The 46,453-nt window shown below is 51.5% G+C and carries 53 protein-coding genes and 4 pseudogenes; 26 read left to right on the top strand and 31 right to left on the bottom strand.

Annotation, left to right across the window (positions count from 1 at the left end):
* Positions 1-45 precede the first annotated feature (45 nt).
* The 5 genes from CSR02_RS03510 (at position 46) to CSR02_RS03490 (ending at position 3,508) form a co-directional block, all read left to right on the top strand.
* A complete protein-coding gene (locus CSR02_RS03510; protein ID WP_231862529.1) occupies positions 46-762 on the top strand; it encodes a hypothetical protein in 717 nt (238 codons plus the stop codon).
* Positions 763-879: 117 nt separating this feature from the next.
* Positions 880-1,728 carry a hypothetical protein gene (locus CSR02_RS03505; RefSeq protein WP_035362718.1) on the top strand — a complete coding sequence of 283 codons (849 nt, stop codon included), beginning with the start codon at positions 880-882 and terminating at the stop codon, positions 1,726-1,728.
* A gap of 2 nt (positions 1,729-1,730) precedes the next feature.
* Complete coding sequence (locus CSR02_RS03500) at positions 1,731-2,195, top strand: hypothetical protein (protein ID WP_020936768.1); 465 nt, start codon at positions 1,731-1,733, stop codon at positions 2,193-2,195.
* 96 nt (positions 2,196-2,291) lie between these two features.
* A complete protein-coding gene (locus CSR02_RS03495; RefSeq protein ID WP_003626746.1) occupies positions 2,292-3,095 on the top strand; it encodes a hypothetical protein in 804 nt (267 codons plus the stop codon).
* A gap of 59 nt (positions 3,096-3,154) precedes the next feature.
* Positions 3,155-3,508 carry a hypothetical protein gene (locus tag CSR02_RS03490; protein ID WP_003626745.1) on the top strand — a complete coding sequence of 118 codons (354 nt, stop codon included), beginning with the start codon at positions 3,155-3,157 and terminating at the stop codon, positions 3,506-3,508.
* Positions 3,509-3,757: 249 nt separating this feature from the next.
* Here CSR02_RS03490 and CSR02_RS03485 read toward each other — a convergent pair whose 3' ends face one another.
* The 12 genes and pseudogenes from CSR02_RS03485 to CSR02_RS03435 all read right to left on the bottom strand — a co-directional run bounded on the left by CSR02_RS03485 (position 3,758) and on the right by CSR02_RS03435 (position 8,583).
* Positions 3,758-3,925: a hypothetical protein gene (locus tag CSR02_RS03485; RefSeq protein WP_244176755.1), complete on the bottom strand. Its 168-nt coding sequence runs from the start codon at positions 3,923-3,925 to the stop codon at positions 3,758-3,760.
* A 172-nt stretch (positions 3,926-4,097) separates the two neighbouring features.
* Positions 4,098-4,298 carry a hypothetical protein gene (locus tag CSR02_RS03480; protein ID WP_006560470.1) on the bottom strand — a complete coding sequence of 67 codons (201 nt, stop codon included), beginning with the start codon at positions 4,296-4,298 and terminating at the stop codon, positions 4,098-4,100.
* Entirely contained in the window at positions 4,295-4,759 is a 465-nt protein-coding gene (locus tag CSR02_RS03475) for a hypothetical protein (protein ID WP_020936773.1), read from the bottom strand. The genes CSR02_RS03480 and CSR02_RS03475 overlap by 4 nt, the downstream gene beginning before the upstream one ends.
* A 136-nt stretch (positions 4,760-4,895) precedes the next feature.
* Entirely contained in the window at positions 4,896-5,306 is a 411-nt protein-coding gene (locus CSR02_RS03470) for a type II toxin-antitoxin system VapC family toxin (protein WP_035362716.1), read from the bottom strand.
* Positions 5,303-5,575: an antitoxin gene (locus CSR02_RS03465; protein WP_003626741.1), complete on the bottom strand. Its 273-nt coding sequence runs from the start codon at positions 5,573-5,575 to the stop codon at positions 5,303-5,305. The genes CSR02_RS03470 and CSR02_RS03465 overlap by 4 nt, the downstream gene beginning before the upstream one ends.
* A gap of 72 nt (positions 5,576-5,647) precedes the next feature.
* The gene (locus CSR02_RS03460; RefSeq protein WP_003626740.1) at positions 5,648-6,064 is read right to left on the bottom strand and encodes a hypothetical protein; all 417 of its coding nucleotides are present in this window, start codon (positions 6,062-6,064) and stop codon (positions 5,648-5,650) included.
* Positions 6,061-6,501, bottom strand: coding sequence for a hypothetical protein (locus CSR02_RS03455; protein ID WP_003626739.1), 441 nt, complete (start codon positions 6,499-6,501; stop codon positions 6,061-6,063). The genes CSR02_RS03460 and CSR02_RS03455 overlap by 4 nt, the downstream gene beginning before the upstream one ends.
* 62 nt (positions 6,502-6,563) lie before the next feature.
* Positions 6,564-7,052: pseudogene (gene ssb / locus CSR02_RS03450) on the bottom strand (single-stranded DNA-binding protein).
* A 657-nt stretch (positions 7,053-7,709) separates the two neighbouring features.
* Entirely contained in the window at positions 7,710-7,856 is a 147-nt protein-coding gene (locus CSR02_RS16500) for a hypothetical protein (RefSeq protein WP_003626735.1), read from the bottom strand.
* Positions 7,857-7,924: 68 nt separating this feature from the next.
* Positions 7,925-8,071 carry a hypothetical protein gene (locus CSR02_RS16495; RefSeq protein ID WP_157884547.1) on the bottom strand — a complete coding sequence of 49 codons (147 nt, stop codon included), beginning with the start codon at positions 8,069-8,071 and terminating at the stop codon, positions 7,925-7,927.
* A 70-nt stretch (positions 8,072-8,141) separates the two neighbouring features.
* Complete coding sequence (locus CSR02_RS16490; protein WP_020936778.1) at positions 8,142-8,288, bottom strand: hypothetical protein; 147 nt, start codon at positions 8,286-8,288, stop codon at positions 8,142-8,144.
* The gene (locus CSR02_RS03435) at positions 8,281-8,583 is read right to left on the bottom strand and encodes a hypothetical protein (protein ID WP_003626733.1); all 303 of its coding nucleotides are present in this window, start codon (positions 8,581-8,583) and stop codon (positions 8,281-8,283) included. Before CSR02_RS03435 ends, CSR02_RS16490 begins: the two co-directional genes overlap by 8 nt.
* 286 nt (positions 8,584-8,869) lie before the next feature.
* Here CSR02_RS03435 and CSR02_RS03430 point away from each other — a divergent pair, with 286 nt between their 5' ends.
* The 5 genes and pseudogenes from CSR02_RS03430 to CSR02_RS03410 all read left to right on the top strand — a co-directional run bounded on the left by CSR02_RS03430 (position 8,870) and on the right by CSR02_RS03410 (position 11,420).
* A complete protein-coding gene (locus CSR02_RS03430) occupies positions 8,870-9,124 on the top strand; it encodes a hypothetical protein (RefSeq protein ID WP_003626732.1) in 255 nt (84 codons plus the stop codon).
* Positions 9,125-9,342: 218 nt separating this feature from the next.
* Positions 9,343-9,558, top strand: coding sequence for a hypothetical protein (locus CSR02_RS16255; protein ID WP_086651091.1), 216 nt, complete (start codon positions 9,343-9,345; stop codon positions 9,556-9,558).
* A gap of 7 nt (positions 9,559-9,565) precedes the next feature.
* Positions 9,566-9,844: a hypothetical protein gene (locus CSR02_RS03420; protein WP_003626728.1), complete on the top strand. Its 279-nt coding sequence runs from the start codon at positions 9,566-9,568 to the stop codon at positions 9,842-9,844.
* Between the two features lie 123 nt (positions 9,845-9,967).
* The gene (locus CSR02_RS03415) at positions 9,968-10,543 is read left to right on the top strand and encodes a MucR family transcriptional regulator (RefSeq protein WP_003626726.1); all 576 of its coding nucleotides are present in this window, start codon (positions 9,968-9,970) and stop codon (positions 10,541-10,543) included.
* A 152-nt stretch (positions 10,544-10,695) separates the two neighbouring features.
* Positions 10,696-11,420 (top strand): annotated as a pseudogene (locus CSR02_RS03410) (IS5 family transposase).
* A gap of 331 nt (positions 11,421-11,751) precedes the next feature.
* On the opposite strand, the gene CSR02_RS03405 reads toward CSR02_RS03410, so the two are convergent.
* Both CSR02_RS03405 and CSR02_RS03400 read right to left on the bottom strand, forming a co-directional pair.
* Entirely contained in the window at positions 11,752-14,550 is a 2,799-nt protein-coding gene (locus tag CSR02_RS03405) for a DUF4132 domain-containing protein (RefSeq protein WP_003625666.1), read from the bottom strand.
* Positions 14,551-14,703: 153 nt separating this feature from the next.
* A complete protein-coding gene (locus CSR02_RS03400) occupies positions 14,704-15,102 on the bottom strand; it encodes a hypothetical protein (protein ID WP_020936783.1) in 399 nt (132 codons plus the stop codon).
* A 350-nt stretch (positions 15,103-15,452) separates the two neighbouring features.
* On the opposite strand from CSR02_RS03400, the gene CSR02_RS03395 reads away from it, so the two are divergent.
* Entirely contained in the window at positions 15,453-15,725 is a 273-nt protein-coding gene (locus tag CSR02_RS03395; protein ID WP_003625670.1) for a BrnT family toxin, read from the top strand.
* Positions 15,694-15,972: a helix-turn-helix domain-containing protein gene (locus tag CSR02_RS03390; protein WP_003625676.1), complete on the top strand. Its 279-nt coding sequence runs from the start codon at positions 15,694-15,696 to the stop codon at positions 15,970-15,972. Before CSR02_RS03395 ends, CSR02_RS03390 begins: the two co-directional genes overlap by 32 nt.
* Before the next feature lie 64 nt (positions 15,973-16,036).
* Here CSR02_RS03390 and CSR02_RS03385 read toward each other — a convergent pair whose 3' ends face one another.
* The gene (locus CSR02_RS03385) at positions 16,037-17,947 is read right to left on the bottom strand and encodes a ParB N-terminal domain-containing protein (RefSeq protein WP_035362435.1); all 1,911 of its coding nucleotides are present in this window, start codon (positions 17,945-17,947) and stop codon (positions 16,037-16,039) included.
* A gap of 187 nt (positions 17,948-18,134) precedes the next feature.
* A pseudogene (locus CSR02_RS03380) lies at positions 18,135-23,261 on the bottom strand (DEAD/DEAH box helicase family protein).
* A 485-nt stretch (positions 23,262-23,746) separates the two neighbouring features.
* Between CSR02_RS03380 and CSR02_RS03375 the strand changes: the two are divergent.
* Positions 23,747-24,394 carry a ParA family protein gene (locus CSR02_RS03375; protein WP_162870759.1) on the top strand — a complete coding sequence of 216 codons (648 nt, stop codon included), beginning with the start codon at positions 23,747-23,749 and terminating at the stop codon, positions 24,392-24,394.
* Positions 24,391-25,131 (top strand): hypothetical protein, encoded by a 741-nt coding sequence (locus CSR02_RS03370; protein ID WP_099540575.1) that lies wholly within the window; start codon positions 24,391-24,393, stop codon positions 25,129-25,131. Before CSR02_RS03375 ends, CSR02_RS03370 begins: the two co-directional genes overlap by 4 nt.
* Before the next feature lie 37 nt (positions 25,132-25,168).
* Here the strand turns inward: CSR02_RS03370 and CSR02_RS03365 are convergent, their stop codons facing one another.
* From CSR02_RS03365 to CSR02_RS03350, 4 genes and pseudogenes are all read right to left on the bottom strand, one after another.
* Positions 25,169-26,089, bottom strand: a complete 921-nt coding sequence (locus CSR02_RS03365) for a replication protein RepA (RefSeq protein WP_099540574.1) — start codon at positions 26,087-26,089, stop codon at positions 25,169-25,171.
* A gap of 343 nt (positions 26,090-26,432) precedes the next feature.
* On the bottom strand, positions 26,433-27,941 hold the full coding sequence (locus tag CSR02_RS03360) for a tyrosine-type recombinase/integrase (RefSeq protein ID WP_099540573.1): 1,509 nt from the start codon (positions 27,939-27,941) through the stop codon (positions 26,433-26,435).
* Positions 27,942-28,226: 285 nt separating this feature from the next.
* Complete coding sequence (locus tag CSR02_RS03355; RefSeq protein WP_099540572.1) at positions 28,227-28,808, bottom strand: hypothetical protein; 582 nt, start codon at positions 28,806-28,808, stop codon at positions 28,227-28,229.
* Between the two features lie 143 nt (positions 28,809-28,951).
* Positions 28,952-29,743, bottom strand: a pseudogene (locus CSR02_RS03350) (aminoglycoside phosphotransferase family protein).
* Between the two features lie 358 nt (positions 29,744-30,101).
* On the opposite strand from CSR02_RS03350, the gene CSR02_RS03345 reads away from it, so the two are divergent.
* On the top strand, positions 30,102-30,680 hold the full coding sequence (locus tag CSR02_RS03345; RefSeq protein ID WP_099540571.1) for a hypothetical protein: 579 nt from the start codon (positions 30,102-30,104) through the stop codon (positions 30,678-30,680).
* A gap of 85 nt (positions 30,681-30,765) precedes the next feature.
* On the opposite strand, the gene CSR02_RS16250 is transcribed toward CSR02_RS03345, so the two are convergent.
* Complete coding sequence (locus tag CSR02_RS16250; protein WP_143225527.1) at positions 30,766-31,023, bottom strand: hypothetical protein; 258 nt, start codon at positions 31,021-31,023, stop codon at positions 30,766-30,768.
* Between the two features lie 523 nt (positions 31,024-31,546).
* Here CSR02_RS16250 and frmR point away from each other — a divergent pair.
* The 7 genes from frmR (at position 31,547) to CSR02_RS03310 (ending at position 36,443) form a co-directional block, all read left to right on the top strand.
* Positions 31,547-31,822 (top strand): formaldehyde-responsive transcriptional repressor FrmR, encoded by a 276-nt coding sequence (frmR, locus tag CSR02_RS03340; RefSeq protein ID WP_003626675.1) that lies wholly within the window; start codon positions 31,547-31,549, stop codon positions 31,820-31,822.
* Positions 31,823-31,863: 41 nt separating this feature from the next.
* Positions 31,864-32,973 (top strand): S-(hydroxymethyl)glutathione dehydrogenase/class III alcohol dehydrogenase, encoded by a 1,110-nt coding sequence (locus CSR02_RS03335; RefSeq protein ID WP_086654297.1) that lies wholly within the window; start codon positions 31,864-31,866, stop codon positions 32,971-32,973.
* 59 nt (positions 32,974-33,032) lie between these two features.
* Positions 33,033-33,434 carry a VOC family protein gene (locus CSR02_RS03330; RefSeq protein WP_099540570.1) on the top strand — a complete coding sequence of 134 codons (402 nt, stop codon included), beginning with the start codon at positions 33,033-33,035 and terminating at the stop codon, positions 33,432-33,434.
* Positions 33,435-33,459: 25 nt separating this feature from the next.
* Positions 33,460-34,287 carry an S-formylglutathione hydrolase gene (gene fghA / locus CSR02_RS03325; RefSeq protein WP_099540580.1) on the top strand — a complete coding sequence of 276 codons (828 nt, stop codon included), beginning with the start codon at positions 33,460-33,462 and terminating at the stop codon, positions 34,285-34,287.
* Positions 34,288-34,781: 494 nt separating this feature from the next.
* A complete protein-coding gene (locus CSR02_RS03320; protein WP_035379788.1) occupies positions 34,782-35,123 on the top strand; it encodes a type II toxin-antitoxin system RelE/ParE family toxin in 342 nt (113 codons plus the stop codon).
* Positions 35,120-35,416 (top strand): helix-turn-helix domain-containing protein, encoded by a 297-nt coding sequence (locus CSR02_RS03315; RefSeq protein WP_035379786.1) that lies wholly within the window; start codon positions 35,120-35,122, stop codon positions 35,414-35,416. The genes CSR02_RS03320 and CSR02_RS03315 overlap by 4 nt, the downstream gene beginning before the upstream one ends.
* 313 nt (positions 35,417-35,729) lie before the next feature.
* Positions 35,730-36,443, top strand: a complete 714-nt coding sequence (locus CSR02_RS03310) for an HNH endonuclease (protein WP_099540569.1) — start codon at positions 35,730-35,732, stop codon at positions 36,441-36,443.
* Positions 36,444-36,653: 210 nt separating this feature from the next.
* On the opposite strand, the gene CSR02_RS03305 is transcribed toward CSR02_RS03310, so the two are convergent.
* The 6 genes from CSR02_RS03305 to CSR02_RS03285 all read right to left on the bottom strand — a co-directional run bounded on the left by CSR02_RS03305 (position 36,654) and on the right by CSR02_RS03285 (position 39,835).
* A complete protein-coding gene (locus CSR02_RS03305; protein ID WP_238331202.1) occupies positions 36,654-37,439 on the bottom strand; it encodes a hypothetical protein in 786 nt (261 codons plus the stop codon).
* Positions 37,440-37,617: 178 nt separating this feature from the next.
* Positions 37,618-37,923, bottom strand: coding sequence for a CcdB family protein (locus CSR02_RS03300; protein ID WP_099540568.1), 306 nt, complete (start codon positions 37,921-37,923; stop codon positions 37,618-37,620).
* A complete protein-coding gene (locus CSR02_RS03295) occupies positions 37,924-38,169 on the bottom strand; it encodes a type II toxin-antitoxin system CcdA family antitoxin (protein ID WP_099540567.1) in 246 nt (81 codons plus the stop codon). It abuts the gene before it with no gap.
* Positions 38,170-38,562: 393 nt separating this feature from the next.
* A complete protein-coding gene (locus CSR02_RS03290; RefSeq protein ID WP_238704104.1) occupies positions 38,563-39,162 on the bottom strand; it encodes an MBL fold metallo-hydrolase in 600 nt (199 codons plus the stop codon).
* 120 nt (positions 39,163-39,282) lie between these two features.
* Complete coding sequence (locus tag CSR02_RS16970) at positions 39,283-39,450, bottom strand: hypothetical protein (RefSeq protein WP_244176753.1); 168 nt, start codon at positions 39,448-39,450, stop codon at positions 39,283-39,285.
* Between the two features lie 52 nt (positions 39,451-39,502).
* Entirely contained in the window at positions 39,503-39,835 is a 333-nt protein-coding gene (locus CSR02_RS03285; RefSeq protein WP_003626994.1) for a YciI family protein, read from the bottom strand.
* A 115-nt stretch (positions 39,836-39,950) separates the two neighbouring features.
* On the opposite strand from CSR02_RS03285, the gene CSR02_RS03280 reads away from it, so the two are divergent.
* Positions 39,951-40,862, top strand: a complete 912-nt coding sequence (locus tag CSR02_RS03280; protein WP_099540566.1) for a LysR family transcriptional regulator — start codon at positions 39,951-39,953, stop codon at positions 40,860-40,862.
* A gap of 40 nt (positions 40,863-40,902) precedes the next feature.
* Here the strand turns inward: CSR02_RS03280 and CSR02_RS03275 are convergent, their stop codons facing one another.
* Positions 40,903-41,649 carry an SDR family oxidoreductase gene (locus CSR02_RS03275; protein ID WP_099540565.1) on the bottom strand — a complete coding sequence of 249 codons (747 nt, stop codon included), beginning with the start codon at positions 41,647-41,649 and terminating at the stop codon, positions 40,903-40,905.
* 149 nt (positions 41,650-41,798) lie between these two features.
* On the opposite strand from CSR02_RS03275, the gene CSR02_RS03270 reads away from it, so the two are divergent.
* On the top strand, positions 41,799-42,728 hold the full coding sequence (locus tag CSR02_RS03270; protein WP_099540564.1) for a helix-turn-helix domain-containing protein: 930 nt from the start codon (positions 41,799-41,801) through the stop codon (positions 42,726-42,728).
* Between the two features lie 4 nt (positions 42,729-42,732).
* Here the strand turns inward: CSR02_RS03270 and CSR02_RS03265 are convergent, their stop codons facing one another.
* The gene (locus tag CSR02_RS03265) at positions 42,733-43,215 is read right to left on the bottom strand and encodes a DUF2938 family protein (protein WP_099540563.1); all 483 of its coding nucleotides are present in this window, start codon (positions 43,213-43,215) and stop codon (positions 42,733-42,735) included.
* Positions 43,216-43,318: 103 nt separating this feature from the next.
* Between CSR02_RS03265 and CSR02_RS03260 the strand changes: the two genes are divergently transcribed.
* Entirely contained in the window at positions 43,319-43,771 is a 453-nt protein-coding gene (locus CSR02_RS03260; RefSeq protein ID WP_099540562.1) for an Rrf2 family transcriptional regulator, read from the top strand.
* A 169-nt stretch (positions 43,772-43,940) separates the two neighbouring features.
* Positions 43,941-45,020 carry an IS5 family transposase gene (locus CSR02_RS03255; RefSeq protein ID WP_099540561.1) on the top strand — a complete coding sequence of 360 codons (1,080 nt, stop codon included), beginning with the start codon at positions 43,941-43,943 and terminating at the stop codon, positions 45,018-45,020.
* Positions 45,021-45,279: 259 nt separating this feature from the next.
* Here the strand turns inward: CSR02_RS03255 and CSR02_RS03250 are convergent, their stop codons facing one another.
* Together CSR02_RS03250 and CSR02_RS03245 are read right to left on the bottom strand one after the other, a co-directional pair.
* Positions 45,280-45,705 (bottom strand): type II toxin-antitoxin system VapC family toxin, encoded by a 426-nt coding sequence (locus tag CSR02_RS03250; protein ID WP_063355035.1) that lies wholly within the window; start codon positions 45,703-45,705, stop codon positions 45,280-45,282.
* A complete protein-coding gene (locus CSR02_RS03245; RefSeq protein ID WP_063355034.1) occupies positions 45,702-45,944 on the bottom strand; it encodes a type II toxin-antitoxin system Phd/YefM family antitoxin in 243 nt (80 codons plus the stop codon). Before CSR02_RS03245 ends, CSR02_RS03250 begins: the two co-directional genes overlap by 4 nt.
* Positions 45,945-46,453 lie beyond the last annotated feature (509 nt).

The raw sequence follows: 46,453 nt of genomic DNA, 5'->3' as shown, positions 1-46,453 counted from the left end.
TTGGAAGCGCACCCTCAGAGGACACTGAGGCCAAGAGAGAGACCCATGAAGTTCGCAAAACTGAAAGAACGACTCAAAACGCAACCGCGCAAGCGCACGACAGGAAAACTCTATCAGTGGCTGTTTGAAAACCACGCAGAACTGTTGGAAATGCGGCTACCTGGTGAAATGTGGTTGCCTTACATAGAACTCGCCATTGAGGACGGCGTGCCTATCAAGACTGATACCAGGTCGATACAGCGTGTGCGCAAAACATGGCACCTCGTTTGTCGAGCCAAAGCCAAACGGGCTCAAGCCCTTCCCACCTCAGACATGGAAAAGCCAAAGAATAATGAGAATAACGACAGGCCCATCATGCCCAGCCGCTTACCCGCCGACTGGACGCCAGAGTTCGTTGATATTCCACAACCTGCCCCGCCATCTGTTCAGCCAGTGCCTCAAAGCTCCTCTATGACCCTTAAAACCGAGACGGTTCCTGCAGGCGCCCCCATGACGATGGAGCAAAAAATAGACAAAGCTCGTTTTACGCTGGGCCAGGCCAAGTTCGACCTCACGTTGGCCAAGGAACAGATCAGGCGAAATGACAGTCAGGGCGCGCCGATGCTGATCAAGGAAGTAGAGGCAAAACTCCCTGAACTAAGAGAGATCATCAAGCAAAGGCGCGCCATCTATGATCGTCTGCTCGCAGGCGAGGATGTTCCTGAGGCAGAACTGGAATTCAAATCACCTCGCGAGAGAGAGGAAGACCAGTATTCGGACTGAAGAGGCTTTTTCATTTTTTTCTGGAGAAATCCTATCTGGTCGCATGATGACACGGTGAAATCCTTCTGAACGGCACCCTCATGATTGCGCGGTGCCGCACCAGAAAAGGATGATTCAATGACTGCAACCAGAACGGATCCAGCGAAGACCCAACCTGCCAAGCCAGCCCGCACCAAACCCCCTGTGCTCCTGACCGCAGTCGGTCGGCAACGCACGGGCAAGACCGTTTTCCTCAATGCCCTGACTGAGACAGTCATGCGTCAAGGCGGTGATGTAGAAGTCTGGAATACAGACCTCCTGAACGTCTCCCACTCCATCGCGCACTTCCACCCCAATACAAGGAAACCCGCTACGGGCAATCTCAAGGAGCAGAAATCCTGGCTGGAACAGCAGATCGAAGGCATGGTGAAACGCCAGAAAGACGTGATACTGGATATCGGCGGCGGCTGGACTGCCTTCCACGAAATCATCAATAGCACCCCTCTTGTGCCGCAACTGGCCAAGCTGGGGATCAAGGTTGTCGTGGTATATATGCTCGGCACGGAACTGGCCGATGCTGACTACCTGCAGGATCTGCAAGAGAAACGGCGCTTCCTGCCCGGTCACAGCATCATCGTGATGAACCGTGGCTTGCTGCCGCTTGGTTACTCAAACAACAGCCATTTCGACAAAATCCGTCAGACACCGGCCGTCATGAACGCCACGGTAGATGCGTCAGATGACAATGGCGGAATTTACTTCTTGCCGGAACTGGACGGTATGGACGAAATCACGGATCGTCGGATGTCTTACGCAGACTTCATTGATGACAAGAACGTCGAGGGCCATCCCCCCAGCGGTCTTTTTGACCGGATGCGCGCAGAAGTCTGGTTTCACCGCTCTTTCCCCGAGTTTCTTGCACAGATTGACCCTAGCCTCCTTCCCGACATGCCCAAAGGTCTGCCTGTCCCGAAAGACTTTGAGTAGCCATGAGTCAGAAAAACGACAGACAGCCGGACAATCCACCCACTCCCGCGCAGGCGATTGAGGAGCTGAAGCATGCGCTTCAGCACTTCACTGTCAGGCCGGATACTGCGAACGGGCGTTTCTTCTTAGCGATACTGGCCGTGCTGGAAGCACAAAACCGCACCCTTGAAGCTATGCCCAGATGCCTCGATGAGGCCCTCGTCTTGGTTAAGGCAGAACGTCGCTCAATCGAGCTTACATTGCAGGACGGTGTGGATGCAGCGAAGACGCTGAGCCAGATCAACGAACGGATGGTTGAGCAACGTGTTCTGGATGTTGTCAGCAAGGTCTTCCAGTCGTTGAAACCTGAAATCGGGCGGCGGGCAAAACTGATTGCCGACCGGTATCAATGGCGCTCCACTGGGATCATCATCTTCTGGGGGATGGTTCTTGTTCTCATCGGTTTCGTGCTGGGGCGTCTTCCATGAAAGTGTGACCATAATGGACACACTTTCCCTGCCCGCTCTTTTTTTAAACTCGTCGCATCATGATGAGGAAAAATCACCGCATCGCAACCAAAGGAGATGCTCGTGAAAAAGAGACGAACCGCGTGGAAGGTCTGGCCTGTGCTTGCCTCTTCCTTCTTGGTTTATCCTGCATTGGCACAAACCGTCAATGTCCCGGCAGGTCTGCCGCCAACGGTCAATGCAACCTATCAGGAAGTTGGGATGGGCGGCTGGACACCACCGACCTCCACCACAACACGGCAGATTAGTGGAAGTGGGTCCGTAGTCTCTACAACCACAACAAACGGAAGCAGTACGGATGCTCTGCAATCGATGTATTCCCAATCATGGGGATATGCCGCGGCCCAAAATGCCAGTGCCCTTGGGGTAACTCCAGATGCTCTGGCGGCAACGTGCGTTGTAGAGTCAGGATGTCGCAACGTTTATACAGCAAACGGCAATTCATCCATAACAGGTGCATTTCAAATGTCGAACGGCACCTACAATGAAGCTCTGCAAAAGGCGTTGGCCTCTAACCCCAGCCTTGCATCCAGTATCACCAACACGGGAATTTCTGGCCAGCAAGATCCGGCCACACAGGCGGTTGCTGCGGCACAGTATCTCAAGGATGCTGCGACATCGCTTCAAAATGCAGGGATAAGCAACCCGACCGCCCTAGACACGCGAGCCTATTACAATTTCGGCCCACAGCGAGGCGCGCAAATCGCTACTGCGAATGACAGCGCATTGATGTCCAGTTATGTTCCCAGTAACCAGCTTGCTAGCAACGGAATCTCATCAGGAGAAACAGTCGGTCAGTGGAAATCTTCCATCGCCGCAAAGATGGGCTCCGCCGCCAGTTCTCCAATTCTCAGCTCGTAGGATAAGACAGCATGACACTGAAACATCTACGTCTCGCCTTAGGAATGGCGATCTTGCACATGACGCCTGTAATCGTGATGGCAGCAGAACATAAGCCTATCAAGCCGGTATCGGGATATGTCTGTATGGCGCTTGATGCGCCTGATTCCGTCATGATGAATTTTGATCATCCCATCCCGCTCCAGACTGAGCCTCGCGATGGAGCGCCGATGATAGCACCAGCGCTTGGTGTTCTACCCGTAACCACGAACGTTCCAGAAACGAATGGCTATGTTCAGAGCATGAACCTTGCATTCAAGACTGGATGGGTTCCAGCCAAATATGTCAAACCCTATGCTAAGGTTCATCCGGGGAACACATGTACGCCCTACGTGATGGATGACGGGAAGCTCGGATTCATTTTCGGACATTAGACCCACGCGGATATTCTTGCGTTACTGCTCCTGCCCTGTGTGGCGTCTGCTCTCATCTTCACGGGTGGGCGGAAATATGAAGCCAGAAATAGCTCTATCCAACGCAGGCAAGCAGTCGGCCTCACCATAGCTGGAGCAGTGACGTTGGGCATGGTGATTGCCAAAGCCTATCTCTCTGGACACTGAAAGCGTCTTCCGCATCAGTTCTGTCCCACAGAAAAGCCGCCATAAGGCGGCTTTTTTTGTGGATCAGCTGGCTGTGCTCAAACTGCGCTCTTGAAATGCCGGATCATGCAGTCGTTTTCGAGGAGATGGTCGCGCTAGAATTGCTGCTTCCAGATCGAGCAACCATGCCGAGAGATCAGGAGGCAATGACGATGTCCCAGCAATGGCGCGTCGAAACTGTGTGCGATGCATATCGCATCTCTCGGCCGCGAGACGTTCCGTCCAGCCCAGCACCATGAGACACTGGAACAGTCGGCGACCGGAGAGCCGTAGAGCCGGGCGTTCGGAAGAAGAGGGGGTGTCTGTCGTTTTCATAGTGTGATGTTGGCTGGCCATGATGCGACCGGCCAACCTTCACTGTGTTTTATCCCTGAATCAGGAAGGCCCGGAGCAACCGCTTCCAGAATGGCACCCCTTCTGCCCTCCATGTCCGCTGGAGTTGCCTGTCTGCCGCAAGGCTATCCCATAGCAAAGGCGAGACGGACAGCCTCTCTCGCCGGGTTGCCCCCTCTCTGCGTTGCCGTTTCCGCTCCTTGCGGATCATGATCGCACGGGCAAGATTCATGACACACCTCTCTCGCAAGCTGAACTGCCGCTGTAGAGCTTTTCCACGACGCCGATAACTTTTGACCCAGGCACTGTGACGGTCCAGTATGTTCCATTCCTGCCGACCTTACTCACGTTGCACTCGTCAATCATCCAATGATTTTCCATGGCTGTCGCGGGTGTCACGAAGATGGCGCGTCCGGCAGACAATTCCGTCTCCGGATGCCCTGACAGCCACAGAACGTCTGAACTGTCTTCGTGCTTCGAATCGTGAGGCTCAATCCCGGAAACCCTGGCGCCCAGTAAAGCCACTATTTTCAAGGATACATGATAGCATCCTTCCAAGGACTTCGCATAACCCGCTGGTTTTTGCTCGACAGTAATGGTCAAAGGCAAAGAGGGATCGAAATTTTTTTCTCTCCGGACTGCTTTCATAAGACTGCCGAATTGTGCTTCAGCCTCATCATCCGCCACAGTCATGGAGACAATCGTCTCTGGCTGATAAACCTCTCTCTGTACCTGACGCTCCTGTGTCTGTAAACCGTCATCTTTTCAGACAGTCTGGTTAGGTCTTCTTGTTATACTGACCATTTGTTTCTTCTGGGGCAAAAGACAATCACGTCCCATCCTCCAGCCAGTTTTCAACCTTCAAGCCTCGGATGCACATAAACTCACGTGTGTTGTTCGTCACCAGGGTCGCCTTGAGGGTGTAGGCGTGAGCCGCGATGAGCAGATCATTCATGCCGATCGTCTGCCCTGCGGCTTCGAGTTCGGCGCGGATGCCACCGTATTCACAGTCGGCAGGAATATCGAGAGGCAGCACGGGGACAAACGCCAGCACGCTTTCAACCCGGTTTAACAGCTTTGCAGAGCCTTTTTTAGCACATCCATATCGTAACTCAGCGGCCACAATGATGCTGGTACAAAGGTCGGCGGGATTGATACGTTCGACGCGACGCGCACATGGGCCGGAAGGATTTCGGACAAGATCACTGATGATATTGGTATCAAGGAGATAGGCGTTCACAGAATATCTTCCGGTCTGGCGGCTACGTCCTGAATATCGGGAAAATCGTCTTCGGGGGCCAGCTGCGGCTCTTCGCGCCATGCCATGAGAAGCTCCTTCAACGTTGAAGGGGTTTTCACAGGCTCCAGAACGAGCTTGTCACCGTCACGGCGGATCAACACGCGATCTCCAGGCATTTCAAATTCGACCGGAATACGCACAGCCTGACTGCGATTGTTCCGAAAGAGTTTCACTTCGCGCGGTCGGGGAGTCATTTCAGGAACAGGCATTAGAGCCTCCTTTATGTATATCCCTAATTGTATATGCCGAACATGCTGACCTCAAGGCTTTTTAATTGCCCATTAAAGGTGCCCGACAGTCACACCATCTCGCCCCCGCATGTAGTGCACCATATAATCGACGCCCGCTATGGACAGCGGCATAGCTACCCCCTGCAACCCTTCCAGACGGGCTTCGTCTCGGCGTGAGGCGATAAAAGCCAGCGCACTCCCTCTTGAGAAAGGCCTGAAGGATTCATCCTCGCGCAGCTGAAACCGTAACGGGACAAGGTCGGCCAGCCCGCGGGCGACATCATGTGGGGTGGGCTCCGGCTCTGGCACCTTGGATCGGAGCAACGAAGAGGCCACTCGGTCTTCCTGAATGGCCAGCAGCAGCCTTTCAAACCGCCTGAGTGTGTTGAGCCTGAGAAAGGAAGGTGTGGGCATTCCATTCACGATATGGAATGCCGTGCGCCCCAGCTCCTGAACAAGCTGTCTCATGCCGCCACTCTCCTGCGGATCATGCCAATGCGATCGAGAACCCGCGCATCACGGGCGGCGATTGCGACCAACCTTGCCTGTTTTGCTTCCTCTTCGATTTCTGCCATGATCATCTGATTGAGTGCTATTCTGACAGCCTCTTCGTCCTCCTGGCTGTCCCATTCCTCATTACCAGGCACTTCGCATCCTGCGGGGCAGCATCCGTATTCAATACCGTGGCAGCAGAAGCCCTCAAGGTGGAAGTCATCGACATCCGGGGCATAGTCCCCTTTCTGTCTGGCATAGTCCTGCAGGGCTGCGGCCTGATCGGGAGCGAGCCGAGAGGCAGTCTGATCAATCTCTCTTGTCAGTTTCTGAACATAGAGTTCATAAGAGCAGCCACAGCCTTTGCTTGCTGCGGTATTGGCTGTTTCATACAGATCTGCGACAGTTGACATAGAGGTTACTCTGGCTGGACTGGCCGGGGCACCTCCCCGGCCTTAGAGGAAAAAACTGGCACTCAGAACGGGATCTCGTCATCGATACCAGCGTTTGACTGCGGCGCATCCCACCCACCGGCCTGACCGCCGTTATTGCGGGTGCCAGAGTTCCGTGGGGCGTTGCTGTATCCGCCACTCTGTTCACCCTCCTCAGTGTGCCGCGTATCCAGAATGGTCAGCTCGCCCCCAAAACGAGGCAGCACAATTTCGGTTGTGTAGTTGTCCTTGCCGTCCTGCCCCTGCCATTTCCGGGTCTGGAGTGAGCCTTCGAGATAGACCTTGCGGCCCTTGCGCAGGAAACGTTCCGCCACATCTGCCAGACGTTCATTGAACACGACGATCTTGTGCCATTCAGTGCGCTCACGCCGTTCGCCAGACTGGCGGTCGTTCTAGGTATCGGACGTGGCCAGAGAGAAAGAAACAATCTTCTGCCCGGACTGGGAGTGACGCACTTCCGGGTCTTTGCCGAGGTTGCCGACAAGAATAACTTTATTAACGGAACCAGACACAACACTTCTCCTACCCTGCTATACTTCATATGAAACCGGCTTTACTGGCCGTTGGCGGTATTGTTTCTTCCGTCTACAAGTAAAAGATAGTACGTATACTGAAATAATGCAAGAAAAACGACAGGAAAACGCAAGAAAATATAAGTTTTTTCAAGGAAATCCTAACCACACAAACCTTTCTTTTCCGAACTCCCTTTATTTACTTACCAATTAATAAGTAAATGACAAGTATAGGAAAGAACGGCGGTGAGCATTAGCACGAAAGTGGCGAGACCCCGTTTAGGGGGCTCGACATCTCTTAGCGGCTATGCCGCTTAGAGATGCTGGGCGAACGCACCCCGAGAGGGGCGCCCCGGACACTGCAGAAGATCACCCGCAAAAGCTGAAACAGATTGAAAAAAAGGAAGCAACCCGACAGGAAATCCAAGGCCATGCCGGTCGAGACCAGAACGATTCAGGCTTACAGCCAAAAGCGTGAGAGGATCCAGAACGCCCTCCCCCGCACCCAGCCTCGTATGAAGAGGGAAAAAGGTGCAGTGATCCCCTTCATGAGCAGAGGCAATCGGAGCTAACGGGGAACCTAAAGCGTCAGAGCGTGAGAACAGTCCAAGAGCTGCCGGGGCGCAAGAGAAAGGCGGCACTGAGGCCGCCTGGTTGTCAGGAATGATGGGATGCCTGAGCGTCGAGCCTGTCGCGTAATTTGTTCAGTTGGCGCAGGATTGGGCCGAGAGCAAACCCCACTACAAGGGTAATGATGCAGAACGGCACGACAATACCAATCATATTGACCGTAAAATTATCCATGACCGGTTTTCTCTTCGTCTGGAGGATATAGGGCCGTTGGGACAGCGGCATACAAGCGGCCCTAGATATTATGGATTATGAGAAGTCTGTACTTCGAGCCTGTCGCGCAATTTGTTAAGACGGCGCAGGATTGGGCCAAGAGCGATGCCGAAGGCGAGAGTTCCAACGGCAAAGATTCCGTAAACCACCACCATGGTAACCGTAAAATTATCCATGACCGGTTTTCTCCTCGTCTGGAGGATATAGGGCCGTTGGGACAGCGGCACACAAGCAGCCCTAGATATTTTATGGATTATGAGAAGTCTGTGCTTCGAGCCTATCGCGTAACCTGTTCAGGCGACGCAGGATTGGGCCAAGAGCGAGACCAAAAATCAAAGTCCCGCCTAAGAAAGGCACAACAACCAGCAACATGTTAGAAATAAAATCATTCATGGCCTGAGTCCTCCTTTCCGTCTTCAGGATAACGGATAAAGGTGAGAATTAGCAAGGAAATGGTTTCGACGATCAGAGCAATACAGCCCGCCAAGATCATACTGTGACCACTCACATGGACTTGCCCCGTAAAAAGTGGGGTGATGATACCTGCACCTGAAATACTGAGTGCTGTAGTTTGGAAAGCCCCAGCAAGGGCCTTGAGCCGATCCTCCTGAGATTTCCGGGTCTGCCTTGGGGGCAGAATAGCCCTGAGAAAGCGGCGCTCCCGGTCTGTAATCTGGTTCGTGTTCATCCAATACTCATCCGGCGTGAAGGAAAAGAACCGGGCGGCGAAGCCGCCCGGCCGCTGTATCAGAAGCCCAGAGCGTCTGCCTGTGCATCGGCGATCTGACGATCAAGAGAGCGGGCGGAATTGCGGCTGTAGGGCTTCCACAGAAGAAACGCCCTCATCCGAGGCATCTGCTTTGTAAAAAGGATATGATAAAGATGCTGACCATTCCGATTTCTGGCCTTATTTTCTCTTTCTGTTTGGTCTCCAGTGGGTCATCGCGGCCATTCGTGAGCGAAACAACGCCAAGTTGCTCGGCACTCCTTTTGCATTTTTCGATATCGCTACTGCGGGCATGGCGACGATGATGCTATGGCTTCGCCGCTCAACCCGCTACGCTCTTTTCCTAGCTGTTCCGGTTACGGCGCTGTGCACTGTTCTCTCGCTCGGCCTCTATCTTCTGGGCCATGAGAAAGAGGCGCTCAGTGCTCTCCACGTGGCGCTGATGGCCGGATTTGGGGGCTGGCTTCTGGATCTTCTCGCTTCAATGATCGAAGAAATCTAAGCGCTGGGGTTTTTTCGTCGGAGTCATACTGTGTGCCGGTATGGAGGCCGGCCCGTATGACCCAAGCGCTGTCGGGAACAAGAAACTTGCAACTGGAAAAACCCAACCGGATATGAACTCTCTTCATAATTTTGATGAAGGTCTGTTTTTTCTATTCGGTCGCATCATGGCCTGACAGAAACGCAGAACGGAATTTTATTATGTGGAAGGACAACAAGATGACATCTGAAGCACACCGCAAAAGCCCCTGGGCCACACCCTGTATTATTGAGCTCACATCTGGCGAAAACCCCTTCTCTCTCTTTCCGCGAGAGCCATCCGACCATTTTACGCTCATAAGATCGAAAGCGGGTATGACCTCCTTCTGCGTCCTGACAGACCCAAGAAGTGACCCGTCTCTCACGAAGAACACCCCGCCCGAAGATAGCCAGTGAGCGGCTCATGGTTTCTCCACGCTCCACGACGAAATACAAACCCCGCCAGCCGGATCTGTTTGGATATCGCAAGCCACGCGCACCACAGCGCTATCTGGCACACATGATTGATGTTGGAGATCACGGCTGTATTTACGAACCGGGCAATACATGCGTTGCCTTGTTTTCATGCGCCCGCTGTGGTTGGGAGAGTGGCTGGATTGAGCGTCAGAACAAAACACATGTTCTACGGGGCGTGGCCTGTGCGAAGTGCAACGATCAACCCCAAGGATCGTTGGCGGGCTAAGTCCCCTCTATGCGATAGCAACAATACCTTGCCTATGATTTACGGCATGTTAAATGGGTTTTTCCGTTACAGGTCAGAGATTTAGTATTGAGACGACATTCAGACAACAGAAAGACAGGCACAATGGCAGCGTCCACATCCATTTACGAACCTGACACACAAAAGGTGGAACAGACCGTTACAATCATATCAGCCTATGTAAGCCACAACACGGTCAGCACCGAAGCCCTCCCAGATCTGATCAGATCTGTCTATGCGACACTCGATACACTCTCACTCTCCCAATCTGCTCCTAAAGCCCCTGAGAAAGCCGTAACACCCGCAGTTGGTCCAGTTTCTGACGTGATACCTGAACCACCAGTTCCCGAAAAAAGCGTGTCTCAAGAACACACACCGGCGGTACCCATCAAACGCTCGGTTTTCCCAGATTATATCGTCTGTCTTGAGGACGGTAAGAAAACCAAGATGCTGAAATCCTACATTCAGAGACATTTCAACCTGACCCCTGAGGATTACCGCACACGCTGGGGATTGCCCCCGGAATATCCTATGGTGGCACCAAACTACTCTGCACAGCGGGCCGCCATTGCCAAGCGCAACTCACTGGGGCGACGCGGCGATGACACCAATGCCACACTCTCATCAGGTGAATCTCATATCGCGTCAAATCGTAAAGCACGTGGGCGCAAAACGAAATAAGTCTGACCATTCAATAATAAAGTCCCTTTCTCGTTTTCGGTCGCATGACGATGGATGACACCTGAAGCATCGATACACAAATGGGAAACGAGACATGGATAGCGATAGTGTTAGGGCCTGTTAGGGCTTGAAATTCTTCCTATATTACAGGGATGGGAGAATGCGACGGAACTGGCACTGGCACCGGCCCTTTTACGGACGAGACATGGGCGATCTGGGAACCTCTGATTGAGGCGGTTCGCCCAAGGGGCAAGACGCCGTCCCATGATCTGCAGCGCACGATAGCAGCGATCTTCTGGCGTCATGAGAATGGCGCGAAATGGCGGAGTATCTCCGCTGAACTCGGTCCCTTGGTGGCGGGCAGCACAACTTTTCATCCGCTGGGCGAAACTGGGTGTGTGGGAACGCCTGCTCGACCTGGTTCAGGACCAACAGGTAGTGGCACTCGGCATGACTTTTCTGGATGGTACAAACATCAGGGCTCACCACAAAGCGGCGGGAGCCCAAAAAAGGGGCCTCTTTCGAAGAGCGAGACCATCGTGAAGCACTTGGCCGTTCTCGCGGCGGCTATGGCACGAAAGTCTGCGTGATCGCGGATGGGCATGGAAAAGCCTTCGGTTTTGCTTTGGCCCCCGGACAGGCTCACGAACTGTCCCTGGCACCAGCCATGCTCGCCAGCCTCCCCGCCATTCCTGCGAAACGACACGATGGGGCGGTCGCCTGCCCAAAATGGGTCTATCGGTGCCGGCATCTCGTTGAGAACCGCTGGGCTCGCCTCAAGGAGTGGCGCGCTGTCGCAACCAGATGTGAAAAAACAGCAACGTCGTTCCTCGCCATCATCCACATCGCTGCCGCAGCAGACTGGATCAAGCCATAACAGGCCCTAGCCAATATCGTCTATAATATGCGCTGCTTCCTCTTCCTGGAGCGGATCGGCACCACAGCATAGCAATCCAGTGGGTAACAGCCCCCGATCTGCTCAAAACGCAGATCAAAAGCAACACAAAGAACCGTCAATCAAATCGCCAAAAGCCTGAAATCACGAGCCAGCCCCATCAACCAACAGTTCTTCGATCCCTCCACATGCGATGAGGCTGACAAGAGGGCGCACACTCTGACAGCAGTTTCACAAACACTGCCTCCACGTGATGGGGTAATGCTCTACTCATCAACCAGTCCGAAAAGAATACGGCATATTCAGCTTACCCCTAAAGGGATGCGAACTGAGCCAAAATATCCTTGTCACGAATACGGTCATCGTTCAGCAGCATGATTATGCGTTGCAGGATAAGGTCCAGCCGATCATCATCATGCAGAGGCTTGTAGGCAGATCCCTTTTGCCGCGCTGAGTTTGACAGAGTTGTGCTCAGAAAAAGATGACGAAGGTCGGGAAGAATCATGACATCAGCACTCCCCAGGTGAAGCCGATACTGATGTCGTTTCCCTTCTATCATGATGTAAGGCCCCTCAAAGCGCAAACGATCATCGACTTTCATACTCTTAACGATGACTGCAATCTCATCGCGTCGTGATGCGGCAAGCGCTCCAAAGTGAGGCTCTTTAGGCAAAGGAATGTCAGCCAGTCCGGCCTGACGCCGCCAGACACCCAGATCCGGAATCGCGTAGATCGTTTCAGCATTAAAAGAGACGTCGCTGGCAGCGATCGAAATCATAAGATCAAGATCACGCATAATTTCGGAAAAAACAACGGGAGGAATGTCTCCCAGCCGCACCGGCGTCTGCATTTCTTTCAATTTACGCCCACCATCATACAGCCAGTTCCCGCCATCTTCCAGAACGCAAAACCTTAACCTGTCTGTGATGATATGCGAAAATGTTCCCGCACCATGCGGCAAGTGATCAATCCCCACCCCACCGGTACGCCAATCGGCATAAATGCCATGAGCTGGCAGGCTGAACGCCCACGGAGCACTTTCAGAAGAAGGCATATGAGGCGAGAGATTACGGATACGCCACCCTCTTTTACGGCCTATTTCAACGACCTGAGCCTGATTGAGGATCCGTCTGGCATAACGATAAGATGCTGGTGAGCTTTCTCGCTCCTCCTGCGTGAGTGTGTATGTCTCCCGCCATGCCTGACGGATAGGCTGTTCGATCTTCAGTGCTTTAAGCTGTTGACGCCAGAGTGTAACGCAGGAGGACTCTGCACCATCCTGAACGCCGTTATGAAGAGGATGCCAAAGGCTCAGAAGTAAGTCCCCATGCGGAACCGGGAGGCGCGTACCATCCGAACCGTAAAGCCCGCCATCCTCTCCGATCATGCAAGTGAAGACAGTCAGGTCGGGATACGCTACGAGCCATATCTGGCGTCGTGCAAGCCAGCTCAGGACGGGATGGGCAAGCCAGCGCTGCTGAAAAGCTGACCACGTCCAGCTCTGCCCTGTCAGCCAAGATCGCTCGAGCCGCTGGCGATGGATGGCCATATCGGCTGTCAGCGATTTTGCATCAGCGCGAAGGTCACGTAACGTTGTTTCGGACTGAGCGTCTGCTTTGATGGAGGCAGGAGGTTTGCTCAGCAGAGCACCAAGCGGATCGGCATAACGAATAACGGCCTGCCCCGAACCCGCCAGGGTCAGAGTCGCCGTAACCCCTCCCACCAATGGCTCGACGCGGCAATGCTGCTCATCCAGGCCGTACGTCAGCGCTACGAGCTCCTCTGCTTCAGCTGTCGTCAGACCGGAGCGCTCGGCGGCTTGAGCCAAAGCAACATTCAACTGTTTCAGCATGGTGGCGTGACGGGTTTTTGCCCTAAGCCGTGCCAGCCCCCGGATAGCATCAGGAGAAGCAATTTCGCCTACCGTCGTAACCAGACGGTTGAAGTGGGCAACATCTTCGTTCCTGAGAGCCTTCGCACACACTGGCAACAGCCAGGCAACGTCCGCCGGGTCCCGTGCGGCCGCGATCATCCACAGACATCCGGGAAATATGCTGTCTGATAATTCCGGTTTACGAATGACGCACCCTTCCTGCTTTTGGGCGACGGGTTTTGGATTTCTGTCTGGAAATTTTGTTCTGAGTAAATGGAATCGACCAAGCTGCATGATTCCAGAACCCTGTGGCCGCCCGAGCTGGAAAGTGTAGAAACTCGGGTTCTGGATCAGAACTTCAGCAATAACTGAAACAGATCCGGCCTGTTTGAAGGCAACGTTGAGAAGACGTATAAATCGCGGAAAAATAGCCGCACGATAGAGAGAGGGGATACCCAGTATACCGTAATAGGTCGAATGATCATCCCCGATCCTGTCAAGCTCCTGAATGACGCCGCGAGCGAAGGCCAGGAACTTGCTCCCGTCAGGTTCTTTCAGTTTATCCAAAAATCGTGCGAGAGTCTTTTTTGAAGGACGCGGTACCTCTGGCACCTGAAAAAATTCGAGACGATCATCCATCGCCTCCAATGAAGAGGCCGGATCTTCACGAAAGACAAGTTCTCGAGCAAGCCAGTAAAGATGCGGAAAACTGCGTGCCATTTCTTCTCTGTCGTGGCATGCCTGATCGAACCATGCCTCATTCGGCAAACTATGAGCTGCACGGCTGAACAACCGAAAATAAGCATGCATACCACTTTTGGCATAAGAGCGCTTCGGCTGCCCGGGGATATCACGTCCGCTCGTATCCGGATAAAGTTTTGATGTCGCAAACCCTAGCGTATGACTGACATTTTCTCTGGCATATTTTCGCAACCAGCGAGGAGGTCGAGGAAGCTGACTGATCCCAATCAGCGTCTCATCCATACACGCAGCGATAGGCATATGATTTTGAATCATGTAATCAGACAGAGAATGTTCTGGAATCATATAGTAATCACGAATCTGCTTTTTATGGCGCTTAACCCAGGCAGCTTCCAAATTTGAGAATATCTGCGGATCAACCTTCTCCATCTCGCTCCTCCAGCGGATTAACTGCTCATCCATACGCCCAACATCTGCCAGAATCATGCGAGCGATTGCGAGTTCCGTATCAAGAAGATCATGCTGTGCTGGTGTCATGTTGGTGAACGTCCCGCTGTTCTCTCGTCTAACAATTCAGTAACAACTATAATAAGATAATATACAAATCGTTGATCCTGTAAGAGAAGCCACCAACACTCAGTTTGCAACAGAGATCTTTTTTGAGGATGGCTTTGTCAGAACATTTTAACGTTACTGATGCAACAGCTCCCGCGTTCTCATTTGTTGCGCTTCGATATAGGCTGTGGCGCTATGCGCCATTTTAAGAGCCTGCAAAAGATGATGGTCCCGCAGCAACTGTGCTGAAACCCATGTGCCGCTGTCATTTTGTCCGTAATGACCGGCTTTTTGCACCTTTGACAGTAATCGGGCGATATTACCGCGAGAAACACGATAATGCTTTGCCATTGCACTGGCACTTCCAAGGTGAACGTAAACGCGTCCGTCATCTGAAGGCGTCTCTTTTTGAGACCGTGTCATTTCGTTAAGGACCGAGATCTCGATTGTTGTATTAACCAGCGGTGCGATTGAAGGAAGAGGTGCGTAATAGAGCGGGTCATGGAGCATACGTCGTGCAAAAATTGGATGCATACCTTCGCACGACCGGAGCGCCGTGGCGGGGGCAAGAGCGGTGCGTCAGCACCGGGATCGGAGCCACGCACAGACCGCTTGCGGTCGAGCATGGAGAGAACCCACCGTTTGCCTCAGCCTCCAGACTATGGCCCTTCTCTTTCAAATATTTCCTTTTATTTTCTCAACTGTGTGAATGTTCTTTTGAATGATCAAAGGGTGTTACAAAAAAGCGATCCATAGAGACGGATCGCCTTATTACTGCTATCGAGCATACGAGGTTGATGGCAACCTGTCGAAATGGCTAAAAGTTCCGGGATGCCCGTAGTTTTCACTTTACAGTAACTACGGGCATCCCGTATTATCGTCTCATGGATAACAGGTTTGACCCCGCAAAAGACCTCGCCAACAAAAAAAAGCACAAACTGTCTCTGGCCTTTGGCGACCGTATTTTCGAGGACGATAATCACCTGATCTTGCCCACCATCCGCATTGAGGATGAGGAGGATCGCTACAAAGTGGTTGGCGTCGTGGGCGAGAAGCTGTTCACCGGTGTGTTTGTCTGGCGGGACGATCTGCCCCGCTTTATTTCCGTGAGAAGGAGTAACAAAGGTGAAGAGAGAGCATATCATTCTGCCTGCTGATCCGGCGGATTCCGAAGACCGCGCAGTATCCATCGAAGGCATGGAACGTGGGCAAAGGGCACGGTTGATCCGTAAAACCCGTAACGATCTCGGTCTGTCTCAGGTCGAGTTTGCCAGCCGTTTCCGCGTTCCTGTCGGCACGTTACGGGACTGGGAGCAGGCACGGGCGATGGCCCCCGACTTCGCTGTCGCCTACGTTCGGGTCATCGGACGGCACCCCGATATGGTAGCTCAGGCGGTGGCCTGAGCTGCCTTCCCAACGAACCGGAGATTCAGCCCATCAACCCCAAATGCCGGATAGACCTTATTACTCAGACCATAATAACTTCAAGACGATCAGGCATCGCACGGGCCAGTTCTGTCAGTTCACTGGGGATGCGTGGATCGTCGGGAATAGTAGCGTTATGCGCACTTTCATCACCATCAGACAGGCTCTCCTGATCAGTCTGGCCTTCGTCTAGATCCACTCGCTCCTCACAGTTCTCATCCTCTTCACTGTCAGTTGTGACGTCAGTATCAAAATCAGAATCACCTTCTTCTTCCTCCATCTGCGCCGCCAAACGTGCCCGAGCTTCCAGCCGCGCAGCCTGGTTCTCTAACCTGGATTTCCATTCTGAGAGCCCCGCTGTAAATGTTGCAGGTTCCGGCACCCATCGTTTTTCGCCAATGTGAGCCATAAGTGCTTCGCGCATCGCTTTACCAGTGGGTTTTTCTTCCAGACCTTCAGCCTCAACAGCTTTGGTAATTCCCGGTTTACTGTAACTTTTAAGAAAGTCTTCGAAGGCCATTGTGGGCATATGCGCGTCTGCACCAAACAACACCCCAAGGATCTGGGCGGGCAAACCGCTACCGCTATGCTGACTGAGGCCGCAATTCATGAACGTGCTAAGCACACCCAATGCTGCGTTTCTGAGAAGATCCGGGTCACGAACCAACACACCTTCTGGGAAAATGCGTGCGACAGCCAGGTCACGCTCCGTAACACTCCCATAAGGCTCATATGTATCATCACCGTGGATTTTTACGTTATTGGCACTCAAAGCCAGTATGAAAGCACCAACCAGATCCCAGGGATCTGCATTTTCTCGCGCTGCATCCAACGCCTGACGCAAAGCCTGTGTCCGAACATCCCCGATAATTTTAAGCCCTGTGCCTGAAATATCGGGGCGCTCTTTAGGTTTTTCGGGTTTTTGGGCTGACGGTAAAGAAAGGGAACCATTTTCTGTCCTGCGGGTGGACTGTTCTCCCAGTTCGCGAAGCCGTCCTTTTTGAATCTGCAGTGTGCGTGGGTTAACCCAGATCGCCGGGATATCTTCGTCCCATTCCGCTTCCCATGCCCCCACCTTCCGGTATCCGTCTGGCGCAATTCCTTCCCCATATTCGTTGCTCTGGAGGTAAATGGTTCCTTCAGGTTTAGTTTTCTCAGCCCAAATCTGCTGCGCCTTAAACATAGCGGCATATTGGGTGCAGTATCGATTATCTTCTCCACCCTGCCCGAAGAGATCTTCTTCCCAGACGACACCAGCTTCTTTTGCAGTCTCGTCGTCAAACTCGTAGTTGCGAGCATATAATTCGACCTGATCAAGATATCTTACAAATTCCGACCAATCGAAATGTGTGGCGTCTTCCCTACTCATCTCATAGTCGGCCGGATCTGCTCCTTCGTCAGCGCTTTCCGCCCAGATCTCGGCCCATACATCGCGTTGGCGCTCCAGCGGAGTGCGCGCAATTGCGTTCCGGTCCGTATAGGAAGGCCCAATCCCACTATCGATTGCCGCAATAATGGGCGGATGAATTTGGGACAACAGCATCAGGCCACGAAGATAGGCTGGTGTGACCATAAAAGCCCGACTGATTTCCGTATCAGTAGCGCCCTTCGCGCGCATATCCAGCACACCACGCCATTGTTCGGATTCCGTCATATCGGCACGCACGACGTTCTCGGCGACAGCGGCCATCGTATCGCTTTTTTCATCACCAGAACGGACATGCACGTCAATTTCAGTCAATTTCGCCGCAATACAGGCCCGCACCCGCCTGTGACCAGCGACAATCATCAACCGACCGTCCTCAAGTTCCCGCACGCAGGGCGCATGTATCAGGCCCACTGTCTTGATATTCAGCGCAAGCTGATGTTCCGCACGAGGATCTGGCTGGGTCTTACGTGGATTATTCGGGTTTGGTACGAGTGTTTTGGGATCGACGCGGCGAAGTTCCGTCATGATACTCTCCTCACTTTCAGGGTCATGAGGTGTCATTTTCTGACCTCATACCTTCGGCACGGTCACAGACGCCTACACGGGGCAAGGGCGAGCGTCAGCGAGGCCCCGGAACGGGGCATACCCTTGCGGCGTGTGGGCGGCCTGTGGCCCGCCCTTCCCTTTTCGGCTTTGTGCTCTTCTTATTTTCTTAGGCCACCTGTTCAATTTTCTCTGCAACAGCAGAAGCAGTATCATCATTTGCTGTGGCCGATTTCAGCGCAGCTTCTTTTTCCTTGCCTTCCGCTTCCAGCGCAGCATCCAATGCGGATAGCTCGGCACATTTCGCCGTGAGATCGTCGGCTTCCGCAAAAGGAAGTCCTTCCCGTGCGCGATAAGCTGGCAGTCGGCGCTGTGCCTCATCCAGACTGCGACGTGCTTCAGCCAGATCGCTGTCCAGACGTAAGGCTGCGTGCTCAATCCGTGAAATCAGTCCCAGAGGCTTGGTCTCACGATCGGTCTCAACCTCGATTTCTCCTGCAGGTGTATCCAGATAGATGGAGGAGACGACTTCTGGTTTTCTCTTGTCGGACGTTCTGAACTGCTGTTCATGAGCTTCGCACATCACTTCAAAGCCGGCGATCCGACCCATGCTCCACTGCCCGGTCCGGCCTTCCCGTTCTGCAAGCCGCGCCTGCGACAGTATCCATGCTCCAGCTTTTTCACTGCTCTCAACCACCTTGGTGTCACGGTGCAGCGCAAACGCCTCGCCTTTCGTGGTGATACGCTGTGTGAGTGCCGCCTCAATTTTCGGGATCCGTGCCTGGGCTGTCTTGATGTCGCGTTCAGCTCTCTGGATCTGGCGCCGCACATTGAACTGATCATCGAAATGTGCGGCCTGCAAACGCTCAAGACGCGCGATATCGGCTTCCAAGCCAGCTTTTTGAATCAGACGCATGTCGCCTGATGCCAGCGCCTTGGCCATTGCAAACTGGTTGCCTTCCCCGCCCACATCCTCAATACGACGGATGGTCCGGTCTCCCGACATTGCAAGGCCGATAAATCGCATCTTCCGTTCAAGGAGCTGCCAGTTGGTGGCATCCACGGATCCCTGCTGGGCGTATGCGTAAACCTCCACTTCGTCATGCTGATTGCCCTGACGCACAATCCGACCTTCACGTTGCATGATATCGGCCACAAGCCAGGGCACGTCGAGATGATGCAGGGCTTTCAGGCGCTGCTGGGCATTGACCCCTGTTCCCATTGTGGCTGTTGAACCGATCAGGATACGTTTACGGCCTGCATTGAGATCACCAAACAGACGCAGCTTGGCTGCCGCCTTGTCGTAATCCTGCATGAAGGCAATCTGCTCGGCCGGGACACCCATGCGGATCAGTTCTGACCTGATCCAGTTATAAGCCGAGAACCCGCGCTTGGTCTGGGAGGCCTGTGTGCCGAGATCGGAGAAGATCATCTGCACCGCCCCCGGTAAATCGTAAGCCCTGCCCGTCTCGGGATTGGTGTAACGATTGGCAGATGTCTCATGCCAGATTTCAAACACCTTCCGAATCATCACATTCAGCTTGGAATGTGGGTCACTATCCGCCCATGGTGCGACAAAGCGCAGATCGATCGCACCATGCCGGGCATCATTCATCACACTCAGAATGATGTCGTCCCCCTTCTGTGGACGACCTGAACGGGCTTCAATCGCGCGCATCCGTTCTGCTAGTGTCTGCTGGAATGCCCGAAAATCGTCTGTGCTTTCGGCTACCACAATCTGTCTGTTACCGCCCTTAACTGAGGGCAGCTTGACATAACGGGCCAACTCGTCTGACTGAACGACGTCCGCAAAGTCACGATACATGGCCATCAAATCAGCCACATTCACGAATTCGGTAAAGCGCGTGACCGGTTTATAGAGACCGTTGGGCTGAAGCTCTAGTTCGGTGCGTGTTTCCCCAAAGTTGGCCGCCCAAGCATCAAATTCGTGGAGATTGCGTGCGACAAGAGCATCCAGATCCATATACCGTCCGACATTCCACAATTCGGCAATCGTGTTCGTAATCGGCGAACCTGAGGCCATGATCAGTGGGCGTGTTGGATCAGTCTTTGCGAGGTAACGCGTTTTAACGAAAAGATCCCATGCGCGCTGTGAGCCGTTAGGATCGACACCTCGCAGATCGGACTGATTGGTCGCGTAAGACAGTTTCCGAAAGAGCTGGGCTTCATCCACAAGGATCTGATCGATGCCCATTTCACCCATATGAAGGAGATCATCCTTCTGGGAGGCTAATCCTTCCAGTTTAGCCTCCATCCCCTCTTTCATGCGTTCAATGCGCTTGCGGGAGATACGGTCATCGCCATCCAAGCCAGACAGAATGGCCTCGTATGACGCAATCTGGTCTTCAATCATCTCCCGTTCAAAACCCGCCTCCACCGGAATAAACTTGAAAGCGTCATGGGTTATGATGATCGCATCCCAGTTTTCAGTTGCTGCGCGGGCAATAAAACGCTGGCGTTTCGCTTTGACGAAATTTGTCTCGTCCGCCACGAGAATTCTCGCCGTAGGGTAGAGCATGAGAAATTCACGCGCCATCTGGGCAAGGCAGTGGCCGGGAACCACGATAACGGCCTTACTGATCAGTCCAAGGCGTTTCTGCTCCATGACGGCAGCCGCCATGGAGAAGGTTTTTCCTGCCCCCACAGCATGGGCCATGTAGGTGCGCCCTGAGGCAATAATCCGCCAGACCACGCGCTTCTGGTGCGCACGAAGGGTAATCGCACTGCTTGCGCCCGGCAGACGCAGATGACTGCCATCAAAGGCCCGTGGCACCAGATTGTTGTAAGTCTCGTTATAGAGCTTTACGAGACGGTCAGAGCGGTCGGGATCCTGCCACACCCACTTTTCGAACGCGCTTTTAATGGCAGCCAGTTTTTCTTTGGCCGCTTCCGTTTCCTGCGTATTGAGTTCGCGTCGCTCGTTGCCATTTTCATCGCGCCAATGATCCCAGATTTTGGGAATGGACTGGGAGAGCGCGTCTTCCAGCAATTCCGCTGCATTGCGTCGTTCCGTGCCCCAGACGGATGTAGCCTCTGCGCGAGACAGAAACGGCGTTCTGTTGATACTCCAGCATGCCACTTCCGGGGTATGACGAACGGTTGTTTCAATCCCCATGACCTCTTGTACGAAGTCCTGAATATCCGTAACGGGCAACCAGGGCGCTCCCAGACGCGCTGTAATTTCAGAGGGTCGCAGATCCGGGGGCTGCACGCCTTCCAGAGCGCTGACATTGCGTGCAAACCGTTGGTCAAGTTGTGCGGCGTCACGTGCCAAAGCCAGCTTGGTCCGCACGGCACCTGAGAGCATCTCATCGGCCGTAACCCAGACGTCCCTGCCCTGCGCGCTGCGTTCAGGATCAAGGTAAACACTCTCGCCCAGTTCAACCAACGTATCGGCTTCACTCCGTCCCAGCAGTTCGGCAATGAGAGGCAGATCCACACGGCCCGTTTCATGCAAGGACACAGCCAGCGCGTCATGGGCTCCGTGTATTTCAGGCTCTGTCGGTGCATGAATGACACGCTCAGAGAATATCGGCCCCATGCGACCCGTATCCGTGCGTTCGTCATAGTCCTCAATCGAAGCCACCAGCCAAACGTCAGGATCATCCATAAAGGGCTGCAGGTTCGGACGCCGCTGGGTTTCCCGTGTTTTCCCAGTTTCAGGATTTTCGCGCAGCGTGGTGCGGGTATGATTGATGGGACCAAATTCACGCACGAAACTCTGGTACGCCGTTTTCAGAGTGCGCTGCTGCGACCCGTAAGGCAGGTTCTGCATCTGCGCCCGCAACACACTTCGTGCGGCATCACGGATGGGCACCAGCCCGCGGATAATCCGAGCATGCTTGGCAAAAATTCCCTCTGCCTGACCAGCCTTACGGATCGGGACGATCTGGGCCTGCCCCTCGCTAATCTGGTGCAGAACACCCCGTTCTACAAAGTAGCTTCCCTCCTTGAGGTCTGCACCACTTGCCGCTGTTCCAACCGTAACGCCCTCACCTGCTGGCCGGACAATGCGCGCCTCTAGCGGCTGCAGAAAATGAACGTTGGGCGCAATCCGGCTCAGGGCTTGCGGAAGAAGAAGGTCTAGTTCTGCGCCGGCTGTGACAGAGCATGTGTAACCGGGACCAAACTGCGTTGTCGTCCAGTTATGACTGCCGAGCACCTGTTCGGGATGGTCAAGGAAATACCGGTTTATGACGAGCAGACCATTTCCCTCGTCTGAGTCTGGGATGTCTGCAGTTTCAACCCAGCTCTCATTAGACGGCACTTCTCCCACTTCTCGTTTGCGGAGTGCCAAGATATCGACCACCACATCCGTCCCGGCATCGTCACGCATTGCGCCTTCAGGTAAACGCACAGCGCCAAGCAGGTCTGCGCTCTCGCCGATAATCTGTCGTGCCTTAGGATCCGTTTTGTCCAGCGTGTATCGGGAAGTCACGAACAGGGCGATACCGCCTGGCCGTAAAGCTTCGAGTGAGCGGGCAATGAAGAAGTCATGAAGACTTAATCCCTGCTTCTCCAAGCCGTCCCGACCGTGCACCGTGCGGTTGCTAAAGGGTGGATTACCAATAGCCAGATCATAGCCATGCGAAAGCTAGGCTCGGGTGAAATCCTCACTGCGGATCCATTGGTTTGGATAGAGTTTGCGCGCTATGCGGGCAGAGATTGGATCGTTTTCAATCCCTGTGAAGGCGATCTTGCCTTCCAGTTTTTCAGGTCGTGCGGCTATAAAGACCCCGGTTCCGCAACCCGGTTCAAGCACCGAACCGCCACGAAACCCCATACGCTGCACCATATTCCACAATGAGTGAACAATCAGTTCCGGGGTGTAGTGGGCATATTGTGTGGCGCGCTGCAGGCCAGCCCTTTCAGTCTCCGTCGTAAGCTGTTCAAGTTCTGAAGCAAGACTTTCCCATCCCTTGCGCACCTCTTTACCAGTGGGCGGGAAGAGGTTGTTGGCAAGTTCACCCGCACCAAAACCAGTAAAACGGGCGAGCACCTCCTGCTCTGCCTCGGTGGCGTTACGATCCTCGCGCTCCAGTTCCCCGAGAAGGGCAATCGCTGCCAGATTACCCTCAGCACGGGCTTTCCATCCGCTTGCAAGACCACGCAGTCCCTTCAGCCGGAAATCGCGCTGTGGAATACGGAAAGAGTGAGGGGAGGGGAGGCTGACTTCGGGAAGGGGCTGGTCATCGTCTAGAGACCAGAGGGATGCGAGCTCACCGGACAGTACAGTGGTATCGAACAGATTGAGTTGCGAGGCTGACATGGACATGATGGCGCACTCCGTCCAATCGGCATCGCCCGACGCCTCAGAAAGGGTCGGGGGCCTGATTGCATAGGTTTGTGAGGATTAGTGGCAAGGAGCGGGAAGGGGAGCGTCTACTCTCTCTTCATTCCTTGTCCCTTATGCCTTCCGGACAACCGGGCCGGAGTGGGGGGCGCAAGTGCGGTGCGAAGCGCCGGGAGCGGAGCCACGCACAGGCCGCGTAGCGGACGAGCATGGCGAGCACCTACCACTTGCGGCGCACGCTCAGGGCTGGTGAATATTTTCTATTGATATTATTTATCTATATTAAACGCGGTAAATTTCTTTTTTTACACGTGTAAAAACCATTAACCTTTCATTGGGCAACGGGGGTTTTTGATCATTCAGGAAGACTGAATCCTGAAAAAAATGTTTTTTACACGTGTAAAAATGTTGCGCTAGGTGATGTAAATAATATAGGTCTGTATCAGAAAGATTTTGGGAGCCTCAAGGTGCTTGGAAAAACTATTTTGTTTGCTAGCGTGAAAGGTGGGACGTCCAAATCCACACTTTCTGAATGTATCTCAGTCTGTGCCGCAAGGGATGGAATGAGAGTTTCTGGAATCGACTTCGATCCTCAAGCTACATTTCGTAACTGGGGAGATGCAAGAGAAGAAACGCAGAAATCTATTCCTTCTCTTACACGTATTCCTGTAAAGTCTTTAACGTTATCAAAATGGAAAACTGTTGAAGATTACACAGATGATAATGATTTGGTAGTTATTGATACACCTCCTGCATTAGAAAACGATGCTGATGCTTTTTTGGGTTTGTCACAACTTGCTGATGTAGTTCTTGTGCCTACTAGTGCTACTCACAATGACATATCTAGTAATACGCCTTACTTACTATCGTTAAAAAAAGCAGGTGTCAGAGCTTTTGTAGTGTTCTCGCGGGTAAATCGTCAGACTAAAAGTTTTAGAGAAGCCCGACAAAGGGTTGCTAAATACGCCCGAGTTTTGCCAGTTGAGATACCAATTGCTGAGGATATGCATGTTCACAATCATGGTGGATTGACCTCTGTCGATATTAAAGATGCCAGAGGTTCTAAAGACGTTGAGCTACTTTGGGATTTAATTAAACACGAGATAGAACTATGACCGTAAAGATTTCAAAATCATTGGCCAAAAAAATTGCTTTACGTGATGAGCCACTAACTCAAGAGCGTGAAATAGAACTTATGACTGCGGATGCTAGAAGTTCTGCGCAGAACGAATTAATTGAGATTGATGAAGATTTATTACATACACTTAACGAAGTATTCGGTGACACGGATCTTCTGAAAGATCAGAAACGTCTTCAGACGATCGTTACCCAACGTAAGATCATTTATCGCAATTTTGTAAGAGCTGGCCACGCCGCGTTGGCAATGGGAAATGCGCTTCTAGATATTGAAGCTTCTTTAACTATCGGCGAACGAGAAAGACTAAAGCAGAGCGCAGAAAAGATACTGCCATTCGGTGATACTGTAGCTTCGATGTTGAAAAGTGTTGCTCGTTTTGTAAAAACGGGCAAGGTCCCAGAAAACGATCTCCCGGCAAGCTATTCAGCAGCTTACGTCTTAACAAACATGACAGATCCGGAACTTGATGCGGCAAAGGAAGAGGGACTTATTCGTCCTGAAGTGGGTCGTAGAAAGCTATTGAATTTTCGGAAAGATTATCGCCAGCGCATAGAAAAAAATGGCGAAAAAAAGAATATAATAGACCTAGAAAAACTGGAAAACAAAAGGGATAAAATTTTGAATAGAAGGAAGAAGCTTGCATTGGAATATTTTACATTGAGCCGTGAATTCCGTGAAATCAATAAAGTCATCAAAGCTATCAAAGGCCGTTAGGTTGGCAGCGCTTTAAGGGCCATTCATGTCGTTAAACCTATTTCGTTGTAGGATTGACCAGATGTGTGGCCTTTTGGGGCACTGGAGGTTTGGATGAATGTAAAATCACTCCTATCTCAGTCGTAGTGACTTTTGCATCGGGATAAACAGCCAGTGCTATTTTCAAACTTTCCAGAAAGTTTTCTCTGAATTTTCTCAGGCGCGCGTAACTCCGCCCAAATTGAGCATACAGTGCTTTCCATGTAATTTGGCAATCAGCTGGAAGAACGTGTAATCGATAAGCGAGCCAGCAGTATATATCTAATGCTTGACTATTATTTGCTATCGCACGGATTGCGGCTTCTTGTAATGGGACTGGGTGTTTTTTTAATTGTTCAAAAAAACCTTCAGATAATTTAACTGTCTCTAATAATCCACCATTTACATGGTGAGTAAAGAGAGCTGTATCCAAGATATTTTGATTAACAAAGCCAATTTGGTTACCTTTAGTAATTTGGAAAGTCATCCGACAGCGTGAGAGCCTTAATGCCTGCTCACGAACATCTTTCATACTTTTTCCACCAATCGATACGCCTAATTTTTGTAGCCACTCACGTAGACTACGCCCAAGCTCAATTTCTCGACTATTTGTTTTAATAGCTTCTGTCTGGAGATAAAGTAGTATCAGGCGCGCCCTCGACCCGTAGGGTACGCCAATTCTAATTACACCATCTTCTGTGGCAACTGACCCAGGCTCTACCATTAACTTTAAATGTTCAGTTTCTATAAGCCATATCTGATCATCTGGCTGCCTCCTGTGAGGTAATGCTGCCTGACACCAACCACTGAAGAGAAAGCCTACACCTGTCTGTTCGTCAGACATGAAGTCAAAAGCAACTTCCAGCTCTTTCCTATCATCTGTGAAAGCCAATGCACCTTGGCGGCCGTGTTCTTCAAGAAGGCGGTGAATTCTTGCCATGTGTCTTAGATACGTACTTCTTGCTTCAAAGTCTTCGAGGACTTTTGGGGCGCAAAACTATTCGCAAAGATATTTGTATATTTATATTAGTTTGCGCCCCAAAAGTCCCTAGGATGAAATCTGTATGTCATTGAAAAGAAAGGGGTTCGATAATCTTAAGGTGCCCTAAAAGTTCATACTTCGGCCCTAAAAGTTCACATTTAACCTATGTAAAATAGCTACGGATAACGCCCTAAAAGTTCACATACGTCGAGTCTTAACAAGCAAGACGATTCAGCTTTCTATGATGACTTAGGAAAAAGTAAGTGGGTGTGAACTTTTAGGGCGGTAATGAAGTTTCTCTTCAAAACCGACTTTTACCAGGATGTCGTTTAAAAGCCTGATCCTCTTCAACATATGCTTCCAGAACTCGGTAATCGCGATGACGGGAAAATCGTTTGAGCGACATCAGGTCAATGCCATCCTGAGCGCCTGTCGTGATGGCACCCCGACGTAGACTGTGCCCGCTAAAATCGCCCTCAATCCCCGCAGCCTGACAGCGGCGTTTGATGATTGTGGCTATCGAAAAGTCCGAAAGACTTTGCGTGCCGATTTTAGGACCAGGAGCAGTCCCATTTTTTTTCGCTGTTGCAGGCAGCCAAATTCTTGGGAAGGCAGCAGTCGTCTCGTTTGTGCTCTCTGTGTTTGTTTCGTTTGACTTGTTTTTTCGTGGTGTCAGTTTTGACTCCCGTAGCCACGTCTCCCACGCACGAACTGGACAATGTCTGGTTATCCCACGGGGAATAACGATTGTGGTGCCCTGATGCTTCTTATCCCCCTTAGAGTAGGGTAGGGTGATCCGCATGCAGTCTTCATCAAGCGTGACGTGTTCGAGCTGGATCCCTGCCAGTTCAGAGCGACGAAGCGCTCCACCATAGCCAACCAGCAAAATGGCGCGGTCACGTGTATCCACCAGCGATGTCATAGGGATCTTATCAACGACCTCGCAGAGCATTTCCCAAGTCAAACCTTTTACCCGGCGTTGTGGCGTCTTGCTTGGTGAGCGATGAATTCCGGCCAGCATCTCAGAGACGAGAGCATGTGTCGTAGGTATGGGTAGATGTGCCACATGATGAAGATAGCGCAACGCAGCCCTATAGAGTTCAATAGTTGCTGGCTTGCGTCCGCGCAAAGCCAGATCAGCTAGATAGGTTGCAACATCTTCGCTTCGCGCAGGCAGGGCAGGGAGGTCATGACGTTCAGCAAATGCACACCAGCCACGGATGGCCGACCGGTAGGCTCGGCGGGTGTTAGCGGCCTTACCGATCTGAACGAATGTGCCTACGGCTGCCTGTGATGTCTCCAGTTGGCCGTCATGTTTGGGAACCTCAGCTTCGGCCAAAGCCGAGAACCAGCGGACAACATTGGCAGGAGCTTGTCCGATAGGTGCAGGTGTCGGGATAGAATTGACCTTGTCCTTGCTCGGAAGGAAAGATGGTCTTTCGTTATGGTCCGACGAAACAAGCGACGCGACAAACGCCAAGCGTTGTCGATCGATCTCAAGAGCTACTTCGAGATGGTAGCCGCTGGGGAGAGAGGAAAGGGCACCCTCAAGAAGTTTACGCGCACTGGCTGTGTGTTCGGCACCGTCGGGCAATTCAGTGTCGGGGAGAGCAGAGCCATCCGGAAGCATGCTGCCGGCGATAAAGACAGGAAGGGGCGGGGAGAAGCGTGCTGTCGAGAGAATGGGACGCAGGACGTCGATCGTAATGTCGGATTGAGCCAAACGCTGCCTGGTGAGGCGGTCTACCTGTTCTAGAATACGCGAGCGTAGAACAGGCCAGGATCCGGTCAGGTGTAGAGCATCAAGCATTGCTCGTTATCCTTTTCCCGAAAAACCAGCATAGTCAGCTCCCTCAGCAATATCCTGACGCAGTCGCTGCACCGCGACGAGCGCGTCCGCCGCATCACGAGGTCCATCGTATGCCTGAGCCTATAAGACCACAGTGCCCTAAGATAATAGCAACCTCAACTGAACGGTAACAATGGGGGGCAAGTGGACGGTCCGGTCATCGGCGATGAAGAGAGAAAGCCGTCAGACTGACGCCTAACTGATCTCCAGCAAGTTTTCATCTCTACACACGGCTAAACAGCGATACTATTCGAGGATTAGTTGGAGTGGGGGTTGCGCTCGAATACGTTCTAACAGGCGCTCTTTTAACCGTGGATCAGAGCGGGCGGCCTCTATGAGGTTGTTAAGTGCCGTCCGCACGTCATTAATAAAGGGAATAAAATTCAGGATTACAGTATCATCACGAGGCGGTGCCTTTTGAGCGGGGATTAGATTACCCTCCCCATGCCCAATCATAATTGATCCAGTCCGACCGTGCCCACCGGGTTCGCCATACAAGCTGAAGGCATGTGCCAAACCACATCTGAGAGTGCGATACATCTGCTCTGGCAAGTCATTGGAGCCATTTCTATAGGTGAACTGGGAATATGCTTCTGGGAAAAATTTATTAATGAAAATCGTGAAATATTCACGGCCTGATTGCCATTTTAATTCTTCTTTTCTTTTGACTTTGACTTTAATCTTGGTAAGGGAAGCAAGATAATCCAAGGATACCGACAGCCCTACAAAATCCCATGCAGTGCCGCGACTGTCTCGTTCAAGTTCATTAAATCGCTCGTGCATATAACTTTTAAATTTTTCGAGTTCATCATTGTTTTCTAAATTCATAATTCCAAGCTTACTATTTTGGTTTTAGAGTAGATAAAATTTCGTGTTTCAGTGGCCAGTGAGGCCGAGTCTGTTTCGGAAACGTCAGTGTAACAGGTTTACGGCCGATATGAGAGTCGAAAGCGGCAGCTTCTGCTGCCTTCTTAACCGAGCGCCTCAGACGCCAGATGCGCAACTGCCCGCTGAGTTTCCGGAGCAATCCCATCTTCGATAAACCAGACTGCGGACAGGCCGCTCCAAGCATGAATCCATCGCAACAGTCTGACAGGCTCAACACCCGTATGTGAGCTGACAAGCCTGATCCTTTGCTCGAACCTTTGTGGAGAAATAGCGTAGGGGCGCTGTGAATCCGCAAGATCGGGATTCAGAAATAGAGCCGCAAAATCAGCGGCCCTTTCCCCATAAAGGCCCTTCGGGTCGATCGCGCGCCAACCTCGCGCCCCAAAATCCAGAACGTTGCCGTGATGGAGGTCTCCGTGCAAGACGAGTTGCTCCTGTGGATCACTTAATAGCGTGTGGGCCTGACGGCCGCAGTCTTTCAACCATTCTGCGTTGTTCGAGGAGAAACCGAGCAAGTCAGCGAACCAGCTTTTCAAAGACCGCATTTCTTCATGCTGTAATCGTGAAGATGAGTGCAGAAGTTCCGCTGTCTCACAAAGATTTCGCGTTGCTTCATTGTCTAAGCCTGCGTAAACGAGGTCGGCGAAAGTGCGACCGCTAATTGCTCTTTCCAGAAGAAGAGCGCCTCAATCATGTTCCATAACTGCGGCAACACCCTGCCCATTCCACAGTGTCATGAGATGATTGCCGCGAAGTTCATCGGGGTCAGAAGTTACTTTCAACATAGCCGGGGAGCCATCGCGGGTGACCGGCACCAAGTAGGAACTTGCTGTCCGAACAGGCGCGCCATCGGCAACTAGATGCCAGCGTGACATATAAACGGTAGCCGCCGAAGCAAGGGCAGTATGGTGCTTGGTACCGGGCATGCTAGGAGCATATAACTCTCATTCGGTGTCCGCTATTGGGAAACGCTTGAACCACGCGCTACGACTGGCATGCGGGCGGAAGGAGCCATCCCCCAACGATCTGGGTAGTCTGTTACGATTTAATTGCTTTTTAGCCTGCGAGGACGGAATTTTTTGCCTTGCGTTCGGCAAGGGATTCCGAGGGGCTGGAAAGCCCGGTGTCCGGCGAGTTATCCGCATATTCCGGAATTTTCCTATTGGCTTTCGGGTCGTATTTCTTACCTCCCACAAAGAGATTTAGTTTGTCGGTGCTAGATGGAGGATGTAATTGGAAAAAAACATAAAAGATGGTGACGCAGAACAACTACTGCCGCGGCAGATCAGGTTGGTTCAGTCCCTCGCTGATTTCCAGATGGCATGCAGTGCCATGGAATTTATATGTGAACTTGACGAAGATCGCCTCGTTACTCGCGTCGAGCGACGGCGCTATCGATGTTTTGAAGACACCGCTGTAATTGCCTATGGGCGCGCCTTCACAAATGCTAATAATTTGCCTTTGCTTAGTTTTAAACAGATCAAGATTAGCCCCAGCTCTGACGAACGTGCCCTGCATGAGCGACTGTTAGAGCGGCGCAACAAGGTCATAGCTCACTCCGATGCTGATCGGCAGCGCATTAGCTTCACAACCGAATGCTTCAGTTTGGAAAACAAGCTGGTAATGATGCCACGTTGGGACTTCGACGATGCGCTGGAATTTTTTGCTGAGCGGGAGGCGTTGGTTGCGTGGTTTGGCACCCTTATGTCGGCGACTAGCAAACGTCTATTTGAACAAGTGCAAAGCATGTCGGAGATACGCTTCGTTCGTGATCATAGTTTGATTGTAAGTTCCGGCGCAGAAGAGGGCTAGGAGTCAAAGGTACTATGTATTCGCCTACGGACTAAGATCACTAATTAATCGGGCACAAGGCCAATACGTTACCAAAATCCTAAGCCTAGCGTGAGGAAATGTAATAGATCACAGCGGGGTGTGAGCCACCTCTCGGCAGGAAGAAGTAATGCGGGTGTTGCTCGCCAATATCCCCAGCTACTTTATGATGGTCGTAACGGGGCTGCGTGGCCGGTCGTAAACGAAAGTCCACTTTTGAGACGGGCTCCAAAGAGCTTGAGCGTCCGGCATGAGGCGTAAGCGGAAGTTCTGGGTCTGTTTGCATGGTTTCCGGCGTGTCTGCACGGGCCGGCAACTCTATCATTAATTTCTGCATTTTTATCGCGATTAAGTGGTTTTTGCGTCGACAAAAAAGGCAGTCAGCTGCGGATTATCATTATCTTCTGGTTTTCGACAAATGTCGAAATACCTTAATTATGTTAGTCAATATTCTTACATTTCAGCATGTTAGTGATACCCTTAATTATGGGAAGGTCCCTTATTGATGCGAAAAAAGCCCATAATTAGGAGACAAAACGCGACCGCATGTTTATCAACGCACGGGTCTGCTTCCGCCTACATCTCGGTCGTTTGGACCACAAGATTATTTGTCAAATAGCGGACATCAGCGCTTCAAAGCCTCGTTGTAGAGCTTGTCTGGATTTCACTGATTACACCTATTGAATGATTCCAAGACACAGGCAGTCCCCCCATGGACGTTACGGTGAAAATTTCGGCGATACGGACTTTTGATCGGATCATATGACAAGCACATCCTTATATCCTTGTCATACTGCCCCATAGTATGAAAGGATACTCAAGGGCAGTATATTCGGAGTAAACGTTTCGTGCCGCACACACCAGCTGAGAAAAAGCGCGTTCTGACCCGCGTGCGCCGTATTCGCGGGCAACTTGATGCGCTGGAACAGGCTCTGGAGAAGGGGGCTGATTGCGGTCCGGTACTGCAACAGGTTGCGGCTATCCGAGGAGCGATCAACGGATTAATGGCCGGTGTTCTTGAAAGCCACCTGCGGGAAGAATTTGTTGAATGCGCCGGTGATCGTGATGCTGCCAGTGGTTCGATCGAGAATGTGGTGTCACTCGTTCGATCCTATCTCCGGTAATGCTCACGACGCTGACTGACAGGTTATTTGGAGAAAAAATCATGAAATCACGGGCCGCAGTTGCTTTCGAGGCGGGTAAGCCCCTTGAGATTGTCGAGATCGACGTAGCGCCTCCTCGTGCGGGTGAGGTGCTCGTGCAGATCACACATACGGGTGTCTGCCACACCGATGCGTTTACTCTGTCAGGGGATGATCCCGAAGGACTGTTCCCGGTCGTTTTGGGTCACGAAGGCGCGGGAATTGTGATCGAGGTCGGGGAAGGGGTGACCAGCGTTGCCCCCGGCGACCACGTCATTCCGCTTTACACGGCTGAATGTGGTGAATGTCTGTTCTGTAAGTCTGGAAAAACCAATCTCTGCATTTCAGTGCGCGCTACACAGGGTAAGGGTGTGATGCCGGATGGTACGACGCGTTTTTCCTACAAAGGTCAGCCGATCCATCATTACATGGGGTGTTCGACGTTTAGCGAATACACGGTTGTCGCCGAGGTTTCTTTGGCTAAAATCAACTCCGCATCCAATCCAGAGCATGTCTGTTTGCTGGGATGTGGCGTCACCACCGGGATCGGTGCGGTACACAACACGGCCAAGGTACAGCCGGGAGATACGGTTGCCGTCTTCGGACTGGGCGGGATCGGTCTAGCGGTGATTCAGGGAGCGCGACAAGCAAAGGCTGGCCGGATTTTCGCTATTGATACCAATCCGGAAAAATTTGAACTTGCTAGGGCGTTCGGCGCCACGGAGTTCCTTAATCCGAAGGACTATGACAAACCGATCCAGCAGGTTCTGGTGGAAATGACCGGCTGGGGCATTGATCATACCTTTGAATGTATCGGCAACGTCAATGTCATGCGCGCGGCGCTGGAAGCCGCCCATCGTGGGTGGGGGCAGTCGATCGTCATCGGTGTGGCTGGGGCTGGTCAGGAGATATCAACCCGTCCCTTCCAGCTTGTCACGGGTCGTTCGTGGCGCGGCACGGCTTTTGGTGGTGTCAAGGGGCGCAGCCAACTTCCCGGAATGGTCGAAGACGCCATGCGCGGCGATATCGAGCTTGCGCCTTTCGTAACGCACACCATGCCGCTCGAAGATATCAATACGGCCTTCGATCTGATGCATGAAGGAAAATCCATCCGTTCCGTCATTCATTTCTAAGGTCTGTGTCTCGCGGCGCAACATCATTTCCAACGGTTGGAAATTACAGGAGAACAATCATGGCAGTTATTTCAGGTGACGGTGTTTTCTCTCACGTTTTTCTCGGGGCGGTGGATACTGCGGTATCTGCGAAATTCTATGATGCCGCGCTTGCAGCTCTGGGCATAAAAAACCTGGGGCCGTTCGGGCATGGGTGGATTCTGTATGGCCGCGAGAAACCAGCGTTCATCATTGCGCGTCCTGGCAACGGTGAAGTGCCCTCAAGCAACGGTGTCACCATCGGTTTTGCGGCAGCGACACCCGCCGAAGTGGATGCTTTTCATGCCGCAGGTCTCGCCAATGGAGGAACCGATGAAGGCGCACCCGGCCCGCGAAGCCATCTACCGGGCGCTTATGTCGCCTATCTCCGGGATCCGGCAGGTAACAAGATATGCAGTTCTACCTTCACGGACGGCAATTGACGTGCGCAATAAGGCCGTGAAAGCCATGGAACGCAAAGAAACGCACGCCTCTTTCGGGGGCGTGCAGGAAGTCTGGCGACACAATGCCGTGTCGTTGGGTGTGAAAGCAAACTTCGCGATTTACCTGCCTCCGCAGGCAAAAACTGAAAAGGTTCCTGTTCTTTACTGGCTCTCTGGCCTGACATGCACGGAGCAGAATTTCATTGGCAAGGCTGGCGCGCAACGCGTGGCTGCGGAACTGGGCGTCGCCATTGTCGCGCCAGATACCAGTCCACGGGGTGTGGAGGTGGCTGATGACGATGCTTACGATCTTGGTCAGGGCGCTGGATTTTACATCAATGCGACGCAGGAACCGTGGGCGGCACATTATCGAATGTATGATTACGTCGTCACGGAACTTCCTGCGCTGATTGAAGCGAATTTTCCGGTTACGCAGCAGCGAGGTATTGCGGGACATTCGATGGGTGGATTTGGCGCCATCATGATCGCGCTGCGTAATCCTGGTCGCTATCGTTCTGTGTCAGCCTTTTCACCCATTGTGGCGCCAACGCAGGTACCATGGGGTGAAAAAGCGTTCAGCGCTTATCTTGGTCCGGATCGTGCCAGTTGGGCGGCCTATGATCCGCTTGAACTTGTGCGGACAGCGACGGAAAGACTGCCTGTCCTGATAGATCAGGGTTTGGCAGATCAATTTCTGAAAGAACAACTCAGGCCACAACTGTTCCAGGCAGCCGCACAGAACGCAGGGCAGGAACTCATTCTGAATCTTCGTCCTGATTACGATCACAGTTATTATTTTATAGCCAGTTTCATTGCAGATCATCTCAGACATTTCGTGAGTAAACTAGGATGAACAGATTGTCAGATTTTTTGGATCCGCGCTTTTCTGGCTTCGGGTGGAGACGAAATCTGTTAGGGGCGTCTTGGAAACTGTGGAATTAACTGGCGGCTTTCTGCATCTTTTCCGGAAGCAGACATTCCGTTTGCCCCTCAGAGCCGACATGGAGTGAGTCCTCGGCGTGAAATAAGCCCGACTAAGAACGGGCTTATTTTAACCTAATTAGAGGACTCGTTTTAACCCGAATAAGGACATTTTCGCGGGGTTGAACGGCGCGAAAACGAGGATTCTCCTAATTGAGGAATTTCGACAAACCTTCCTTTTTCCGTGCGCCCACCTACTTGCAATAAAGGGGAGAAACGGACGTAGATTTTGTGGCAGAAAACCGTTGATTTTGGATATACAGCGAAATTCCTGGGCTGCTGTTTGTCTGAACAACCGCTATAAGCCTCAACCTTCTGATTTATACGTCATTGACGTATGGGCTGTTGACGTATAATTTGCCGATAATGTCAAAGCTGCAGACTGTTGTTGAACTGCCTGAATTCATAAAACGGGCAAAAGCCCTGATGTCAGACGACGATCGTATGGCTCTGATTAACATGCTCGCGGCAATGCCAGACTCTGGGGTTTCTCTGGGCGGCGGCCTGCGAAAGATTCGTTTTGCACGTGAAGGTAGCGGGAAGAGGGGAGGTTACAGAACTCTTTATGTCTTTGGCGGAAGACATATGCCTCTGTTCCTGCTGACTGTTTTTGCCAAAAACGAAAAAGACAATCTAACCCGATCCGAACAGGCCGCTCTAGTAGACTTGAGTAAGACACTGATTGCGAAATATGGAGAACCATCATGAGCACTTATGACAGCATTCTGCAGGGGCTGAATGAGGCTCTCGCATATTCGGAAGCTCAAGCACAAAACAGCATTACCCATAAGGTGCGTGTGCCGTCTGTGGACGTTGCTGCCATCAGAACCCGAACGGGACTGTCCCAGGCGCAGTTCGCCAGGAGCATCGGTGTCGCCAAGGGAACCCTTCTGAACTGGGAACATGGTCGTCGTCAGCCAACCGGACCAGCTCAGGTCTTGCTGGCGATGTTAGATAAGCGTCCATCGTTGGTCAGCGAACTGCTCTCTGCCGCTCGCTGATAAAACTGGGACCCTAGACGCTGATTGAAGCAGCTGCTTCGGGGGGGGCGGGAGGTCCGGTTTCGGGTGAATAAATCGCAAAGATAACCTCTGATTGAGACTATAACCTTTTGAAATCTTCTACTAAAATCGATCAGAGAAACCGAAAAATTTATTGTCAGTTCCGCCCACCGAACTATAGCCCCAGAGACTATAATAAATCATGCTGAATACGTTTGAAATAAAAGACCTTCTGATATACTTCGGCTTCGAGTTTAACGAAGAAAAAACGCATGCCTTTGGTTTCAGTCATTCAACGTTAAGAAACTAAAGGGTGTATCTAAAAGTTGACCGCAAGCGTCTTGCAGACGAGCCCAAGCCAGTAAAGAAGCAGCCGCTTGTCGTTCATCTTGATGTCGGCCAAATTCTTGGTTTTGATGAAACTCGTGTGGGTAAGTCAGAACCCAATCGAGAGTACAAGAACGATAACATGAGTGCATTCCGCATTGGGGCGAGCTCCAAGGCTATGGGTATCGCTGTCAATGTCGAGGACGTTTATGCTCTGAAAGAGCTACTTGTTCTAATGGGCTGGCGGCATCCGCAAAATCAAAATAATGCCGAGCAGGACATTGCTGAAGCCACCGATCTGCCAGAACAGGAGACCGAACGGCAGGCGGTAATCGCTGCACGGCGCGGCCAAGGTATGTTCAGGGCATCATTGGATGAGCATTGGAAGTGCTGTGCGGTCACTGGCTGCGCCACGCGTGCGTTGTTGCGTGCCTCGCATATCCAGCCATGGCGAGATTCGAGCAATATTAACCGGCTCAACCCGTACAATGGTTTGTTGTTGGCCGCGCATCTGGATGCCGCATTTGACCAGGGCCTGATCAGCTTTGCGAACGACGGAAGCATCTTAATAGACGAGTATCGCCTTCCTCGTGAACAAGCGGCTTTGATAGGAATTACCTCAGGGATGAGACTAAGTCATGTAAGTCCAGCACATCATCCGTTTCTGGACAATCACCGCCGATTACATGGATTTGTTTGATGCTTAATACGCTGGCCATTTGAACAACCGGTTTGGAAAAATAACTGAGGGGCTTTGAATAGCCGAAATGCAGGCATTGCTGCCTGTCTGCTTCTGTACCACTGAGTAGATCTGGGGGGAAAGCGGAGTGTCGGGTTTTCGCCAGGAGCCAGCCGAAGCAGACATCTCCGGCAGATCAGGCTCGGTCTCAAAATACAAACACGAAGATGATCATTCGGCCCAGTAGTTCATGTGATGCACATGCACTTTCAGCTCAGGGTTTCGGGGACCTTGGAATAGAGCCGAATAAGGAGATAAGTATTTTGATTCGGGAATATTGAGTTTAGAGCTAGCGTCCTTATCCAGATCAATTGTGCCGTTGAAGCCAGAAATGAGAACAGAGCTGTTTCCATGGCCGCGATACAGTAGGCAGCCTGTTACGCCGAGGTATAATTCCGATCTCGGTTCTATCGTCAACACTTTATTTGCTTCTTTTTCAAGATCTTCAAACGTAAATTGAAAAGTATTATATCCTCCGTCATTACTGGTTTCTTGAGGAAACACTATATCTCCATCTGAATGAAGATGTTTTGCGTAGTTTCGGCAGAGTTCTTTTGGGTTTGGACCAGCTCCTATCACGTATATCCCTGCAATGAATTGTACGTCCTGAGCCAATCCTGACCCTAGGTTCTTGTATACTGGGTGAGCGTTGAATTTAACAACAGAAGCTATTTCATCCGAGTATTTGGATATGGAAGTATCGGTGATTGATACTATCTTCAGCCATGGTCGATTTTGAGAAAATAATGCCTCCCTCGCGATAGCAGTTTGTTCCACAGATGCCACTGCTTGGGTGTGAGCCTCGCCTACCGCACGCCATGCATAGAAGGCACTGAACCCACCTGCAATCGCGGCAATCATAGCGAACACCAGCGATATCGAGGCTATTAAGCGATCGGTTAATGGCACAATAAAAGCATTCGCAAGTTCTCTTATCTGACGCGGGCTATGATCCACGATGAAAATCTAACCCGTCAACAAAAAAAAAGTGGTCATCTATGTCGAGCAGAACTGACTGTTAGGCGGCGCGCTCCAAAAGGCCTGTAGATTTCAAATCGATCGAAGTCTGCTTACGGGAGCATGGCGGGGAGTTCTTATGTCTTAGAAGAAGGCGGAAATCGACTGAAGCTGTCTCTCAGAAACCAGTTAAAAGCAGATCGATAGCCTGGGTTATTTCATCCTGATAAAGAGACAATGAAGTCACGCCTTTCTTCAGATCACGTTCAGGTACAGCAGCCATAAACTGCGTCATCATAACGAACGATTGGTCATCTATTGTGAAAACAGGATTCAGTCTCTTTGCTGGCTTGGGTGCCACTTTCTGTGCTAAAAGTGGCACCACGATGCGGGTGCCCAATTCATCAAGTAGATCTGCCTGTACATCTACAACAAAACGCGCTTCACCTCGTCTGGCCAAACGATACACATCAAAACGGGCCATTCAGAAGTTCTTATAATCTGCGAGTGGAAGACCATTCTCTTCGACATATTGTCTGGATGCTTCAAGGGATGAGCGATTCTCTGCGAGCCATTGTTGAGCACGGATTGAAGCGATCGCTGACTTCACCCCCTGCTCGCAGGCCTGCGATATGTTGAGATCAAGCGATTTGGCTTCTTCGAGTAACTGAGACGGCAACGTCACATTAGTCGGACGACGTGTTGGGCTGGCGGAATGCGGGCGAACCATAGCTTTACTCCATGTCCTGGAAACCGAAGTTTAGCACATATTTATGCGCATCTCCATATGCATACTCTTATCCCGACATATGGACACTTTCCAAGAGCTCAAGCAATTCTTTTGACGTCTGACCTGAGCGACACCGGAATGTCTGGGGCTGTCCGCTTAGTTGATGGAGTTTCCATGCGGCATGATAATTAGAATATTTTTTTATCAGTGAGTTATAAATCCATTTAATACGGATAATATTCTATTTAGCCGAGAAAAATTCACTGATTAGTGATAAAAACAGCAAGTGAAATTTGAGAGTTTATCTCTTTAGCGTTTATGTCGACAATGGAGGGGAAAGCGGAATGTCCGCAATGGAATTGAACGAGGTGAACAGCGGACATAATGGCAGCCCTAGAGGAAAGACCAACCCCTTCCATGGTCGTATGTCATCACTTTTCCAGCGGATGTCATCGGAAAATGCGATGTGAATACTGCTGCGGTGTGTTCGGCAGCATAATTCAAAGCCCATTTGCGCGATATGATGGCTATCTGAGGATCTGCATCAAAAACGGCACTCCACTCCGGAATACATACCTGAATGGGGTGATGCATGACATCACCCGTGAAGAGCGCACGCTCCATACCTGATTTCAGCACAATAAATGCGTGATGTGGTGTATGCCCCGGTGTGGGATGAAAGGAAATTCCTTCGAGAACATCCGATCCGTCCACGTCAATCTGATCTGCAAGACCCGCCGAGATAATCGGATCAACGCTATCAATGCGTGTCATGAAACTGGTTTTATTGCGGACGCTATCATGAGCCGGATTGCTGAAAAAATCATATTCAGCTCTAGAAAAGACATATCGGGCATTCGGGAAGGTCGGAACCCAGATGCCATTTTGCAGGCGTGTGTTCCACCCCACGTGATCAACATGCAGATGGGTGAGAAGAACAAAATCGATATCTTCTGGTCGGACGCCAGCGCGCATCAGATTTTCAAGCCACACGGTCTGCAAGTGATCGAAAAACAGAGCAGCAGGTCGAGCCTTGCTATTCCCGGCCCCGTATCCACAAGAATGTTCCGACCGCGATCCTTGATGAGCCAGCTATGAACGCTCAAAAGGACTTTACGTTTCTGAAGCATCCAGCGTTTCAGGTAGATCAGAATAGGCCTGAAGTGCCGTTGCATCATCCCAGTCAGGAAGCAACTGTTCTGGAGTGAGTGCTGCCAGCGTAAGATCCTGTATTTTTAGTATGCGGGCATCCCCTACAGCATACCACTGAAGATCGTTCATAATCCCAAGGCTCTCTTTTCGTTTTTATTTCTCAAAAAACACAGCGCTGTCGTCATGAAGGGAAAAGAGACTTCAATTCTTGCGGGAGTTTGCCTGTTGCATGATTTGACAGGCACCCGAATAGTGGGTCCCATTCTTCAATCCGCAGATCACAAATCAAACCTTCGGATGCAAAGGGATCACCGGCAATCATCGCGTCGATCTCTTGCCGATTGGCGCCTTTCATAATCAGAAAGCCGGAGCGCAATGGGGTCCCTTTCAACGGACCGGACGCCAGCAGGCTGCCTTCCTGAATAAGGCGCCTGAGATACAACACGTGTGCTGCGACATGCTGTCCCCATCCCTCGCCATCAGGGTGATCCATGCGAACAAGATAAACGGGCATTTCGAAAGTCTCCACCAGAACTGGACTTGCCAATCACTCGAAGCCTTTAGCATATTCCTCTTTTTCGCTGGATAAATTGTCGATACGAGACATCAGTCACAACTGAGGATGATGAATGCTTGACCGGTTAACCAGCATGAAGATTTTTATCAAGGTCGTGGAATTGGGGTCCTTTGCTGCGGCCTCCCAGCATCTGACTTTGTCGCCGCAGATGGTAGCGAAGCATATAGAGGCTCTGGAGCGCCACCTTGGTACACGTCTGTTACATCGAACTACCCGCCGACAAAGTCTGACCGAAACAGGCCGGCTCTATTGCGAGCAGTGTCGCCTTGTCCTGAAAGCAGTTGAACGAGCGGACAGTCTGGCAGCCAATACGCTTGGCACACCGCGTGGCACATTATCTGCCAGTGTTCCCGTCACTTTTGGGCGAACAGTATTGCTGCCATTTATTCATAGTTTTCAAAAAAGATATCCAGAAATTCAAGTGCATTTATCCCTGACAGACCAACTGGTTCACCCCACAATGGATGGTCATGAGGCTGTGATCCGAATTGGTGAACTGGAGGCGGACCTTACAGTGGTCAGTCGCCCTCTGACGGCCTATCGTCGGGTCATCTGTGCGGCTCGCACCTATCTGGAAAAACACGGTTTTCCGGGGCAGCCCGATGATCTGATGCGCCACGAGTGTCTCGTGTATGAAAATTCCGGCGGCCCTGTAACGACCTGGCACTTTTCTCAAGGAAGCGTTACCTGGCCTGTCACCGTCTCCGGGCGGATAATCAGTAATGATTCAAGTGTTCTGCATTCTGCAGCACTTGCTGGCGACGGCATTCTGCTGGGATATGAGCAGGCCCTGCTTCCTGATATTAAAAGCAAACGGCTTGTCCGGCTTATGCCCAGGTGGAAAGTTCCGGACAGGCCCGTGCACCTGCTCTATAACGCAGGTCCGGTTATGACACCAAAGCTGCGGGTCTTTGTGACCGAGCTTCAAGAGGCTTTCCAGCCTGAAGCCTCTTTTCGACGGTAGGGTGCCTGACTCCTAAGCTCAGTTGGTAATCAGTTCCTGTTCACCATCCCTGTTCAGTCGGAAGAACAAACAGTTCTGCAACATCCATACGTGCAGGTGATTTCAGAGCAAAAAGGATACTGTCTGCTATGTCCTCGCCCTCGAGAAAGGTCATGGACGCTGCAAGATCATCCATCTGTTTGCGGTAATCAGCATCTGTAATGTGGTCGTAAAGCTCCGATTTTACGGCTCCCGGCTGAATGCAGGTAACGCGGATATTATGCTTTGGTCCGATCTCCATTCTTAGGCCGTCTGAAAACGCTGTCACCGCAGCCTTGGTGGCACAATAAACGGCGAGACCCGTAAAGACCTTCCGGCCTGCAATCGAGGACATGTTAAAAATATGGCCCGAATGCTGTGCGATCATCTGCGGAAGAACGGCTGCCGTTGCATTAAGAACACCCGATATATTTACATCCACCATCTGCTGCCATTCGTCCACTTTCAGGCTGTCAACGCTAGATAGGGGCATTAGGCCCGCATTGTTGACCAGAACATCAATCCTTCCAAATTGGGCAATCAAGCTCTTTGTCGCTTCTTGACACGAGACAAGGTCAGTAACGTCCGTCACCAGAGGAATAGCTCGACCGCCAGCCTTGGTAATCTCACTGACAAGTGCATTCAGGCGATCATGACGACGTGCCGCCAGGCCGACTGTCATTCCTTCTGCTGCAAGTTTGCGCGCTGTTGCCGCACCAATGCCACTGGATGCTCCGGTCACCAGAGCAACTTTTCCTGCAATGTTCATAACCTTCTCCACACAACGAGCCTTCAATCGCCCTTGTTTGTCGAAGGAGGTGTAATTTATGCCAGAAGATATCTCTCTTGGCTTCTTGCTGAAACTATTGCGATTTTGCGCTATAGATAGTCGTGCATGGAAATTAGGGAGTGTAACAGATGGGGGTGCCCTGCCTTCCTTCTCGGCGTGCGGCCAGTTTGGCACTGGAGCAACTTCTCCCCGGGAAGAAAATTGCACAAAGTGAAGGGGATGTCTGGAACGACGTTGACGTCCAGATCTTCTCTCGCCCGTTACAAGAAGACGAAATTCTTGTGCCTGCCGTCGCAGAACCCTTGCTTGTCTGGGTTATCAGCGGAGAAGCAAATATTGAAGAGCGTGAACTGACAGGACCTTGGGAACAGAGCAAGGCAAGAGCTGGAACGTTTTACCTCACGCAGACGGACACACCCTATCTGATGCGTTGGCAGGGCAAGGACGACACTTGTTTTGAAGTGTTGCATCTCTATCTTGGACTTGAGCTTGTTAACCGAGCCGGCATGTCATTAAATCTGAACTCCTCACGTATTCGAATGCGGGATGTCTCGGGAGGACAGGACGTTTTTATATCAGGCATTTTGAGTGGTCTGGTAGCTGAAATGCAATCTCCCGCCATTGCAAATCCCTTATTTGTAAATGGTCTTCTTGAAAGTCTAACAGTTCATCTACTAAGACAGTACGCTGACACCAAGAGTGAGGCAAAGCCAAGATCCACCCTCTTGCCGACATGGAAACTTTGCAGAGTTCTTGAGCATATGGAAGCACATCTGGCTGAACCATTTGATTTGGATGCCCTCGCTGCACTGTGTAGGATGAGCCGTTTTCATTTCAGTCGATCATTTCGTGCAACCACAGCACAAACCCCGTCTGGCTGGTTCATGCAGCACCGCGTCCAGAAGGCATCAGAAATGCTTCGCAAGACCAGTCTTTCCATTATCGAGATTGCCTTGGAAACTGGATACGAAAGCCCAAGTCATTTTGCTCAGGTCTTCCGCAGAGTAACCGGTCTCAGTCCTCGTGATTATAGAAAAATGCATTCATTAAATAAATAAAGTTTCAAAAAAGACTTTGGTAGAACAGTTCACCTAAATACAAGCCAATTCCGAAAACGGCATGAGCGCTGATGCTGAGAAATAGTCCTTTTTCAGGATTGGGAGCCCTAAGTCCGAAAAAACCGCCGCCCAGAGCAGGTTTCATAAACAGAAATGGCGCTAAAAGCGTAATGAGTCCGAAGATCAGACCATTCAACAATGTGGGGACTGTCTTTGCTATGACAGTCACAAAACTGAGATACAGTGCAGCATAAATAGCACCAATCAGATAATGAAATGCCCAGCCGACAACAGCCTCTCCTTTCAGGATGGGTCTTTTTCCAATCATTGGGTCATAGATCCTGCCGTCACGCCACCCTATGACCCAGCGGCCGGTGACAGACCAGTTGGCAGCAGGAATTCCAGTCAATGGTTTCTGGGCTTGTTGCCAGATATCGGATGCAGCAGTCGCCACGACGCCGACTGTCAGAATTTCGAGCAAATTCATACAGCATGTCCTCGAAGTAAGAGTGTTCGCGCACACTTTCATGTCACTTTTCGAGTTTCATGATATACTGACGAAATCGCACTCTAGCAACACATGAAGTTACATGAGACAAGATAACAGATTATCCTGTGTGCTCCACGTACTCCTGCATATGGCAGAAGCAGGTGGTCCCATGACGTCAGAAGCCCTAGCTCGCGCCCTTAACACCAACCCCGTGGTTGTGCGACGTCTTATGGGCGGTCTGCGTGAGCATGGATATGTGCACTCCGAGAAAGGACATGGCGGGGGGTGGACGCTTTCATGCCAGTTGGATCGGGTAACGCTGCGAGATATTTACGAGGCTCTTGATGCCCCAAGATTATTCGCCATAGGGAACCGGAGTGAAAAGACTGAATGCCTTGTTGAGGAAGCCGTTAACGATGCAATGAGTGGCGTCCTTGCGGATGCTACGGCCCAACTTCTCGCGCGTTTTGGCCAGATTACACTTGCAGCGCTTCATGCCGACTTCCATCAGAGGCTAGCAGCGCGCCATGCTCCGGCCACGCTCTGCAAGTAGACCAAGGGCTGATGGCCAGGATTGATGCTGACCTTGTGCCTCCCGGAATTCAGATGTCGCAAACAGTGAGTGGTTTAAGCTACATGACGTGGAGGGTTCGAAAAACCTCTTGGCTCTGAGCTATTTTGTGTGATTCCATTTCTTCGGCGTTGATTGGGGATGGTGGAAGATGAAGCAGACCGGTTTCTTTGATGTTGAAGAGCGGCTGGCGCGTCTGAGCGGGCTGGGGGATCAGCTCGAAGCCTTTTCCCAGACTGTGGATTTTGAGGTGTTCCGCCCTGATCTGGAGAAGGCTGTGGCGTATTCCGATGGAAGTAAAGGGGGTCGTCCTCCATTTGATGCGGTGCTGATGTTCAAAATTCTGGTGATCCAGACGCTGAACAATTTGTCTGATGAGCGGACAGAGTATCTGATCAACGACCGTCTCTCCTTCATGCGCTTTCTTGGTCTGGGGCTGTCGGACCGCGTGCCGGATGCCAAAACAATCTGGTTGTTTCGCGAGCGTCTGACACAGGCGGGTGCCATTGAAAGACTGTTTGACCGATTTGACGTGATCCTGCGCAACGCCGGGTATTTGCCGATGTCGGGCCAGATCCTGGACGCCACGCTGGTGGCTGCTCCAAAGCAGCGCAATACCAACGCTGAGAAAGCGGATCTCCGGGCTGGGCGTATTCCTGAAGACTGGCAGGACAAGCCGTCAAAACTGTCCCACAAGGACCGTCATGCGCGATGGACGCTGAAGTTTACCAAGGCAAAGCGTCAGGATGACGGGAGTATGCCCGCAACGGATCTCGCCATCCCGTTCTTTGGCTACAAATCCCACGTCTCCATCGACCGGAAGTTTCGACTGATCCGGAAATGGAAGACGACGGATGCCGCCGCCAGTGATGGTGCGCGATTGAGAGAGGGGCTGCTGGATAAAACCAATACGGCCTCAAGCGTTTGGGCTGACACGGCCTATCGCTCAAAAGCCAATGAAGACTTCATGGAAAAGCACGGCTTTGTCTCAAAGGTTCACAGGAAGAAGCCGCATCTCAAGCCTATGCCCCGACATATCCAGAAATCGAATACTGGAAAGTCCGTGATCCGATCCCGCGTCGAGCATGTCTTTGCTGACCAGAAATCACAGACCGGGCTGTTCGTCCGAACAGTTGGTATCACCCGGGCCACCATGAGGATTGGCCTGGCCAATATCGTCTACAACATGCGCCGCTTCCTCTTCCTCGAAAGGTTGAACGCGTGCGCGTAGTTATCCAGCAGGGAAGGCAGTTCCCGATCTGCTCAAAACGCAGAGCGAATGTTACTTCAAGAACCGTAAATCAAATCGCCAAAAGCTCAAAATCAAGAGCCAGGCGCATCAACCAACGGTTCTTCGATCCCTCCAGGTCCGATATTGCAATATTTAGAATGCTGTAATCGTGGGGAATTTTCATTCCTGATTGCATACGAAATTCTAACTGGGCACCTCGACCTGACTTTTCCAACAGAATTCTCCCATAACAAACAAATTACAGTAATTCTGTCCTAAGACCGACATGAGGTCCTGCCTCAGCGAGGCGTCGATCCAGAGTGCATAACGTCGCTCCATGATCCGCGCAGATTGCGAGATGTAAAGCATCACCTGCTCGCAGCCCCAAAGTATATTGATCTGAGAAACGAGCTGCCGTTTTGAACTGCTGGGTGGTTACAGGCAGAAGTTCGAAGCTTTCAGCGGAAAGGCGGGTGAATAGGGCTAAAGCATTAGCACGATCGGTCACTGTGATCTGTGCTGTCCGTAGCTTGATTGAAAGCGCTGAAGAGAATTCAGTAGCAACCCAGTCACTGATAAACAAATCGTCTGGAGTTTGTCTGGCAAGCCACGACTGCATTCGCTCTGTCTCGGCTTCGTTGGTCAGCGCCGCAACCAGCACGGATGTGTCGATATAGACGTTCAATATCGTGCCTCGTCGCGCATATCCCGCATCATATCTCTTGCTGGTACTGTCTGGGGTGTCATGTTTGCCGTTAGAGCGCGTAAAGCATTCAAGTTTATAGGTCTACGCTCGCGTGTAATCTTGTTGATCTGTGCAATAACCTTTCCTCGACGCATAATGCGAACAGGCTCGCCCTGCATTGCCTGATCAATCAGGCGACTGAGGTGGGCTTTTGCATCTACCAAATTCACAGTCTGCATATCACACTCCTGACTACTAAACTGGTCACTTTATAGCATGAACATTCTTTTCAGTGTATCAAAATTCAGCCGAGATCAGCCGACTTACCGAGTGAATGTCCTCTTACAAAGAATTCTGTTGAAAAAAGTCGTTTACTGTGAGGAGAATCTGGCGCCATTTGGCGCCCTTAATTGCAGTCAATCTAATTTGAGCCTCTGTTTGAGGCGAATGAACCACTCACGGCAGACAATTATATGGTCTGGCTGCACCCCAAGGTGAGAATACGGGGCAACTGATCGTCACCGCACCGTTTGGCTTGTAGCCTCTTGTGTCTATTTATCATCAATCAGTGGATTTTTATCATTATCTTCTGCATTTTTATCGCGATTAAGTGGTTTTTTCGGCGACAAAAACGGCAGTCAGCGGCGGATTATCATTATCTTCTGGTTTTCGACAAACTGTCGAAATTCCTTAATTATGTTAGTCAATATTCTGAAATTTCAGCACGTTATTAATTCCCTTAATTATG

Source organism: Acetobacter pomorum (genome assembly GCF_002738225.1).
Classification (GTDB): Bacteria; Pseudomonadota; Alphaproteobacteria; order Acetobacterales; family Acetobacteraceae; genus Acetobacter; species Acetobacter pomorum.
The sequence above is the reverse complement of the archived record's forward strand: the minus strand, read 5'-3'. Positions and strand labels throughout refer to the sequence as shown.

Coding starts and splice junctions, on each gene's coding strand:
- CSR02_RS03500 (WP_020936768.1), top strand. CDS start 1,731: ATGAGTCAGAAAAACGACAGACAGCCGGACAATCCACCCACTCCCGCG.
- CSR02_RS03275 (WP_099540565.1), bottom strand. CDS start 41,649: ATGAACATTGCAGGAAAAGTTGCTCTGGTGACCGGAGCATCCAGTGGC.
- CSR02_RS03420 (WP_003626728.1), top strand. CDS start 9,566: ATGGTTTCTCCACGCTCCACGACGAAATACAAACCCCGCCAGCCGGAT.
- CSR02_RS03435 (WP_003626733.1), bottom strand. CDS start 8,583: ATGAACACGAACCAGATTACAGACCGGGAGCGCCGCTTTCTCAGGGCT.
- CSR02_RS03330 (WP_099540570.1), top strand. CDS start 33,033: ATGGCAGTTATTTCAGGTGACGGTGTTTTCTCTCACGTTTTTCTCGGG.
- CSR02_RS03320 (WP_035379788.1), top strand. CDS start 34,782: ATGTCAAAGCTGCAGACTGTTGTTGAACTGCCTGAATTCATAAAACGG.
- CSR02_RS03455 (WP_003626739.1), bottom strand. CDS start 6,501: ATGTCAACTGTCGCAGATCTGTATGAAACAGCCAATACCGCAGCAAGC.
- CSR02_RS03365 (WP_099540574.1), bottom strand. CDS start 26,089: ATGGCAAGAATTCACCGCCTTCTTGAAGAACACGGCCGCCAAGGTGCA.
- CSR02_RS03270 (WP_099540564.1), top strand. CDS start 41,799: ATGGGGGTGCCCTGCCTTCCTTCTCGGCGTGCGGCCAGTTTGGCACTG.
- CSR02_RS03490 (WP_003626745.1), top strand. CDS start 3,155: ATGACGCCTGTAATCGTGATGGCAGCAGAACATAAGCCTATCAAGCCG.
- CSR02_RS03510 (WP_231862529.1), top strand. CDS start 46: ATGAAGTTCGCAAAACTGAAAGAACGACTCAAAACGCAACCGCGCAAG.
- CSR02_RS03495 (WP_003626746.1), top strand. CDS start 2,292: ATGCTCGTGAAAAAGAGACGAACCGCGTGGAAGGTCTGGCCTGTGCTT.
- CSR02_RS16490 (WP_020936778.1), bottom strand. CDS start 8,288: ATGAATGATTTTATTTCTAACATGTTGCTGGTTGTTGTGCCTTTCTTA.
- CSR02_RS03505 (WP_035362718.1), top strand. CDS start 880: ATGACTGCAACCAGAACGGATCCAGCGAAGACCCAACCTGCCAAGCCA.
- CSR02_RS16495 (WP_157884547.1), bottom strand. CDS start 8,071: ATGGATAATTTTACGGTTACCATGGTGGTGGTTTACGGAATCTTTGCC.
- CSR02_RS03335 (WP_086654297.1), top strand. CDS start 31,864: ATGAAATCACGGGCCGCAGTTGCTTTCGAGGCGGGTAAGCCCCTTGAG.
- CSR02_RS03265 (WP_099540563.1), bottom strand. CDS start 43,215: ATGAATTTGCTCGAAATTCTGACAGTCGGCGTCGTGGCGACTGCTGCA.
- CSR02_RS03475 (WP_020936773.1), bottom strand. CDS start 4,759: ATGACTGTGGCGGATGATGAGGCTGAAGCACAATTCGGCAGTCTTATG.
- CSR02_RS03370 (WP_099540575.1), top strand. CDS start 24,391: ATGACCGTAAAGATTTCAAAATCATTGGCCAAAAAAATTGCTTTACGT.
- CSR02_RS03295 (WP_099540567.1), bottom strand. CDS start 38,169: ATGGTTCGCCCGCATTCCGCCAGCCCAACACGTCGTCCGACTAATGTG.
- CSR02_RS03460 (WP_003626740.1), bottom strand. CDS start 6,064: ATGAGACAGCTTGTTCAGGAGCTGGGGCGCACGGCATTCCATATCGTG.
- CSR02_RS03480 (WP_006560470.1), bottom strand. CDS start 4,298: ATGAATCTTGCCCGTGCGATCATGATCCGCAAGGAGCGGAAACGGCAA.
- CSR02_RS16250 (WP_143225527.1), bottom strand. CDS start 31,023: ATGATAGAGTTGCCGGCCCGTGCAGACACGCCGGAAACCATGCAAACA.
- CSR02_RS03260 (WP_099540562.1), top strand. CDS start 43,319: ATGAGACAAGATAACAGATTATCCTGTGTGCTCCACGTACTCCTGCAT.
- fghA (WP_099540580.1), top strand. CDS start 33,460: ATGGAACGCAAAGAAACGCACGCCTCTTTCGGGGGCGTGCAGGAAGTC.
- CSR02_RS03255 (WP_099540561.1), top strand. CDS start 43,941: ATGAAGCAGACCGGTTTCTTTGATGTTGAAGAGCGGCTGGCGCGTCTG.
- CSR02_RS16970 (WP_244176753.1), bottom strand. CDS start 39,450: ATGAACGATCTTCAGTGGTATGCTGTAGGGGATGCCCGCATACTAAAA.
- CSR02_RS03280 (WP_099540566.1), top strand. CDS start 39,951: ATGCTTGACCGGTTAACCAGCATGAAGATTTTTATCAAGGTCGTGGAA.
- CSR02_RS03415 (WP_003626726.1), top strand. CDS start 9,968: ATGGCAGCGTCCACATCCATTTACGAACCTGACACACAAAAGGTGGAA.
- CSR02_RS03245 (WP_063355034.1), bottom strand. CDS start 45,944: ATGCAGACTGTGAATTTGGTAGATGCAAAAGCCCACCTCAGTCGCCTG.
- CSR02_RS03395 (WP_003625670.1), top strand. CDS start 15,453: ATGGATAACAGGTTTGACCCCGCAAAAGACCTCGCCAACAAAAAAAAG.
- CSR02_RS03405 (WP_003625666.1), bottom strand. CDS start 14,550: ATGACACCAGCACAGCATGATCTTCTTGATACGGAACTCGCAATCGCT.
- CSR02_RS03355 (WP_099540572.1), bottom strand. CDS start 28,808: ATGAATTTAGAAAACAATGATGAACTCGAAAAATTTAAAAGTTATATG.
- CSR02_RS03465 (WP_003626741.1), bottom strand. CDS start 5,575: ATGCCTGTTCCTGAAATGACTCCCCGACCGCGCGAAGTGAAACTCTTT.
- CSR02_RS16255 (WP_086651091.1), top strand. CDS start 9,343: ATGACATCTGAAGCACACCGCAAAAGCCCCTGGGCCACACCCTGTATT.
- CSR02_RS03485 (WP_244176755.1), bottom strand. CDS start 3,925: ATGCATCGCACACAGTTTCGACGCGCCATTGCTGGGACATCGTCATTG.
- CSR02_RS03360 (WP_099540573.1), bottom strand. CDS start 27,941: ATGCTTGATGCTCTACACCTGACCGGATCCTGGCCTGTTCTACGCTCG.
- CSR02_RS03385 (WP_035362435.1), bottom strand. CDS start 17,947: ATGACGGAACTTCGCCGCGTCGATCCCAAAACACTCGTACCAAACCCG.
- CSR02_RS03315 (WP_035379786.1), top strand. CDS start 35,120: ATGAGCACTTATGACAGCATTCTGCAGGGGCTGAATGAGGCTCTCGCA.
- CSR02_RS03300 (WP_099540568.1), bottom strand. CDS start 37,923: ATGGCCCGTTTTGATGTGTATCGTTTGGCCAGACGAGGTGAAGCGCGT.
- CSR02_RS03285 (WP_003626994.1), bottom strand. CDS start 39,835: ATGCCCGTTTATCTTGTTCGCATGGATCACCCTGATGGCGAGGGATGG.
- CSR02_RS03400 (WP_020936783.1), bottom strand. CDS start 15,102: ATGCATCCAATTTTTGCACGACGTATGCTCCATGACCCGCTCTATTAC.
- CSR02_RS16500 (WP_003626735.1), bottom strand. CDS start 7,856: ATGGATAATTTTACGGTCAATATGATTGGTATTGTCGTGCCGTTCTGC.